A 56,119-nucleotide genomic window follows, 5' to 3' on the forward strand; every position below is an offset into this window, starting at 1 on the left:
CCAGCTTGAGCAATCTTAAGGCCGGGTGCCCGCGGGTTGACCGGTGCCATCGAAGGAGCAGGGAGGATACATTTCGTCCGCCAAAGTGCGTTCGATACGCGAGGGTGACCGGGGAGGAACAACTAATGGCTGTAAGCAAAGAAGGCTGAGTTCGAGCTCTCGCCTACCGCCTGTGGGAAGAGGAGGTATTTCCGCAGCGACAAGAGCTTGAACACTGGCGGAAGCTCAAGAGCTGAGTGATCAGGAAGATAGGCCTTGATAGCGGCCGCCGAGATGTTGCGGGACGAGATCGACGCTGGGAGGACGGGGGACAAGGTGCCCTGCAGCGATCCCGCGGCGCCGCTAGGAACCGACGACGAGGCAGCAGGTACCCCCAACACCAAGGCGCAAATCGATGATGCTCGAAGGCAGGGACCGGGACGAGGAATCAAATCGGAACCTGTCGACTAAGCTACTATTCTGCACAGATTCCCAGGCTGTAACTTGGCGGTGACATTAGTTGCTGAGCTTGGGGGAGTGCACTGTGCAGATACGGCTTCGACTTCCAGAGGGAGGCGTTCAGGCACTTCGAGAGCCACCATATTAGAGTACGAGGATCGCTTGGTGCTACCAAACCCTCTCGCGCCCCTCCCCAGGGCATCGCCGGGCCGAACCGGGGCAGGCCGATCGGTGTGGCCGAGCCGTTCTTCACAGACGTTAACGCCGAGTTGGCCGACAAGGGCTTCCTTGTGACATCAACCGACGATGATCCAACGGGCTCGCTCCGGATCGCTGATGTGGATGACGTTCAGCTTGGCGTATTGCGCGATTGAGATGATGTATATGTCGATGCGCGTTACGACGGGGAGCGCTTTGGCTTCGCGCCGCGCGGAAGTCCGCGCCAATCGGATCTCATGATTTGTCGCCGGTACCTTATGCAAGCGGACCGCCGCCCGGCCACCGCCCGAGAACCGCCCGATCGCGCGGCACGCTCAGTCCATGCTGGTGCTGGAGATCGAAGAGCGCATCCGGCGCAAGCGCTATTTCTGAAGATAAGCGCCTAGTGCCTGCTGGCCTCGACCAGCATCTCGACGAATCGACGTGCGCGATCCCTGCCGAACCGGTTGAGCGGGCAAATCCCCGCCTGTGGCGCAGGATCGAAATGGAAATAGGCGACCGTGAAGCCCGCGCCGTCCTGAACCTTGAAGCTCTCGAGATACTCGACGATGTGCATGGGCCAACGGGGCGAATCAAGATCCACGGTCGGAACTCCATAGGGCGTCGCGTTCGGCAAATGTTCTCACTTTGCGATTGAGCGCAGGCGACCCGGCGATAGGCTCGCGGCCCATGTGCAACCCCTACAGCCACGCCAAAGGCTCGCAGGCGATCAGCGAGTTCGTGCGGGACATCGCGCTTCCTGGTGGGCAACCTGCCGCCGCAGCCCGGCATCTACCCGGACTACACGGCGCCAATCGTGCGCACCGCCGCCGATGGCGTGCGGGAGCTGGTGTTCGCGCGGTGGGGTCTGCCGTCGCCGCGGAAGGTGGTTGAGGAGGCTGCCGAGAAGCGCGCCGCCAAGTTGCTGCCAAGGCTGCCGAGGTCGACATGGCGGAGATGGTCCGGCGCGAGCCGGATGCGGGCGTCACCAACGTCCGCAATGCATCGAGCTCGCATTGCCGCCGCCGGCTCGGGCCGGGGTAGGTGCCTGCTGTCGTTCACGTCGTTCGCCGAGCCGGAGCCGTTGCCGGCCGGCAGTCGCCCGCCGGCCTGGTTCGCCTTCAACGAGGACCGGCCGCTCGCGGTCTTCGCCGGGCTCCACGTCCCAGGTTGGACCAGCGTGCGAAAGGCCAAGGAGGGCGAGGTCATAGCCGACCTCTATGCGTTCCTGACCACCAGCCCCGACGTGGAAGTGGGTGCCATCCATCCCAAAACCATGCCCGTCATCCTGACGACGCCCGAGGAGTGCGAGACTCGGTTTGCGGCGCCTGCGCCGATTGCGCTTGAGCTGCAGCGGCCGACGCCGGACGGAGGGCTCCAGATTGTCGCGCGTGGCGAGAACGAGGGCCGCCGCCGGCTCAGCCGAGCGCCGTTTGGACCCGATAGGGATCTTGGGCGTTGCTTTCTTCGTGATGAAGGAACGCACATGTCTGATGATGAGACGAACGTGGGCGCTCGATGCCAGGCCCGGGCTGCGTCGGGTCGGAACTCCGAGGTTGCTGACTTTGCCCAGTTGCATGGCCTAACTCGGAAGCAGGTCTATGATCTCATCGATAAGTATGGCAACGACCGGGAGAAGCTCGAGGCAGCAGCGCATGAGTTAAAGTCGGCCGGGCCAGGGCCCTGATGGTCAATGGTCTGAGCGCACGCCTTTGAACACCGGAGCCCGCAGGCTGTCGTCGCACGGATTGCCGCAATGCGCGAAGCCTGGGTGGATCTCCGACTGATCCCAGCCGTTGTCGTGGCGGTGCCACGACCAGGAGGAGTTTCATGCCCGACGATCGGACCAAGGTGGGAGCCGCCGACCGAGCGAGCGTGGCCGCCAACGAAGATTATGAGATCGACGATCTCGCGCAGAAGCACGATCTCACGCGGCAGCAAGTGCTGGACCTCATCAGCGCACACGGCAATAGCCGAGAGAAGCTCGACGCGGCGGCCGAGGAGCTGAAGCGCACCCTCGCAGCGCATTGAGGATCGGTTCAGAGGTCGGCCGGATCGCGCAGCCCCCTGAAGCTGGCGTGGCGCAAGTCGCCGTCGGACGTCCGGGCTCGATATTCCACTTCGGCCCGGAGTTCCGGCCGCACCTACACCACCGTCCGCGAACGCAGGCGGGGTATGGTCGGCTTCGGCTGGCGGATCTCGTCGAGCCGTCGCTTCAGCCTCGCCGCCACCTCCCGAGTGAATCCTGTACCGACGCCGCCGACTGACACGAGCTTGCCGTCCGCGCTCACCCCGGCCAGCCGCAGGCCACCGACGAAGCGGGCCGTCCGATCGTGGCCGCGCCGCGCCCAGATGGTCACCTTGCTCTCGTCCACCTGGCAGCAGAGGCGGTAACCATCCCACTTGATCTCGTGGCGCCAATCCGCCCGCCCCGGTGGGGATCTTGTCGACAAGCTTGGCGAGGGCCAGCGGGATCCCGCTGGGGACGGGCTGGTCGAAGGGCTTTGGCTGGCGCTTGTCTCGCTTGCGCGGCCCGTGGCGCGGCTGCGCGCCGTCTCTGCCGCCGGCGCGGCGCGCTGCTGGGTGCGTGGCTTGTCCTTGGAACCGCAGGGTCGGCCAGGGCCGACGTGCCTGGCGCAATTGGATGCGGGCCAGCGGCATGTAGGGATGGGCGCAGGGGAGGGGAAAAAAATTTAAGGCGGCCCCTTGACCCTCCATTCCGCTTTCATAAATCGATGCTCGCCAAGGCCAAAAAGGCTTGGTTCATAGGGCCGCCGTGTCATTCGGCGGCTTGTCGTACCCCATGTTGCTCGTTGGAGGATGTGGTTATGCGAACCTTCGATATGACACCCTATTATCGTTCTTCGATTGGCTTCGATCGCCTCTTCGACATGTTGGACACCGCCGCCAACCGTGCGGACTGGCCGCCCTACAACATCGAGCGGACAGGCGAGGACGCCTATCGCATCACCATGGCGGTGGCCGGCTTCAGCCAGGCCGATATCGAATTGACCCAGAACGGTAACACCCTGATTGTCGTCGGCCAGCGCGCGCAGGATGACGGCGATCGGCAGTGGCTCCACCAGGGCATTGCTGCCCGCGGGTTCAAGCAGACATTCAGTCTGGCTGATCACGTGCGTGTCGAGGGCGCTGATCTCGTCAACGGCTTGCTCTCGATCGAGCTCGTGCGCGAAGTGCCCGAGCAGCTGAAACCCCGGCGCATCGAGATCGATTCCGGCGCAGCTGCGAAGGTGATTCCGGGCCACCGTGACGAGGCGGGGCGTGAAGCGGCCAAGGCCGCGTAGCGGCCGCGCGGTCAATCAAACCCGAAACTGCGTTCCTTCACCTCCCGGCTTCGGTCGGGAGGCTTGAATGCGGAGATTGGAGATGACGTCAGAAGTTGATGCACGCACGGTTGACGAGATGAAGGTTGTCTTCGTCGCGCCGAACTACTTTTCACCGCTCGACGTTGTGCGGGACCCATCTCTAAGCGCGGCCGAAAAGAGAGCAATTCTGGCCGATTGGGCTTCAGACGCCCGTGCGCTTCCGAACCTGCCGACTTACCGCCAGCTTGACAACGGCGCCCTTCTGCAAGTCCGGGATATCATGGAAGCGCTCAATGCCCTGGACTGCGGGAACGAGCCGATGCCGTCGCCGTCATGGCCGGCGCGGCGTATGCCCGGAGCTGCCCGGGCGCGGTGGCTACAGCGGCTGCTGCGCCGCGGCGGTCGGGGCGATGATGATGATGATGACCCCCCGCCAGTGCCCGCGCGTATGCGGCGGCCGCGGCCGAGCGGTCCCAGCGCAGAGGCTGTGAGCCTTTGCGCCGCGTAGCGTCTTGCGGCTCCTCACTGCCCCGTCCCGCCCCGGGCGGGGCTTTCGCATTCTGAACCTTTCCGCTCCGATGCGTCCCGGTCAGCGACACAGCCCCGCTGCGTTCCCATGGCGCGGCCCGTAAAGAGCGGACGTTTACTTTTTCTCGATGCGATCCAGCACCGCCTCGGGTGCCACATCCCGTTTCACCTCCTCCAGTTCGCCCAGCACGCTCGTGCGAACCTTAAGATGTTCCGCAACGTCGGACAGCAGCGTCGCCATCTTGGTAAGCTCGTGCTCGGCCAGCAGGCTGATCTGCAGGTCGAGGTCGGCGCGCTTGTCCGCGACGGCAGCCATGCGGTTCTGGGAGATCAGCACGAAGGTGGAGAGGAAAATAGCTTCAACCGAGGCAACCATTGCCAGAACGACGAAGGACTCGTCCCACGGTCGAATGCCAGGGATGATGCGTAGGTTGAGCCCGATCCAGCTCCCGAAGATCAGCAGGTGCAGATAAACGAATGCCATGCTCCCGGCGAAGCGGGTGACTGCGTCCGCCGTGCGCTCAGACCAGGTCGCCGCCTTCTGCTCCCGAGCGGCACGCTCGCGCAAGGCCTCGATGTTGCGATTGAGCACCGGGGCGAGCTTGTGAGAGGCCGCCGATGGGTACGTCAGTCCGGCGCTCGGATCCTCAGCTGAGTTTGGCATGGCTTGGTCGGGCATGGTGGCTCGACAGAAATGGGCTCACGAGCCCTTAGTTCCGACGCTCCTCACCATGGCCGACTGAATGCGGCAACAGGAAAGCGTCTCGAGTGTTGCCTGCGCCTCAGTGTCCGCTGCCCGGCTGCCGACGACGTCACACCTTGCGGCTGACCTGCAACAAAGCTCGCGGGCCGGGGACAAGGTGATCCGTTGCCTGAAGGCACCTTTGCGCGTTGGCTCTGTTTACACCTTGCCGGCAGCAGTGATGCCGGGCGTGCGGCCGGAAGCCCATTCACCACCAGCCCAGATGATTGGAAGGTGAGCCATGTACGATTGTGTGATCGTGGGCGGTGGGCCTGCCGGGCTTTCGGCAGCCATCTACCTCGCGCGATTCAGGCTGAAGCTGAAGATTTTTGATGCCGGGGGTGGCCGCGCCCTCTCGATCCCCTTGGCGCGGAACGTCGCGGGCTTTCCCGGCGGCATTTCGGGCGTCGATCTCGTCGGACGCATGGAAGCTCAAGCACGCGAGTTCGGGGTGGTCGTGGTAAGGGAACGCGTCACCGACTTGGTGCGCCTGCGGGAGGGGTTCGCCGTGCAAGCGGCTACCGACACGACAACAGCAGCGACCGTGCTCCTGGCGTGCGGGGTGACAAACTTAGCGCCCAGCATAGATGGCGCGGTTCATGCCGAGGCGCTGCGCGACGGCTATATCCGCTATTGCCCTATTTGCGACGGATTTGAGGTAACAGACAAACGTGTCGCTGTGATCGGATCTGGTATTAGCGCGGCGCGGGAGGCTATCTTCCTTCGTTCATACACGACAGACACGACACTTATCCTTTCTCATCTGGATATTCCCTCATGTATAAAACGTCAAATTCATGAGAGTGGAATAGAAATTCGCGTCGGCTTGGCCGATGATTTTAAGATAAGTACAGGTCAAATCCGGTTTAATTGCGCTGGTGAATGGCTCTCGTTCGATACGATTTACCCTGCGCTCGGCTCGCGCATTCATTCGGAACTCGCGGGCAAGGTAGGCGCCGACCTCAGCGAGGAGGGGTGCATCATCGTCGATAAGCACCAGCGCACCTCTGTGGCAGGCCTCTATGCTGCGGGCGACGTCGTGAGGGGGCTCGACCAGATTGGGCATGCGATTGGCGAAGCGGGAGTGGCGGCTACTGCCGTGCGGAACGACCTGGCCGTTCGTCGGCCGCTACGGCGCTAGCCAGGATGGCTACTCACTGGCCGATTTCGAGCTGCCGGTGCGCCAGTGTCCGGCCGAAGCGGCCTTGCGTCGCGCATCCCGTCCGGACAGGCTGGTTGCGTGCCTAATCTCTCGTCGGCTTCCTCGTCGCGCCCGGAGCCCAAGGCAGCATCCAGGCGTTTTCATATGCGGCCGGCGATGAAAACACGCAGGCCAATCATCAGGAGATGTTGGTTTTCGAATCCAGCACCGCGAGCGTGCCGCCGGACTCTGCTATCGATCGGCAGGGGGTATCCTTTACCGCACCACACGCATCACACATTGGCGGAGGCATATGCATGACTGCGACTGGCGCGAACGTGGTCCGCATCGGCGAGCTGGAGCTGCGTTTCCTGATCACGAACCGGAGCGCCACGATGTTCGAGTTCCTCGTTCCGCCAAAGGCTCGCGTGCCTGCGCCTCACAATCATCAAGAGGCAGACGAGATCCTGTAGGACATAGAGGGCGTCATCACGGTCACGATCGATGGGCACAAGCAGGAGCTGGGCGAAGGCGACGCCGTTTTCATCCCGCGGGGATGCGTCCACCACCACGAGAACCTCCACGAGGGCCTCGCGCGCGCTTTGGTAACCATGACGCCCGGCACCATCGTACGCCGCTACTTCGAAGAGATTGCCGAAGTGATCAACGTGCCCGGTAAGCCCGATCTGGACAAGGCAAAGGAGATCATGCTGCGACACGGGCTCGTCCCCGCGTAGAGTGCGGTGGCCGGCGCGCCTCACGCGTGGATCGCCGCCCGGCGCCCCCGCCGCTGCCGCTTCAGCCGGCACTTTCGATGAGGCTCTCCAGCAGGCGCTTGAGGTCGTTGGTCGCTTTGTCGCCCCAGCTGTCCACGATGTGGGCCTCCTGGCTGAGCGCCAGGGAGTTGAGCCGGCGGCTCAGCGCCATGCCCCGATCGGAGCAGAAGATCAGCACCTTGCGCCGGTCCTGCGGGTCGGGAATGCGATAGACGAGGCTGTTGGCCACCATGCGGTCGATGGTCTTGGTCAACGTCGGGTGATTGAGCAGCACCGCCTCGGCAAGCTCGCCCATGGAGCGGCCGCTGCCGTCGGACAGCACCTTGAGGATGCGCCATTGCTCCACCTGCACGCCCTCGCTCTTCAGCCGGGCATCGAGCTGGCGGTTGATCTCCCGGTTCGCCTGGGCGAGCAGGTAGGTCAGATGCTCGGTGATCGGCGGGCTCGGCATCGGGCCCGGTCCTCGCGAGGGGGCTTGGGGCGGCTGCGGATCGGAAGGGTCGGTCACTGCGGGCCTGATCGACTGGAGCGGCATAAGCGAAAGGCGGTTGGCGACTTTATGTGCTCGAATTGTTGAACATTCAATATTTACTCTCTAGGCTCGACAGCATACCCGGTCCATTCAAAAGGAATGGCGGCAGCGTCGGCGCCGGCCGCCGCCGACTTCGACAAGGCCCGTCATTGATCCCGAGAGCGCGCCTCGCATGATCAGTTTGGATGCCCCTTACCACGCGTTGCGCGTGCCGCCCGCCATGCGGCACCGCGGCGGCGGGGGGCGCACCCTCCGCGACGAGCCGGGTCGCGGGCGGCACGGCAGGCTGAGGATCGGGCACTTCGTGCCTTTGTCGGGTCCAGCGGGCATCTGGGGTCCGGCCTCGCTCCACAACGCCGACCTGGCGGTGCGCGAGATCAACGCCCGCGGCGGCATTCTCGGCCGCGAGATCGAGCTTCTGACCTTCGACGCCGGGGGTGCGCCGGGTGAGGTGGCGGGGCTTGCGTGCGATGCCGTGGGCTTTGGTGAGGTCGACGTCATCGTCGGCGGCCACATCAGCGCGGTGCGCGTCGCCCTGCGCGACGCGATCGCCGGCCAGGTGCCCTACGTCTATACGCCGATCTACGAGGGCGGTGAGCGCACCCCCGGCGTGCTTGCCATCGGCGAGACCCCGCCGCAGCAGTCCAGGCCGGCGATCGCCTGGCTTGCCGAGCAGCGCCGGGCGCAGCGTTGGTACCTGATCGGCAGCGATTATGTCTGGCCGTGGCTGTCGCACCTCGCGGTCAAGCAATACATCGCTGAAGCCGGCGGCCGTCTCGTGGGTGAGGATTTCGTGCCCCTCGGCGCGCACGATCACGACGTCTATCTGCGCCGCATCGAGGAGGCGCGGCCCGACGTGGTGCTGATCTCGATCATCGGCAACGACAGCGTCATCTTCAACCGCGCCTTCGCCGAGCGTGGCCTGGCCGCGCGCATGTTGCGGCTCGGCGGCGCCATGGACGAGACCGTGCTGCTCGGCATCGGCGCCGACAACACCGAGAACATGTTCGCCGCCTCCGGGTATTTCGCCAGCACCCGCACAGCTGCCAACGATGCCTTCCGCGAGCGCTACTTCGGCGCCTTCGGCCTGCACGCCCCAGTCCCGGGCGCGACCGCCCAGTCCAACTACGAAGGCCTGCACTTTCTGAAGGCACTGGCGGATCGGGCCGGAACGCTCGACCTCTGGCCGCTGGTCGCGGCGGCCGACGGGCTGACGTATTCCGCTGGCCGCGGGCCGATCGGCATGGGGGGACGCGGCGCCGACATGCCGATCTACCTTGCGGAAGCCGATGGTCACGATTTTCGGCCCCTCAAGCTTTTTTGATCATTTCATAGGCAGGCCGTCTGCGTCTTGCTGCGAATTGATACTTGAAACGCGAAATATTTCGATGTGAATTAACTCTGCGGGGTCGGGAACGGCCTTGCGCGGGCCGGGTCACCACCCGGACTCCTTCCGCTCGGCCTGCCCGCCGCTCCAGGCGGGCCGACGCCGTTCGCAGCCTGGAGCATTTCGCCATGGGAGGAACTCATCCGATGGCGCGGAATGCTCCAGGGCTTTGAATCTGGAGCGCGTCTCGGCGATGGGTAATGTCATCCCATCGCGAGGCGCTCCAGGGCTTGTCCGGTCGGACGATCTCATCCGATCGGCGGACTACTCCGACCTTCGCATCTGGAGCGCGTCTCTCCGGTTGGACAGCCCAATCGTCCGGCGCCCCAGCCCGCCAGAAGCAGAACAACCGGGAGAACGATCTTGGCCTTGGCAGTGCACCTTCCGACGCCCGATCAATTGCGGGATGCCGCCGACGAATGCGGCCTGTCGCTGACCGACGACGATGTCGCCTCGTTCCGAGGCCTGATGCAGGACTCGGTGAACGCCTATAACGCGGTAGCCGCCATGCCGGACGAACTGCCGCCGGTGCGCTATCCGCGCACGCCGGGCTACCAGCCGTCGGGTGAGGAGAACAGCCGGAACGCATGGTATCGCAAGGCGGTCGTCAAGGGCGCCTCACGCGGCAAGCTGAAGGGCAAGACGGTCGCGCTCAAGGACAACATCATGCTGGCCGGCGTGCCGATGATGAACGGCTCCTCGACGCTGGACGGCTTCGTGCCCGATTTCGACGCGACCATCGTCACGCGCATGCTCGATGCGGGTGCCGAGATCGCCGGCAAGGTGCATTGCGAATCCTTCTGCATGTCTGGCGGCAGTCACACCAATTCGACCGGGCCCGTGCACAACCCGCACAAGATGGGCTATTCCGCCGGCGGCTCGTCGTCGGGCAGCGGCGTCGTAGTGGCGCTCGGCGAAGTCGACATGGCCATCGGGGGCGACCAGGGGGGCTCGATCCGCATGCCGTCGTCGTTCTGCGGCACCTACGGCATGAAACCGACGTGGGGCCTCGTGCCCTACACGGGCATCATGCCGATCGAGATCTTCGTCGATCACACCGGACCGATGACCGCGAACGTGGCCGACAACGCACTGCTGCTGGAGGTCATCGCCGGCGACGACGGTTACGATCCACGCATCAAGGCGCCTAAGGTTCAGGAATATACCAAGGCGCTCGGCGGCGGCGTCAAGGGCATGAAGATCGGCATCGTCAGGGAAGGCTTCGTCCAGCCGGGCGCGGAGGCGGCCGTCAACGAGAGCGTCAAGGAGGCGGCCAAGCGGTTTGCTGCGCTGGGCGCCACGGTCGAGGAGATCTCGATCCCCATGCATCTCGCCGCCGGCGCCGTGTGGATGCCGATCGGCACCGAAGGCATGACGCAGACGATGATGTACGGGGACGGTTACGGCCTCAGCCGTTCGGACCTCTACTCGACGGCGCTGATGCAATATCACCGCGGCTGGCGCGGGCAGGCCGATTCCCTGTCCGAGACCACGAAGCTGATGCTTCTGTTCGGCACCTATATTCACAACAACTTCGGCCCGCGCTTCTACGGCAAGGCGGTCAACCTGTCCCGGCGGGTCACCGCGGCGTATGACAAGGCGCTCGCGGAATACGACCTGCTGTTGATGCCGACCACGCCGATGAAGGCCACCAAGCTGCCGGACGCCGACGCCAGCCGCGAGGATTATGTCGCCCGCGCCTTCGAGATGATTACCAATACGGCGCCGTTCGACATCACCCATCACCCCGCGATGTCGCTGCCGTGCGGCATGGTAGACGGGCTGCCGGTGGGGCTGATGCTGGTCGGCAAGCATTTCGACGAGCCGACGATCTACCGGGCGGCCCATGCCTTCGAGCAGTCGGGAGACTGGAAGACGTTCTGAGCCTCCCGGCGAGGTGAAGATCAGGTCGAGACAAAAGGCGCGCCGGGGCTGAGGATCCGCTGGAGCCGGCCGTTTGCCCGGCGGGCGTTGGCACCGGTCTTGCCTCAAGATCGCGCTCGGAGCGGCAGCGGGGCGGGCCGGAGGTCGCAAGATCAGCCGTTCCGCTCCGACCACAGGCCAAGATCGCAGGCGATATGGAACAAGTACTTTCGGCCCTCTTCGAAATTGCCAGCTTCGGCGCGATCGTCGTCCTCGTCGTGCTCGGGCTCGGCATCATCGCCAGCATGATGGGCATCTTCAACTTCGCCCAGGGCGAGTTCGTGCTGCTCGGCGCCTACGTCACCTACGTCGTACATGCCGCCGGGCTTCCGGTGTGGCTCGGCATGGTGGCGGCGCCGTTCGCCGTCGGCGCCCTGGGCTTCGTGCTCGAACGAACCGTCGTGCGCCGCTTCTACGCGGCGCCGATCGTCGCCATGCTCGGCACCTATGCGCTCGGCCTGATCATCCGAGAGATCGTGCGCGGCCTGATCGGCGGCCTCTACATCTCGGTGCCGGAGCCGATCGGCGGCTCGATCAACATCGGCAATATGCACTTCTCCACCTGGCGGTTCATGATCATCATCATCACCGCGCTGGTCATGGTGGGCAGCTACCTGCTGCTGGCCAAGACCAGGTTCGGCCTGAAGATCCGTGCGTCGCTGGAGAACCCCGGCCTGGCGCGCGCCTCCGGCATCTCCACGCCGGCTATCTACGGCGCCACCTTCGCCTTCGGCGCGGCGCTGGCGGGTCTCGCCGGAGCGCTCGTGGTGCCGGTGTTCTCGCTCTTCGCGGACCTCGGCATCCGCTTCCTCATCCAGGGTTTCGTCGCCGTCATGGTCGGCGGCGTCGGCTCCTTCGCCGGGCCCGTGGCCGGCGCCGGCCTGATCGGCGTGCTCAGCGCGGCCCTGCCGTGGGTGATCGCCCCGGTCGCCGCCGACATCCTCGTCTTTGTCCTCGCCATCGTCTTCGTCAAATTCCGGCCGCAGGGCCTTATTGCCGGCAAGGGGATCTAAGCCCATGACCCACCACGACCATCTCATGAGCCGCCGCCGCTTCCTCGGCAACTTCGCGTTCACCGCCGGCGCGATCGCCACGGGCACGGGGAGCTGGGTGATCAATGCGGATTGGGCCAATGCCGCCGACGGGCCGATCAAGGTCGGCATCGCCACCGACCTCACGGGCCCCATCGCCTACTCCGGCAACTCCGACGCCAATGTCGCCCGGATGGTCGTCAAGCAGATCAACGACGCTGGCGGCATCCTCGGGCGGCCGTTGCAGCTGTTCATCGAGGACACGGCGTCGAACGAATCGGTCGCCGTCGGCAACGTCCGCAAGCTGATCCAGCGCGACAAGGTCGACGTCGTCGTCGGCGGCATCACCAGCTCGATGCGCAACGCCATCAAGGACGTCATCGTCGCGCGCGGCAAGACCCTCTACATCTACCCGCAGCTCTACGAGGGCAAGGAGTGCACGGCCAATCTGTTCTGCACCGGCCCGACCCCGGCGCAGCAGTGCGACGAGCTCATTCCGTGGCTGGTCAAGAACGGTGGCAAGAAGTTTGCGTTACCGAGCGCCAACTACGTCTGGCCACACGTGCTCAACGAATATGCGCGCAAGGTCATCGAGGCCAACGGCGGCGAGGTGGTGTTCGAGGAGTATTACCCGTTAGATCAGATCGACTTCAGCGCCACCGTCAACCGCGTCATCTCCAACAAGGTCGATGTGGTCTTCAACACCATCATCCCGCCGGGCGTCGGCCCCTTCTTCAAACAGCTGTACGAAGCGGGTTTCCTCAAGAATGGCGGCCGTCTCTCCTGCGTCTACTACGACGAGAACGCGCTGAGCATCAATCAGGCCAACGAGATCGAAGGGCTGGCCAGCTGCCTCGACTACTTCAAGGCCCTCGACAAGTCAGATCCGGTCAGCGCCAAGATCCAGGCCGAGTACGACAAGATGTTTCCGGGGACCTTCCAGTTCACGGCCGGCAGCGCTGCGACCGGCACCTACCGCGCCCTGAAGCTCTGGGAAGCGGCGGTGAAGGAAGCGGGCAAGCTCGACCGTGTCGGGGTGGCGGCGGCGCTGGATCACGCCAAGATCGCCGAAGGGCCGGGCGGGCCGGCGGAGATGGTGCCCGGCAAGCGCCACTGCAAGATGAACATGTACACGGCCGTCGCCAAGGGCGGCGCCTATGAGATCGTCGCGCGCAGCGCCGGCCTCGTCGATCCCAAGGAGTGCTGACCGGCATGCCGCTCCCCTTCGTCATGGCCGGGCCCGGCCCCGCCATCCATCGACCGGGCCGTGTCGGCCCGTCCCGGCGGGCGGAAGGTGGGGTTTGCGAGCCGCCGGACGGCCGGGTCCAGCCCGGCCGTGACGCGGCCGGCGGCCGCTCGAGCCACAGGTGAGCGAGATGGCCAACGAAACAGTCTCGCCCGAGGCGCTGCCCCGCGCCAGCTCCGCCGCGCCGGCCAAGGCGCGGCGTGTCCTGCCCATCATCGAGATCGTCGTGCTGGCGATCGCGCTCGTCGTGCCGTTCGTGCTGGAAGACTACCTGACGATCTTCGCCACCCGCGTGCTGATCCTGGCGCTGTTTGCGCTGAGCTTCGATCTGGTGTGGGGCTATGGCGGCATCATGAGCTTCGGCCAGGCGCTGTTCTTCGGCTGCGCCGGCTACGGGGTGGCGCTGCTGGGGCGCGACCTCGACGTCACGTCGATCCTGCTGGTGCTGCCGGCGGCGACGCTCATCGGCCTCACCGCGGCCCTGCTGATCGGCGGCTTCCTGCTGCTCGGGCGCAACCCGGCGAGCGTGATCTTCGTGTCGCTCGGCACGCTCACCGGCTCCTACGCCGCCGACCGGCTGGCACGGGGCTGGTACTACCTGGGCGGCCAGAACGGCATCCCCTCGATTCCGCCGATGTCGCTCGGGCAGCACGATATCGTCGAGGGCCTGGAGTTCTACTATCTGGCCTTGGGCATCCTGATCGTCTGCTATCTGCTGTGCCGCTTCCTGGTGCGCTCGCAATTCGGCCTGGCGCTCACCGGCCTGCGCGAGAACGAGGCACGCATCACCTTCTTCGGCTACCAGGTGCAGCATCTCAAGGCCATCGTCTTCGCGCTCGGCGGTGCCATCGCGGGCCTCTCCGGCGGGCTCTACGCCTTCCATGAGGGGTTCGTGTGGCCCAATATCCTGGGCGTCGTGTTCTCGACGCAGGTCGTGCTCTATGTTCTGTTCGGCGGCTCGGGCACGCTGATCGGTGCGATCATCGGCGCCGTCGTCATCGAGGCCGCCAGCTTCTGGCTCTCCAATACCTTCCAGGAGATCTGGCCGATCATCCTGGGCGTCCTGCTGCTGCTGGTCATCATGTTCCGTCCGGCAGGGCTCATCAGCCTCATCGTCAGCGAGCGCGAGCGCGTGGGCAGCTTCGGCCAGCCCGGCCGCAGGGGGCGGTGATGGCGACCGGCATGGTAACGGCAGAGGCCCCGCCGGCCGGCCGCGGACAGGCCGCGGCGGCGGAGCCGCTCCTCGCGGCGGCCGACATCGTCAAGGTCTTCGGCAAGCTCACCGCACTCAACGGCGCGTACCTCACCGTGGCCCCAAACGAGTTCCATGGGCTGATCGGGCCCAACGGCTCGGGCAAGAGCACGCTGATGAAATGCGTTGCCGGCGCGGAAACGCCGACCACCGGCAGCGTCCGCTTCGACGGGCGCGACATCACTGCCGCATCGCCGGCAGAGCGAGCGAGGGCAGGCCTCAGCCTCAAGTTCCAGATCACCAGCGTGCTGCCGGCGCTGACGCTCTACGACAACATCCTGCTCGCCTTGCAGGCGCGTACGTCGCTCGCGGGCCTCGTCTTCTCGCGCACCCGCGGGGTGCTGCACGACCGCGTCATGGGCATGCTGGAGCAGTTTCGCCTGGCCGATCGCGCTGGCGAGCCGGCCTCGGCTCTCTCCCACGGCCAGCAGCAATGGCTGGAGATCGCCATGGCGCTGGCGCCCGAGCCCAAGCTCCTGCTGCTGGACGAGCCCACCGGCGGCATGAGCCTGGAGGAGCGGCGCGTCACCGGCGAATTGTTGCAGCCGATCCGCGCCCACTGCTCCCTCGTCATCGTCGAGCACGATCTCGACTTCATCAGAGACATCTGCGACCGCCTGACCGTGCTCGACCAGGGCAGCGTCCTCGACAGCGGCACTGTGCAGCACATCCAGGCGAGCCCGCAGGTGCAGGAGGTCTATCTTCGCCGTGCCTGACGATCCCCACGACCTCTTCCTCGACCTGCGCAATCTCAGTACGGGCTACGGCCGCAGCCAGGTGCTGTTCGACGTCACGTTGAGCGCGCCCTGGCGCGGGGGCGTCGCCATCCTGGGCCGCAACGGGGCGGGCAAGACGACACTGATGAAGGCGATCGTGGGTGAACTCGGCGCCTGGAGCGGCAGCGTCGGTCTCGATCGCCGGGATATCACCAAGCTGGCGACCGAGCAGCGCATCCGTGGCGGCATCGGCTATGTGCCGCAGGAGCACTCGGTGTTCGGCCGCCTGTCCGTGCGCGACAACCTGGCCGTCGGTGCCCTGACCAACCAGGACAAGCGCGCCGTCGACCGGGTGCTCGAGATCTTCCCCAAGCTCGGCGCGCGGCTCGACCAGCCCGCCGGCACCATGTCCGGCGGTGAGCGCAAGATGCTGGCCATCGCCCGGGCAATGCTGTCCGAGCCCAAGCTGCTGCTGCTGGACGAGCCGACCGAGGGCGTCTGGATCGGCGTCATCGAGGAGATCACCGAGCGGCTGATCCTGCTCGCCAAGGACATCGCCGTGGTCGTGGTCGAGCAGCACCTCGATCTGGCGCTCCGCGTCGCCAACATCGCCTACGTGCTCGACCGCGGCCGCGTGGCGCTCGCCGGCTCGGCCGAGGCGGTGCGCGACGATCCGGCCCTGGTGCGCTACCTCGCGCCCTGAGCGCGAGCGCGGCGGCACGGCAGGGTCAAGATGGCGGCGGGGCCGGGCGGATCACCACGGTCGCCGACATGCCGGCGGCAAGCGCCAAGTCGGCCGGCAGGTTTTTCAGCGCGATGCGCACGGGAATGCGCTGGGCGAGGCGGATCCATTCGAAATTGGGGTCAACCGAGGCGAGCAGGCCGCCACCGGCCGCCGTGGGATTGGCGATGGCGCGGCTCAGCCCCTGCACCGTGCCTTTCAGAACGGTATCGCCGGCCATCAGCTTCACGTCCGCCTCGCTGCCGTTCTTGATGCCGGGAAGCTTGGTTTCCATGAAATAGGCATAGACGTAGAAGGAATCGCTATCGACCAGGGCGAGCACACCGGTCCCGCTGGTCGCGTAGTCGCCGACGGCTGCGGTGAGATTGGTGATGTAGCCGTTCGCCGGCGCGCGCACCGTGCTGCGCCGCAGATTGAGTTGAGCGGTGGCAAGCCGCGCCTGGGTGAGTTGCAGCGCTGCTGCCGCTTCACCAGCCTTGGTGCGCGATGTTTCGACCGTTTCGGCTGCGATCGCGCCGGGATCGCGCGCAAGGATCTGCTCGTCCCGCCGCGCGTCGTCCTGCGCCAGCTTCAGCGTCCATTGGCTTTGGGCCGCGGCCGCCTGCGCTTCGTCGACCGCCAGGGCGAAGCGCTCGTGGTCGATGACGAACAGCACGTCGCCCTTCGCGACCTTCTGGTTGTCGACGACGTTGATCGCCGTGATGAGCCCCGAGACGTCCGGTGCCACTTCGACGACGTTGGCCTGAACGCGCGCATCCCGCGTCCAAGGCGACAGGACGTAGAAGGTCCACAGCCACCAGCCGACGAGCACGGCGGCGATCACGGCAGCAAGGGTGACGGCGATACGCAGTGCCGTCGTCATGACCGACCGACCGTCCCGAGAAACACCACGCCGCCCACGAGCAGCACGTAGAGCGCAAGATTGAGCAAGGATCGATGCCAGACGAAGCGGTACAGGCCGGACCGGCCGAGCAGCCAGCGAAGCAGCGCATAGGGCACAAGCGCGGCGCCGGCCCAGAGCACGGCCGGCGGCAGGTAGAAGCCGAGAAGCTCGACCGTCCCAAACACAGCGAGGCTCGGCGCGCCCATGGTCAGTCCTCGGCGAAGCTGCGCTCAAGATAAGCACGATCGATATAGAAGCGGTCCGCGATGAAGCGCAATGAGGCACCGGCATGCAGCAGCAGCCGCGCCGCCTCGCCGGGCGCCAGCGGGCGCCCGGACAGATCGGTGCAAGCTTCGGTGACGAGCGCCTCGGCCGCCGCGAGGTGCGCCTGGCGATCGGCCCGGCTGCCGGCGAGCTTCTCCAGCGCCCCGGCGAAACGATCAAGGAATTGGCCGAGCGCCTCGGCTGCATCTGCGGGCATGGCGGCCCGCGATCTGATGGAGTCCAGCCGGCCGAGCTCGATAGCAATGGATGCCGCGCCGAGCGTGCCGCGGAAGAAATCGTCTTCGCCCGCACGGTCGAGGGCAAGGCGCGGCAACAAGTCGGCGAGAGATCCGACGATGGCGTCCGCAGCCTGTCGCGGCGCCGTCGTGCCGCGCGCCACCGCCGGCAACACCGTGCCGATGGTGTGCCGCCAATTCCGGTCTCGTCGCGCCAGGGAGGTGACGGGGATGGCGGCGATGACGGCGAGGCATCCCAGCATGCCCAAGATCAGCGCCGCCGCGCCACTCACGAAAGCTGCCTCATCCGGCACGAAGAGGTTGCCGGTGCCGATCTCCGCAATGGTGAAGCCGCCCAGCGCGATGCCGGCCCAGGCATGGCTCGGAGTGCCGGCCATCAGGCCCGCCGGCAAGAGCAGCAGCAGCAGAACGATGGCCAGCGCCCCGAACCCCTGAAGCTGAGGCAGCACGAAGACCATCGTCGCGTAGGCGACGGCGATGCCGACGCAGCTCCAGACCACGTAGGTGCGCGCCGCGGCCAGCGGATTGTCCTGCTTGACCGCGAAGAAGAGCATGATCGCTCCGCCCGAAACGACGGTGAAGCCTTGGCTCCAGCCCGTCGCCATCCAGACTGCGCTGAGCAGCAGGATGGCGAGTGCGGCTCGGGTGGCGAGCAGCAACGCCTCCCGCCGGCCTTGAGGATCGTCTTGTACACGCCGGCGCGCCGCAAGCGCCCGCCCGCTACGCAGGCTGCCCTCCTCGATCACCACCACCATGACCAGGCCGTGGAGAAGCTTGCGGACGCGGCGCAGGATCAGCAGTCCGTTGGCGAGCGGGTCGAAGGGGGCCGCTCCGGCCATGCCTTCGAGCTCGGCCACGGCGCTGTTCAGCGTGGTGCGGGCGGCTGCGAGCTCGCGGCGCAGGCGAGGCGCGTCACGCCACACCGCAGTCTCAGAGCCGAGATCCTCCAGCCGCGCCGCGATCGCCTCCAGGGCCGGCCGCAGCCGCGCCAGCACGGCCTGCCCGCCCGTCTCGCCGAATTGGTCGAGGCGGACAAACAGACCCCGTGCCACGGAGAGCACGACGAGAAACTCGCGGACGGTGCGCTGGAGCCGGTACTGGTCGGCTTGCATCTCCCGCGTCTCGAACAACGCGTACGAGCACAGGGCGTCGAACGAAACCACCTCGGCCACCATGCGCCGCCGCAGCTCGGCGAAGACGGCCGGCGGTGTGGTCAAATGCAGCGCGGAGGCGACGTAGCGAGCCAGACCGTGGAAGGTGCGCGCCAGCGCCTCGCGCAGGGCTTCGCCTGCATAGCGGGGGAGAATCGTCGTGCTCGCCAGGGTGACGCAGGCGATGCCGATGAGGATTTCCGTGGTGCGGTCAGCGGCGATCGACCAGGCGTGGACCGGATCGGTCGAACCCTCGTAGGCGACCAGCACCATCGTGTAGCCCGCCAGGAGCGCGCCATAGGAGGCATAGTTGCGCAGCTGGGCTCCGATGTAGAAGCTCGCCCCGACGGCCATCGCCGTCGCGGCGACGAGCAATTCGGCCGCCTGCGAGAACAGCGCCACCAGCACCAGTCCCAGCAGGCCGCCGCTCAGGGTGCCGACCGTTCGCCAAAGACCCTTGCCCAGGGCGGCGCCGACGGTCGGCTGCGCCAGCAGATAGACCGTCAGCGTCGCCCATTGCGGATCGCTCAGCTCGAGCCAGTAGGCCAGCGCCAGCGCCGCGATGGCCGCCACGGCCGTGCGCAGTGAAAAGACGACGTTTCGCCAGCCGACATCGACTGAGGCGAGATTTGGAGAAGGACGGGCCGTCGTCCCTTGGATGCTCATGGTCCGGTATCACCGCGATCGCCGCCGCCCACTATGATGCCGGCTGCGTCCGGGCGCGAGCCGATCTGCGGCTCGTCCATCTGCTCAGGTCCAGGATGACGCCTGCGAAGGTCCGGCCGCGGCCTTCGGCGCGCCGGCGGGGCCGTCACATCTGATCGGGCCGCGCCTGCGCCGGTGTGCCGGACGAGGCGATCAGCAGGGCCCGCAGTTCCCCAGCCAAGCGATCCCGTTCGGCGCCGGCAGCCGCCGCTGTCAGGAGCGCTAGCGCCGAGGTCTCGGCGGAGCGGCGCAAGCCGCCGTCGTCGAGGCCGCCGCTGGCCCAGGCGAAGAGAGCGCCGAGATAGGCGATGTGGATCTGGCGTCCTAGCACATCGGCGTTAACGGCGCGGTCGATGTCACCCTCGACCTGCCCGGCGGCGACCGAAGCGGCGTAGGCCCCAGTGATGTCGCGGCCCAGGTGAGCGCCGCTGAACACCGCCTGCGGGATGCGTACGATGAGCTGACGGTAGAGCCGGCCGTCGGCAACGAACATGTCGGCCGAGGTGCGCACGCAGTAGAGCACGCGCTCGACGCCGCTCTTGGCGCTGCCGGAGGCGAGGCCCTCGCCGATTTTGTCGAGCAGCGTCTCGATCACGGCGAACACCACCGCGTCGACGCCGCCGATCAAATTGTAGATCGTCTGCGGCGCGACCTCGGCGGCTTCCGCAACTTGCTGGAGCGATACCGCTTCGATGCCGTGCCGCCGCCACAGCGCGGCGGCGGCCGCCACGATCTCGGCCCGCCGTCGCTCCTTGCCGCGCGCTCGCAAGCCGCTTCTTGACATTGGTTCCAATTCCAAGTTTGGATCTGAATCCATAAAACACCTGCGCCCCGATTAAGAGCGCCTGATCGATGGGCACGCAAGCCTCGATCTCGGCGCGATCACCGGCGGACGGGGGTGGCGAAGGAGGACGACGCCCGGCCCGTGGCTTGCCCGGCTCATCGACAAGAAGACAGGCGCGCGTCCGTCGATCGCTCGAAGGCGAGCCGGCGCACGACGACGCTCCAGCCGGCGAGGACATGGCCGCGGCTTATTGCGCTGCGAGGCCTGCGATGAACGGACAGTCTCCATCGACCGCGGCCGAGCCGCTGTTCAACCCTCTGTCGCCGGAGCTCATCCGCGACCCGTACCCGTTCTACCGGCGCTTGCGCGAGCTCGACCCGGTGCATCGCTCACCGCTCGGCTTCTACGTCTCGAGCCGCCACGCGGATGTCGCGGCCGTGCTGCGCGACAAGCGTTTCGGCAAGGACTACGCCGGCCGTATCGCGCGCCGCTTCGGCGAGCAGATGCTCGATGAGCCGGCCTACCGCATCATGGGCCACTGGATGCTCCAGCAGGACCCGCCGGTTCACACGCGGTTGCGCGGCCTGGTGACCAAGGCGTTCACCGCGCGCGCCGTCGAGGACATGCGACCGCGCATCCAGCAGATCGTCGACGATGCCCTCGACCGCGTCATCCCGGAGGGCGGCATGGACGTGATCGAGGATTTCGCCTTCCGCCTGCCGATCACCGTCATCTGCGAGATGCTCGGCATTCCCGAGGACGAACGCTCGCTGTTCTTTGCCGGGGCCCGCGCCAGCGGCCGGCTGCTCGATCCCGTGCCGCTGAGCCGCCAGGAACTCGACGAGGCCAATGGCGGCATGAAGGTGATGGCCGACTATTTCGAGCGGCTGTTCGAGTTCCGGCGCCGCAGCCCGGGCGACGACCTGACCACCCATCTCGTCCACGCCGAGGAAGAGGGCAGCAAGCTCTCGAGCGAAGAATTGACGGCCAACGTCATCCTGCTGTTCGGGGCCGGCCACGAGACCACGGTGAACCTCATCGGCAACGGGCTCTTGGCGCTGCACCGCAATCGCGATCAGCTCGACAAGCTCGAGGCCGAGCCCTCCCTCGTGGCGGGCGCGGTCGAGGAGCTGCTGCGCTACGATTCCTCGGTGCAGGTCACCGGCAGGGTCGCGCTGGAGGACGTGACGGTCGGCGGAACGGAGGTCAAGGCCGGCGAGAACGTCCTGTGCCTGCTCGGCGCCGCCAATCGGGATCCGGATGCCTACGCCGAGCCCGACCGGCTGGACGTCACCCGCACCAACGTGCGCCCGCTGTCGTTCGGCGGCGGCATCCACTTCTGCCTCGGCGCCCAGCTGGCGCGCATCGAAGCGGAGGTGGCGCTCGCCACGGTGCTGCGCCGGGTGCCGGACCTTGAGCTCGAGAGCATCGATAATCCCGACTGGCGCCCCACCTTCGTCCTGCGCGGCCTGAAGACCTTGCCGGCCCGCTGGTAGCACGGGCTCCGCCGTCTTCCGCTTCCTGCGCGTTGCTCCGCCCCTCGGGGCGGGGTACACACGACGAACAAAATAAAAGCGACGGACGGGAGAGAGACGGCATGGATCGGCGCGATTTCTTGACGGGCGCGGCGCTCGGGGCAGTGGCGGTGGCCATGCCGGCGATCGTCAGGGCACAGGCCAAGCCGGTCCGCATCGGCGTCATCCAGCCCATGAGCGGGGGCCTCGCGGCCTACGCCACCGAAGGCCAGCCGGTGTTCGAATACATGATCCGCCAGGTCAACGAGGCCGGCGGCATCAAGAGCCTGGGCGGCGCGAAGATCGAAGCTGTGCTGGCCGACGACACCAGCCAGCCGGCCCGCACCGCCGCCGAGGCGCGGCGTCTTGTCACCGAGGGTGACGTGGTGATGCTGACGGGCTCGATCCTGTCGGCGCAGATGCTGGCGCTGACGCCGGTGGTCGACGAGCTCAAGATCCCGACCCTGTCGATCTGGGCGGGCGGCGTGAAGTCGCCTTACATGTATTCGCTCGGCTTCCCCTACGACCAGGGCTACGCCCAGTCGCTGGCCTCGTTCATCATCGCCATGAAGAAGGACTTCGGCTTCAAGGTCGACACCGCGGCCATGGCCTACTCGAACTACGAGGCCGGCCAGCAGGTGAACAAGTTCCTCAAGGAGAAGCTTGCGGCCGCCGGCATCAAGGTGGTGGGCGACGTGCCGCTCGACACCAAGGCGCAGGACCAGACGGCGGCCATGGTGCTGATCCGCTCCATGAAGCCGGACGTGGTCACCGGCCTGGTGACGCCGCGCGACGGCATCCTGCTGCACCAGGCCCGCTTCAACCTCGCCTATAACGACAGCGTCTTCGTCGGCGGCACCGGCGGCTATTCCGACAGCTCCCTGTGGAAGGAGCTGGGCCCGGACATCGGCACCAAGGTGCTGACCCGCAATCTGTTCGGCATGACCGGGTTCTCGGCGGGCGCCAAGCTTCCCTCCATGCAGGCGATCGTCAAGGAACTGGAGGGGGCCAACCTCAAGGTGCCGATCGGCCAGGCGGCGATCCAGGCGGCCCAGGCCGTGCGGGTGATCCAGGTGGTGCTGGAGAAGGCCGGTGCCACCGATCCGGAGGCGCTGCTCAAGGGCCTCAAGGCCTTCGAGATCCCGTTCGGCGACCCCGCGCTCTACCTCGCCCGGTCCAAGGGGCTGCGCTTCGGCGAGGACAGGATGCTGGTCGACAGCTCGGCGCTGATGATCCAATGGACGCCGGAGAAGGCCCAGGAGGTGGTCTTTCCCGCGGAGTTCGCCCAGGTGAAGCCGCGGCCCAAGAGCTGAGCAGGGCTGCGGCATGGCCTCGGCTCTCGCGACGCCAATCCTCGCCGTCGACAACGTGGGCCGGCGCTTCGGTGGCCTGAAGGCGGTCGACGGCGTCAGTTTCACTGTCGCTCCCGGCGAGATCCTCGGCATCATCGGCCCGAACGGCGCCGGCAAGACGACGCTGTTCAACCTGATGTCGGGCTTCCTGGCGCCCTCCGGCGGCAACATCCGCTTCAAGGGCCGGTCGATCGTCGGCGTCAGGCCCGACCGCGTGGTGGCCATGGGGCTGGCGCGCTCGTTCCAGATCGTCCAGGTCTTCGCCGGCATGAGCGTGCTCGACGTGGTGACCACGGGGGCGCTGCTGCGCCATCCCATGCGGATCGCCGTCGACAAGGCCGAGGCGGTTCTTGTCCGCGTTGGTCTGGCGGGGAAGGCTACCGCGACGCCCGATACCCTGTCGCTGCAGGACAAGAAGCTGCTCGAGCTGGCCAAATGCCTGGCGACCGAGCCGGAGCTGATCCTGCTCGACGAGGTGATGGCAGGCCTCACCCTGGGCGAGGCCCAGGTGCCGCTCGCCATCATCCGCGAGCTGCGCGGGCAGGGGCTCACCTTCGTCATGGTCGAGCACGTCATGCCGGTGATCATGGCCTGCGCCGACCGGATCGTGGTGCTGAACTTCGGGGAGAAGGTGGCCGAAGGCTCGCCCCAGGAGATCATCGCCGATCCGCGGGTCAAGGACGCCTATTTCGGGGACGAACCACATGAGTGAGGTCGCGCCCGTCCGGGGCGGGACGCCGGCGGCGGCCGGGGCGCCGCTGCTCGAGGTGCACGGTCTCACCGCCGGTTACGGCACCGTCCCGGTGTTGAGCGAGGTGTCGCTCGAGGTCCGTCAGGGCGAGCTGGTCGGCCTGCTGGGAGCCAACAATGCCGGCAAGAGCACGCTGATCCAGTCCCTGTCGGGGCTCGTCATGCCGAGCGCCGGGCGCATCGTCTTCGCCGGCGAGGACGTCACGCGCCTCGGGCCCGCCGAGCGGGTGGCCCGCGGCATCGTCCAGGTGCCCGAAGGCCGCCTGGTGTTCCCGCAGATGAGCGTGCGCGACAACCTGCTGCTCGGCGGCATCAACGGCCGCGCCCGGCCGGCGCGGCCCGAGCGGCTGGAGCGGGTGCTGACCTTGTTCCCGCGGCTCAAGGAGCGGCTCGGCCAGGACGCCGGCACGCTCTCGGGCGGCGAGCAGCAGATGCTGGCCATCGGCCGCGGCCTGATGGCCGACGGCCGCCTGCTGACGCTGGACGAGCCGTCGCTCGGCCTGTCGCCGCTGTTCGTCCAGTACATCTTCGAGATTATCCGCCAGCTCTCGGCGGACGGTCTCACCATCCTCCTGGTGGAGCAGAATTCCGGGCTGACCTTCCGCCACGCCGCCCGCTGCTACGTGCTCGAGCGCGGCCGCGTCGTGGTCTCGGGCGACAGCGCGACGGTCAAGGCCGATCCCGCCACCCGCAAGGCGTACCTCGGCCTATGAGCATGCCCGTGCTTTGTCCCTTTGGCTCGATGGCCGAGCTTGGCGGATCGAGCCAAGCCACGATGCAGCGGAGCGCAAACGCGCTCGTCGCGCAGCACGGCGATCTCGACGGCCAGGCGAGGAGGGCACCCCTCTCCCCGCGTGTGGGGAGAGGGCAGGGTGAGGGGGCTTCGACGCGTTGCGTGACGGGTCTCGAGCATGGTCACGAACGCCCCCTCACCCGGCTTGCGCTTGCGCGCAGTCCGACCTGTCCCCGCGAGCGGGGCGAGGTTTGCGGGCTCGACCGCCATCGCTCTCACGCGGACGGATCGAGGCATCGAGACCTCGGCGCGGGGGAAGGGAGGCGCGCATGGACATCCTGATGCAGGCGCTCGTCCAGGGCCTGCTCGTCGGCAGCACCTACGGCATCGTGGCGCTCGGCCTGGGGCTGATCTTCAGCGTCTCGGGCGTGGTCAACTTCGCCCATGGCGATTTCCTGGCGGTCGCGCTGTTCCTGAGCTCGTCCCTGTTTGCCGCCTTCGCGCTCGACCCCTACGTCTCCGTCTTCATCACCCTGCCGGTGCTGCTGGCCGCCGGGGCGCTGCTCTACCGCCTGCTGATCCGGCCGGTCATCGGCGGGCACATGCTGATGGTGATCCAGCTGACGCTGGGTCTCAGCCTGATGCTGCAGAACGGGCTGCTGATGATCTACGGCGGCCAGCCCTTGCGCGTGCCGTCGATCATGGAGACCAAGCTCCTCATCGTCGGCAATGTCGTCATGCGCTGGCCACTGATCGTCGCTTTCCTGGTGTCGCTGGTGCTCGCCGCGCTGCTGTTCGTCATGCTCGCCCGGACCGACTTCGGCCGCAGCATCCGCGCGGTGCACCAGAATGCCAAGGCGGCCGCACTCATGGGCATCGACGTCGCCAGGGTGCGCACCCAGGTCTTCGCGCTCGGCGTCGGCCTGCTCGCCATCGCCGGCGCCCTCATCGTGCCGGGCACGCCGCTGTCGCCGGGCATGGGTCTTCGCTACACGGTGATCACCCTGCTGGTGCTGGTGCTCGGCGGCATGAGCAACTTCGCCGGCATCCTGGCGGGTGGCGTCGTCATCGGCCTCGCCGAAGCCATCGGCACCATCTACGTCACCGGCATCCTCGGCATGATCCTGCCGTACCTGGTGTTCGTCGTCATCCTGCTGTTCCGCCCGGCCGGGCTGCTGGGGAGGGCCGCATGAAGCCGGACTTCTGGCGCATCGCCCGCTCGCCGGTGGCCCTCGGCCTGCTGGCGCTCGCGGCCCTCCTGCCGCTGGTGCTGCCCGGCTACTACCTGCACATCGCCACGCTCACCCTGGTCTATGCGGCGCTGGCGACGGCGTGGAACCTGGTCGGCGGCCTCACCGGCCAGATCTCGCTCGCCCACAGCCTGTTCGTCGGCACCGGCGCCATGCTGGCGAGCGCGCTGCTCGTCCACTTCGGCATCAACATGTGGCTCGGCGCGCTGATCGCCGCCCTGCTGGCGGCCGCCATGGGGATAGCCATCGCCTTCATCGACTATCGCTTCCGCCTCGGCCACCTGTCGTTCGCGCTGATCACGCTAGCCTTCGCCGAGATGGCGGAACTGGTGGTGGTCGGCTGGGATTTCCTGGGCGGTGCCTCGGGGCTCTACCTGCCGCGCGATACGGGCGATCTGGCAGCCTTCCAGTTCGGCGGCCTCAAGGGCTATTTCTGGCTGATGCTGGCGCTCGCCGTCGGCTGCATCCTGGTCAACCTGGCCATCGTCAACGCCCCGCTCGGCTACCGCCTGCGCGCCATCCGCGACAACGAGGACGCGGCTCAGGCGCTCGGGGTGCCACTGCTGCGCAACAAGGCGATCGCCATGGCCATCTCGGCGGCCCTCACCTCGCTGATCGGCACGGCCTATGCGCGCAGCGCCACCTTCGCCGACCCCTACATGCTGGCCTCGCCCGTCCTCACCATCGAGATCGTGCTGATCGCCACGGTCGGCGGCCTCGGCACCGCCTTCGGCCCGCTGGTCGGTGCGCTGCTGCTGGTGCCGCTGGGCGAATTCCTGCGCGGTCATTTCGGCGGCTCCTTGCCGGGCCTACACTATTTCATCTACGGCGCCTGCGTCGTCGCCGTGGTGCTGGCCCTGCCGCAGGGTGTCGGCCCGGCACTGGCGCGGCTATTGCGGCGGCGCGGGGTCAAGGATCCCAAGATTGCAGCGGGCGAGAAGGGGCCGTCGCGGCGATGAGCTGTCTGACGCGCCCGGCGAGATCCGAACTCGCGACTGGCGGCCCACGTTTTCGCTATAGCAAAGCTGCCCGTGGCTGACGAATGGCTGGAACACGTGCCGGTTACTGAGACCGAGATCTGAGCGCTCGCGTGCTAACTGCCGGCATGTTCGACGAACTGCTCGGCTCAGCCCTGCCGTTGGTCGATAGCGCCAGCCACAAGAAGATTTCAGGAAGCCGGCGATGAAGCCCTAAACCGCCATATACGCCGTCTTCAGCGCCTCGCTCTTGGCGATCTCGGCGGCGGGGCCGTTGGCGATGACGCGGCCGTTCTGCATGACGTAGGCGGCGTCGGCGATCTCCAGGGCGCGCTCGACCAGTTGCTCGACCAGCAGGATGGTGGTGCCGCTGCCGCGCAGGCTGAGGATGGCGGCGAACACCTGGTCCACCAGCAGCGGCGACAGGCCGAGCGAAGGCTCGTCCAGCATCAGCAGCTTGGGGTCGCGCATCATCGCCTGGGCGATGGCCAGCATCTGCTGCTGGCCGCCGGAGAGGGCGCCGGCCAGGTCGTGGCGCTTCTCCTTCAGGATGGGGAACAGCTCGTGCACGCGCTCCACGCGGCCCGCGAAGTCCGCCTTGCTGAGGCTCGTGCCATAGGCGCCGAGCTCGAGATTGTCGTCGACGGTCTGGCTGCGGAACAGGCGCCGTCCCTCGGCCACGTGCAGCAGGCCGGCATCCACGATCGCATGCGGCTTGGCGCGGCCGATGTCGCGTCCGTCGAAGACGATGCGGCCCTTGCTGGGCGTCAGCAGGCCGGAGACGGCGCGCAGCAGCGTCGATTTGCCGGCGCCGTTGCGGCCGACGAGGGCGACGACCGCCCCCTTCGGCACCGCCAGGCTGAGGTTCTCGATCACGCCGACGTGGCCGTAGCCCACATCCACCGTTTCGACCGACAGCAGTTTGTCCGCCATGGACTGTCCTGGGTTCGATATCGGCTTCATGACGCGGGCGCGCCCTGCACCGCCCGCTCGCCCATGTAGGCGCGCTGCACTGCCGGATCGGCGAACACTTCGCTCGGAGCGCCGGCCGCCAGCACGCGGCCACGATCGAGCACGATGACGTGGCTGGCAATGCTCGCCACCAGGTCGAGATGGTGCTCGACGATGACGACCGTGGCGCCGAGATCGCGAATGCGGCTGATCAACTGCTCAAGCTTGTCGAGCTCGACCATGGAGAGGCCGGCGGCGGGCTCGTCGAGCATGAGGAGACGCGCCCCGCCCATGAGCGCGCGGGCGATCTCCACAAGCCGCTGCTGGCCGTGCGGCACCTCGCTGGCGAGGTCCTCGGCCCGGTCGGCGATGCCGACGAAGTCGAGATAGCCGAGCGCCTCGGCCCTGAGCGCCGCCGCCTCGCGCCGGGCGCGCGGCAGCCGCAACACGATCTCCGGCAGCCAGGCTCGCTCGCGCGTGAAGGCGCCGAGCAGCACGTTGTCGACGATGGAGAGGTCGTTGAGCAGGCGCGGCGTCTGGAAGGTGCGGCCGAGCCCGAGGCCGGCGACGGCCTGGGCGCTCATGCCGCGCGTCTCGCGCCCGTCGATCTGGACCGTGCCCTCGTCGCGCTCGTAGAAGCCGCCGACCACGTTGAGCAGCGTCGTCTTGCCGGAGCCGTTGGGGCCGACGATGGCGCAGCAGGTGCCGGGCCCGGCCCTGACGGCGACGTCATCCAGCGCGGCGACGCCGCCGAAGCGCTTCTTGAGTCCCTCGACCGCCAGCGCGGCGCCGGCGATCGGCGGATGGGCCACCGGAGCGGCGGCCGACGTTGCCGCCGCCGCCCCGGGGGCTCCGCGCGGGCGGGCCGTCAGCCGCCGCACGCCGGCGTTCAGCGCGCCGACCAGACCCTGGGGCGCAAACAGCATCAGCACCAGCAGGATGCAGCCGTAGACCAGCATGCGCCAGCTTTCGAGGCCGTGCAGCAGTTCCGGGATGAGGAAGAACACCAGCGCGCCGAACACCGGCCCCCACAGCGTGCCGAGGCCGCCCAGCACAACCGTGAGCAGGAAGAAGATGGAGAAGTCGGCGGTGAAGTCGTCGGGCGTCACCACCGTCTTCTGCACGGCGAAGAAAGCCCCGGCGATGCCGGCGAAGGCGGCCGCCACGATGAAGCCGAGCATCTTCAGCCGCTGGGGCGAGGCGCCCGCGGCCAGCGCCGCCGCCGGCGTGTCGCGCACCGCGACGAAGCCGCGGCCGAAGCGGGATTTCACCATATTGCGGACGATGAGGAAGCAGACGATGGCGGTGCCGGCGACCAGCCAGTAGAGCGCCTTTTGGCCGAGTTCGAAGCCGAAGAACTGGGGCGGCGGCACGCCGATGACGCCGGCGAAGCCCTTGGTCAGGCCGCGCCACTCCACGATCATCTTCTCGAACACCAGCGCGAAAGCGAGCGTTATGAAGGCGAAATACCACGTCGTCAGCCGGAACGACGGCAGCGCCATCAGCACGCCAAGGCCGGCCGAGAGCACGATGCCGACCACGGCGGCAGCCCAGAACGACCATTGGTGGTCGACGGTGAGCAGCGCGGTGGCGTAGGCGCCGATGGCGAGGAAGGCGGCGTGACCGAGGGAGACCTGGCCGACATAGCCGGCGAGCAGGTTGAGGCCGATTGCGGCGACCACATAGACGCCGAGCTGCGTCGCCACGTAGAGCAGATAGCTGCCGCCGCTCAGGAAGAACGGGACCGACAGCGCGGCCGCTGCGAACGCGAGTTGGGCCACGACGGGCAGGTAGCGCATGCGGGTGGGGGAGGGAGCGGTGCTTGCCATCTTACACCGTCCGCGTGAAGGGGCGTCCGAACAGCCCGTGCGGCTTGAGCAGCAGCAGCGTCAGCACGAGTACGAAGATAACGGCTTCCTGGTAGCCGGGCGACAGCACCGAGGCGCCGATGGCTTCGGTCAGCCCGATCAGGTAGCCGGCGATGAGCGCTCCGCGGTTGTTGCCGATCGAGCCGACGGCCGCAGCGGCGAAGCCCTTGAGCAGCAGCGACGGCCCGAGCGCGGTGGAGGCATAGAGGATCGGTGCCGCCAGTACGCCGGTCAGGCCGGCGAAGGCGCCGCCCAGGAAGAATGACCAGCGGCTGAGCTTGGCCGGATCGATGCCGCGCAGCAGCGCCGCCTCCCGGTCCTCAGCCGTTGCCAGCACGGCCTTGCCGTGCCGGGTGCGGTAGACCCGCTCGATGGCGAGCACCATCACGAAGGTCACGATGATCAGGGCGATCTGGTAGGAGTTGATCTGGATGCCGGTCCAGTCGAGGGTCTGGGTGGAGAGCAGCGGCGGCGGCTCGACCATGATCGGATCGGGTCCCCAGACACGGCCCACCAGGTTGGAGATGATCAACGACACGGCAAGCGTGGTGATCACCCAGCCAGTGTTGTGCTGCGATTTGGCCAGAACCGGCGCAACCGCGATGCGCTCCTCGATGAGGCCCAGAATGCCGACCGCGACGAGTGCGACGGCGAGCGCCCCGATCCACGGCAGCCCCATCAGCGTCGAGGCGCTGGCGAAGACCATGGCGCCGAGCATCACCAACTCGCCTTGGGCGAAGTTGAAGACGTTGGTCGGCCGGTAGAGGATGTTGAAGCTCACGGCGACGAGGGCATACAGGCTGCCGTTGACGAGGCCGCGGACGAGGGTGTCGATGTCCATGGGAGGCGCTTTCGGTGCGCTGGATTATTGGCCGGGGGCCCGTTCGCGGAAGCTGCCCATGGCCTGCGGGTCCTGGCCCGAGGCCACCGAGGCGAGCACCACGTCCTTGATGTCGATGCCGCAATGGTTGTCGGGCGTGAACGAGAGGTTGCCGACGAGGCCCGGGAAGTTGCGGGTGCTGTCGAGCGCCTGCTTGACCTTGTCGACCTCGAAGCTCTTGGCCTGCTCGACGGCCGCCTTCAGCAGGTAGACGAAGTCGTAGTAGGGGCTGGAAGCGACGTTGACCTCGTAGCCCTTGGCCTCGGGGATCGCCAAGAGCTTCTTGGCGAGAGCGACCTGCCGCTCGCCGGGCTTCTGCTGATCGGTCCAGGTGAAGTTGCGGTAGTAGGTGGCGAAGACGTTCTTGATCGCGTCGGGCGGCACCAGTTCGAACAGCGCCGGCAGGAACAGGCCGCTGTGGCCGGTGACCGGCGGGAACCACTTCAGCGTCTTCATGGTGTTGAAGATCATCGCCGCGTTGGGGACGTTGGCGATCCAGGCGATGACGCCCTCGGCACCCTCCTTCTGGAGGTTGCGGACGTAGGCGCTGAGGTCCGGCGCGGTGATCGGATAGACTTGGACGCTGACCGGATCGATGCCGAGGGCCTTGAGGGCCGCCTTGGTGGAGGTCGTCGCCTGCTCGCCGAAGGCGGTGCTCTCCTGGAGAATGCCGACCTTCTTGATCCCCAGGTTCTTGACCATGTAGTTCGCGCAGACTTGGCCTTGCTGGTCCGTGTTGTACATGAGCTGGTAGTGATACGGGTAGCGCTTGCCGTCCCCCGCCTCGGCCGCCGCAGCATAGGTGGACTGGATGATCTTGGCCCGGGTGGTGGCGGCCAGCGACGCCAGGGACTGCGAGCTGCCGGTGGGGCCGACGGCGAAGTTCACCTCGGCCTCGTGCAGCTTGCGCACGATGGCCGGCTCCTTGGCCGGGGACGCCTCGTCGTCCTCCTCGAACTTCGAGATCGGCCGCCCGAGGATGCCGCCGGCCTGGTTGATCTCGTCCACGGCGATGCCGCCGCCGAGGTAGAGCGGCGCGAACGACGTCACCAGCCGGCCCGTGGTCGGGCGCACCCAGCCGATCTTGACGGCTTCCCCGGCCGCCCGCGCATCACCGCCGAACAGCGGGGATGCCAACGACGCACCGGCCGCGGCAGCACCCAGCCGCGCTGCGGTGCGCAGCAGCGAGCGCCTATCGATGCTGCCGTCGCCACGCAGGTCAAATGCGGCCGAAAAAGGCATGAGGTCCTCCCAGGTAGGCTCACTCTCGCGGCGCCTCTGGATGCGCTCGCAGTTCGTTGCGGCGCACCTTAACACTTGCTAGCCAACCAGCAAGTGCTAGAAACGCGGAATGACGCTCGACGGCGCCGACCGGACCGGCAAACTTCCCGCGGGCGGCCGCACCCAGGCCGAACGCCGCCGCTCGTCCGATCGGCGGATGATCAAGGCCGCCATGCAGCTGATCGCCGAAAAGGGCGTCGCCGGCACCTCACTCGCCGAGATCGGCATCGCTGCCGGCTACAGCCGCGGGCTGCCGGCCGAGCGCTTCGGCACCAAGCTCGGCCTGATGGAAGCGGTGATCGACTCGATGGAGGCGTGGTTCGCCCGCCACGCGCCGATGGCAGTCGGCGACAGCCGCGGCCTGGCCGCGGTGCTGGCGCGAGCCGACGCGCATGTGGAGGGCGCCCTGCGCAGCCCGATCGCGACGACGGTGCTTTATTCACTCTCGCTCGATTCGATCCAGGTCTTTCCCGAGCTCCGGCGCCGTGCCGTGGCGCTCAACGACAGCTTCCGCGCGGGTTTTGCGCTCCATCTGCGCGAGGCGCGGCAGGCCGGCGAGATCCCGGCGTCGGTCGATTGCGATGTCGCTGCCGCGCTGATCGTGAGCCTGCTGCGCGGTATCTTCATGCAGTGGCTGACCGACCGAGGCCACACCGACCTGGCGGCGGTGCGCCCCCAGCTCATTATGTTCATCACCCATGCCCTCGCCGGCGCGCCGCCCGCCGCGAGGACGATCAATCGGCGTGCGCGACAACGGAGACCATCAGGTGAGCACGAGTGACCTTCTGTCCGAAATGCCGGGTAGCGTCGTGTCGATCGAGAAGACCGTCGGCGATTCGGTCGAGGCCGACGAGACCATCCTCGTCATCGAGGCGATGAAGATGGAAATCCCGGTGGCGGCGCCGCGCGCCGGCAAGATCTCCACGATCCTCGTCGGCCCCGGCGATCAGATCTCGGAAGGGCAGAAGCTGGCCGTCATCGAGTTCTGACGAGAACACACAATAACAAGAGCGGGAGGAACCGGTGAGCACGCAGAACAGGCTGGACGACGTCGACGTCTACGTGGTGCGCAATCTGATCGACAGGCACGCGCGCGAGCGAGGCGAGCGCCCGTTCGCTCTCTTCGCCGACGACAGCACGTGGTCTTATGCGCAACTGCGTGACATCGTCCGGCGCGTCGCCGCCGGCTTCGAGGCGCTGGGCGTGCGCCAGGGCGACCACGTCCTGTCGTGGCTGCCCAACGGCCCGCACGCCATCACCGTGTGGTTTGCGCTGAACTACATCGGCGCCGTCTACGTGCCGGTGAACGTCAGCTATCGCGGCGGCGTCCTCGCCCATGTCATCGCCAATTCCGGCGCCCGGCTGATGGTGGCCGACCAGCGCCTGGCGGAACGGCTGAACGACGTGGACAAGGCCGCCCTCCAGACCCTGGTCTCGATCGGCGAGCCGCTGCCCGCCGTCGCCGGCCTCGCGGTGCTGCCGGAAGCCGTGCTGATGGGCGCCACCGGCAGCCCGTCGGAGCCGCCCCGGCCGATCGCGCCTTGGGATACCCAGACCATCATCTATACATCCGGGACGACGGGGCCGTCGAAGGGCGTGCTGTCGTCCTACCGCCACGCCGGCGCCATGTCGGAAGCGCTGGACGCGGTCACGGCGGACGACCGGGCGCTGGTCAACCTGCCGCTGTTCCACGTGGGCGGCACCAATGCGGTGTACCGCATGCTGATGCTCGGGGGCTCCGTCGCGGTCGTCGAGGCCTTCGATACGGCGACGTTCTGGGACACCATCCGGCGCACCGGCACCACGACCATGACGCTGCTCGGCGCCATGGTGCCGTTCCTGCTGAAGGAGCCGCCGAGCCCGCGCGACCGCGACCATACGCTCCGGCAGGCGACCATGGTGCCTTACAGCGAGGATGCGCCGGAGTTCACCCGGCGCTTCGGCGTCGACATCTACACGGTCTTCAACATGACCGAGATCGCCTGCCCGATCATCTCGGTGAAGAACCCGCCGGTACCCAAGACCTGCGGCCGGGTGCGCGCCGGCTTCCAGGTGCGCATCGTCGACGAGAACGACATCGAGGTGCCCGTCGGGCAGGTGGGCGAGCTGATGCTCCGCGCCGATACGCCATGGACCCTCAACCACGGCTACAACGCCAATCCGGAGGCCACGGCGCGCGCCTGGCGCAACGGCTGGTTCCATACGGGCGACGCCTTCCGCCGCAACGCCGACGGCGACTTCTTCTTCGTCGACCGCATGAAGGACGCGTTGCGTCGGCGGGGCGAGAACATCTCCTCCTTCGAGGTCGAGCAGGAGCTCCTGTCGCACCCGCAGGTGCGCGAGGCGGCGGTGCTGGGCGTACCCTCGGAGTTCGGCGAGGACGAGGTGCTGGCCGTCATCGCGCCGGTTGCCGGCGCCGATCTCGATCTCGCCGACCTCATCGCCTACCTGACGCCGCGGCTGGCGCATTTCATGGTGCCGCGCTTCATCCGGGTGCTCCCCGAATTGCCCAAGACGCCGACCCAGAAGGTGGAGAAGTACCTGCTGCGCGGCCAGGGGGTGACCGAGGACACCTGGGACCGGGAGGCGGCCGGCATCCGCATCAAGCGCGAGAGGCTCGGCAACACCAAGCTCGCCCTCACCTGAGGACGGCGCCCTCCCCACAACGCCCTGCAACCGCCGGCGCGGCCTCGACCGCGCCGGCCCCGGTGCCCAGACGGAGACACGTACTTGCGTCATGATTTGAAGACGGTGGTGGAGGCGCAGAAGGCGCGCCTCGACGAGGCCCGGCCGGTGGCCGTCGCCAAGCAGCGCAAGCGCGGCCGCCTGACGGTGCGGGAGGCCATTGCCGGCCTCGCCGACGGCGACAGCTTCGTGGAATACGGCGGGCTCACCCGCCCGGCCACCGCCGGCATGGAGGGCGCCGCCGACGGCCTGGTGATGGGCACCGCCAAGGTGGAGGGCCGGCCGGTCGATCTCGTCGCCTACGACTACACGGTCTACGCCGGCACCCAGAGCGCCTTCAACCACGCCAAGATCACCCGCATGTACGAGCATGCGGAGAAGCATCGCCTGCCGGTGATCTCCTGGCTCGACGGCGGCGGGGCCCGCCCGCACGACATGCACGTGACGGGGCGGCCGTCGACGCCCACCTTCGTGGTGTTCGCACGCCTGTCGGGCTGGGTGCCGACCGTCGGCATCGTCCCCGGCCGGGCCTTCGCCGGCCACGCCAACCTCGCTGGGCTCTGCGACATTCTGATCGCGACGCCGGATTCGGCCATGGGCATGGCGGGGCCGCCGCTGGTCGAGGCGGCGCTCGGCACGCGCTTCACGCCCGAGGAAATCGGGCCCGCCGCGGCGCACCTGGCGTCCGGCGTCATCGACGTGCTGGTCGACGACGACACCCAGGCGATCGAGGTGGCCAAGCGCTATCTCGCCTTCTTCGATCTCGCCCGCGAGCCCGGCGAAGCGCACGACCAGACGCCGCTGCGCGAGATCGTGCCGGACAGCCCGCGCCGCGCCTACAACGTGCGCAAGGTCATCGAGACCCTCGCCGACAAGGGCAGCGTCCTGGAGCTCAAGGCGGCCTACGGCAAGGCCGGCGTCACGGCGCTCGCCCGCATCGGCGGGCGCACCGTCGGCGTCATCGCCAACCAGCCGATGTTCCTCGCCGGCGCCATGGACACGCCCTGCTGCATCAAGATGGCGCGCTTCATCCAGCTGTGCGATGCCTTCGACATCCCGCTCGTGGTGCTCTGCGACACGCCCGGCCTGATGGTGGGACCCGACGTGGAGAAGACCGGGCTGATGCGCCACAGCGCCCGCGTGCTCTCGGCGCTCGCCAACGCCACCGTGCCCGTCATGACGGTGGTGCTCCGCAAGGCCTACGGCCTGGGCTATTACATCATGGGGTCGCGCCCGCTCGATCCGGCGATCCTGCTGGCGTGGCCGACCGCCGAATTCGGCGGCATGGGGCTGGAGGGCGCCGTCAACATCATCAACAAGCGCGAGCTTGACGAAGCGCCGACGCCGGAGGCGCGGGCGACCCTGCACGCGGAGCTGACGGCGGCGCTGAAGAAGTCGGGCACCGCCGTCGAGAGCGCCGCCAAGTTCCTCTACGACGACGTCATCGATCCGGCCGATACCCGCTCGATTCTGATCAAGACCCTCGACACCTTGCCGGTGCCGGCCCAGCGGCCGCAGCGGAAGCGCATCATCGATCCGTTCTAGTCAGCACGCTCCCACGCCCAGGACCACGGCGCCGGCTGTCAAGCCGGCACCGGCGGCGGCCAGGAGCAGGCGCTCGCCCGGGCGGAAGGCGCGCTCGCGGTGGGCCATCGACAGCGACAGCGGGATGGTCGCCGCGGAGGAATTGCCGAACTCGGCGATGGTGGAGACCGTCCGCTCGGGCGCCAGCCCGAGGTTCGCCGAGACCGCTTCGAAGATGCGGATATTGGCCTGGTGGGGCACGAAGCGGTCGATTTCGCCCGCCGGCAGCCCGGCGAGCGCCAGGGCGCGGTCCGCGCACCGCGTCATCAGGCGCACCGCCTGGGAGAAGACGGCCTTGCCGTCGCTCATGGTCATCAGCAGTTCCTGCGGATCCATGCCGGGGGCGAAGGGCCGGGCGCTGCCGCCGGCGGGCACCTTGATCAGGTCGTAGTGGTGTCCGTCAGCGGCCAGGTCGGCGCCGAGGAGACCGCAGCCCGGCTCATGCGACGGTGCCAGCACGACGGCGCCGGCCGCATCGGCGAAGATGATGGCGCTTGCCCGCTCGTGGGGGTTGATCCGCCGGCTGAGGACGTTGGCGGCGACCACGAGGACGGGCCTGCCTTGCGCCCGCACGAAGCCATCCGCCAAGGTCAGCGCGTAGAGGAAGCCCGAGCAGGCGCCCGCCAGATCGACGGCGCCGGCGCCGGCAAGGCCCAGGCGATGGGCGAGCATCGGCGCCGAGGGCGGCAAGAGGTGGTCGGGCGTCGATGTGGCGAGCAGCGCCAGGGCGACGTCCCCGCGTGCGATCCCGGCATCGTCGAGCGCGGCGGCGCCGGCCCTGACGGCCATATCGGTCAGCGTCTCGCCGGGGGCGGCCCACCGCCGCGCCCGGATGCCGGTGCGCCGCTCGATCCACCCGGGCGCGAGGCCCAGCCGCTCCTCGATCTCGGCGTTCTCGACGCGCCGGTCCGGAACATAATGGCCGAAGCCCACGGCACGGCTCGCTGGCCAAGCGGTCATGGCGCCGTCCCGGCGATCATGTCGGCGGCCTCGCCGATTGCCGCGTAGGCGCGGTCGAGATCGCCGGCCGTCACGCAATAGGGCGGCATCAGGTAGATGACGTTGCCGAGCGGGCGAATGAGCAGGTCCCGCTCGCGGAAGAAGGCGCGCAGGCGCGGCCCGACATCCGAGAGATATCCCGGCGCCGACACGTCGAGGTCGAGCGCCGCGATGGTGCCGGTGAGGCGCACGTTGGCGAAGCGCCGGTCGGACCGGAAGGGGGCCAGCCGCTCCCGGTGCATCCCCTCCAGCGCCGCGATGCGTGCGGCAACCGGCTCGCTCCGCCAGACCTCGAGGTTGGCGAGCGCGGCGGCGCAGGCGATCGGGTTCGCCGTGTAGGAGCTGGAATGGAAGAAGGCGCGGCTCAGCTCGGGCGACAGATGCGCCTCGAAGATCTCGGGCGTGCACAGCGTCGCCGCCAGCGGCAGCGCGCCCCCGGTGATCCCCTTGGATACGCACAGGATGTCCGGCGTGATCCCGGCCTGCTCGCAGGCGAAGAGCGTACCCGTCCGCCCCCAGCCGGTCATCACCTCGTCGACGATCATCAGCGTCCCATGCCGCACGGCGATCCGTTGCAGCTCGCTCAGTACGTGCGGCGGATACATCCGCATGCCGCCGGCGCCCAGCACGAGGGGCTCGACCAGCAAGGCGGCGACCGCCTCGCCGCGGCAGAGGCGATCGAAGGCATCGAGCGTCTCCTGCTCGCGGCCGGGCTCGGGAAACGGAATCGTCGCGACGTCGAAGAGCAGGGCGCCGTAAGCGGCGTTGAAGACCCCGCGCTCGCCGGCCGACATCGTGCCGATCGTATCGCCATGATAGCTGCCCTCCATCACTACGATGCGCGACCGCGGGATGCCGCGGTTGTGGAACGTGCTCAGCGCCATCTTCAGCGCCACCTCGACGGCGGTCGAACCGCTGTCGGAATAGAAGACATGGGCGAGACCGGGCGGCGCGAGGCGGATGAGCCCCTCCGCCAGGGCTTCGGCCGGTTCGTGCGTGTATTCGGCGAAGATGATCTGATCGAACGTGTCGCAGGCGGAGCGGATCGCCGCCATGATCTTCGGATGGCGATGGCGATGGGTGATCACCCACCAGGACGAGATCGCGTCGAGGACGGCACGGCCATCCTCGTCGACGAGATATGCGCCGTCCGTGCGGACGATCCGCTTCATCGCCGGCGTCAGGGCATGCTGGGTGAAGGGGTGCCAGACGGGCGATTGCGACGGGGAACTCATCAGACGGTCACCTGTTGCAGGAGCGTTGCGCCGAACGCTTCACGGAAGCTTCGGCGCAAGGTGTCGGGCGTCAGCGGATCGAGGCCCGGTAGCCGGCCGAGGCGGCGCGTAGCGCCCATCTCGGGGATGATCTGCTCGGTGTCGGGCTGGGCGTCGCCGATGAACGCGACGCCCAGGATGGGAATGCGCCGCTGGCGCATGGCCTCGAGCGACAGCAGCGTGTGATTGATCGTGCCGAGGCCGGTGCGGGCGCACAGGATCGTCGGCAGCTGCCAGCGGGCGAAGACGTCGGCGAAGGTGGTGCGAAAGGTCAGGGGCACGAGCAGGCCGCCGGCCCCTTCGATGACCAGCGGCGCGTCCGTCTCTGGCGGCTCCAGCGCGTCGGGCTCCATCGTCACCGCGTCGAGTGCCGCGGCAAGGTGGGGCGAGGCCGGCGTCCTGAGGCGCCAGGCCTCGGGTAGGATGCGATGGGGCGGGAGCTCACCGAGCCGCCGCACCGTCGCGCTGTCGGTCTCCCCGTCGAGGCCGGACTGGATCGGCTTCCAGTAGCTGGCGCCGAGCGCGTCGGCGAGGGCGGCTGCGAAGACCGTCTTGCCGATGCCCGTATCGGTGCCGGTTACGATGATGCGTGGGCTCATGAGGCTTCCTCCGCCAGAATCTGCGCCAGCCGGTCGAACATGCGCGCCACGGTGGCGGCGTCGACATGGAGCGTCACGGCGATGCGCAGGCGCGCCGTGTTGGCGGGAACCGTGGGCGGGCGGATGGCGCGGATGTCGAAGCCGTCCGCCTGCATGCGGGAGGCGATGCGGACGGTGCGGGCGCTGTCGCCGATGACGACCGGCAGGATCTGCGAGCCGCTTGCGGCGATGCCGAGGGCGTGGGCCTGCCCGTTGGCGAAGCCGATCAGCCGGTGCAATCGCTCCCGGCGCTCGGGCTCGTCCACCAGGACCTTCAGTGCTTCACGGACGCTCGCCGCCGCGAGCGGGGAGGGCGCCGTGGCATAGATGAACGGGCGAGCCTGGTTGATCAGGTGATCGCACAGCACGCGGCTGGCGCCGACCAGCGCGCCCACGACGCCGAGCGCCTTGCCGCAGGTGTGCAGGACGATGACGTTGTCGCGCCCCTCGAGCTCGGCGGCGAGCCCCCGGCCGTGGAGGCCGTGGACCCCGGTGGCATGGGCCTCGTCGACAACCAGGAAACCGTCGTGCCGGTCGGCCAGATCCGCCAGCTCGGGCAACGGCGTGCGATCGCCGTCCATGGAATAGATGCTTTCCACGACGATCCAGGGATGGCCTCGGCCGCCGGCAGCGCGCCATGTGCGGATGGCGTCGTCGAAGGCGTCGAGGTCGTTGTGGGGCACAGCGGCGGTGGCGGCCCGGCCGGCGACCAGCCCCGCGTGCGCGCTGGCGTGGATCAGTTCGTCATGGATCACGAGATCGCCGCGCTGCGGCAAGGCGGACAGGAGCGAGAGGTTGGCCGCGTAGCCGCTGCCGAAATACAGCATCCGCTCGGAGCCGAAGAAGCGCGCCGCCTCGGCCTCCAGCGCCTCGTGCTCGGGATGATTGCCGCGCAGGAGGCGCGAGCCGCCGGCGCCGACGGGCACGCCCCGGTCCAGCGCTGCGATCACGCTGGCCTTCAGACGGGGCGAGTCGGCCAGGGCCAGATAGTCGTTCGACGTGAAGTCGATGCCGCCTTGCGGCAACAGGAAGCGTTTCCGTCCCTTGCGCTCCAGGTGCTCCAGCGCCCTCGTGTAGCGCGCCGCTCGCTCCCGCCCCGTTTCGTCCCTTGGCATCATGATTTATAGATAAAATACCGTGTTGATCGTCGTTTCTCTCCACTTACGGCGAGACCGGGCATTCGTCATCTATTTTTTTAATAGATAATCTATATGCTACAATGCTCTGGAACGATGCGGCGTCGACTTTCGATAGCGGGAACCCGGCGCGGTCCCTCGGCGGGTGCAATGGGGGTGCGCGGCGCGTCAGCGCCTGGTCCAGACCGGCGGGCGACATTCGTTGAGCCCTGTCCGCCCGATCCTCCGTGCGGCTGATGCTGCCGATCTGCGCCTCAGCGCAGCCCAGCGCCTGCTCGAAGGTCATGTCCTGCATGGCGCGCGGCGCGTACTTGCCGCGGCGGATGGCCGTCGGGGACTTGTCGACGGGCCAGCAGCCAGTCGACCTGGCGTCGAACTCAGCTGCGGGCACGACATGGTTGACGAGGTCGTATTGCAGCGCCTCCGCCGCGGAGATCGGCTCACCGGCGACGCATCTCGGCAAACTTGAGGCGCGGGGCGCCGTCCGCAGCACTGCGGGTGATGCTGACGGGGCTTGCCCGAGCCATGGCGCTTTTCTCCCAGTTCGCCGCATTTCGAGATCCGCTCGTCGGCCGTCCGGTGGTGGCCGGCACCCCTGATTCCAGGACGTGCTCGACGGCCGGGGCACGGCAGGGGGAGCGTGCGTCATTGGCCGAAAGCGCATAGGCACGGCGTATCGTTGGCGTAAACTGTGCAGCAGGAGACGAAGCGCAGCGAGCGGCGCATCGAGCTAAGCGCGATGACCCGCTGGGCGAGGCAGGTGATCCGACGAAGTCGGGCGCGCCGGTCGTCACCCGCGGGGCACAAGGCCCTGCTTGCGGGAGGCAGCGAGAGCTTGGTCCAAGCTCATCTCATCCTGGCGAGCAGCGATGTGGCGGAACACTTCGACTGTATCGCCCACCAGATTCAAAGAATTGAATAAAACTGTCGGATCAGGTGATGTCGACGCGGAGGCGCAATGCTGGGGCGGCGCCTGGAGGGCTGCGTGGGTCTACGCCGGCCCACAGAACAACACGCCGAAGCGTCCCGCCGTGGCAAGTGCGTCGGTCAGACGGCAGTAGGATAGTAATAACCAAATCTGAAGTATTCGTTTGAAGAAATATTCCAGGGAGGGTGATGGAATGATCGGACGCACGTTGAAGCGGGCGCTGCTGGGCACATGCCTGGCCGCCGCGGCGGCCGGGGGGCCGGCATCATCGCCGGCCACCGCGCAAACGCAGGCGCAGCCCAACATCCTCTTCATCATGGGCGACGACATCGGCTGGATGCAGCCGAGCATCTATCATCGCGGACTGATGGTCGGAGAGACGCCCAACATCGATCGGATCGGCCGCGAAGGTGCGATGTTTACCGATTACTACGCGGAGCAGAGCTGCACCGCGGGCCGCAATGCCTTCTTTACCGGCATGCATCCCCTGCGAACCGGCATGATCCCGCCCCAACTGCCCGGCAGCATCTCCTACCTGCGGCCCGGCACGCCGGCCGTCGCGAAATTCCTGCTCGACCTCGGCTACAACACGGGCGAGTTCGGCAAGAACCACCTCGGCGACCACACGGATGCGCTGCCGACGGCGCACGGCTTCCAGGAATTCTGGGGTTACCTCTACCATCTCGACGCCATGCAGGGCGTCAGCTTCCCGGACATCAACAAGAGCGCGACGCAGCAGGGTATCGCGCCGCCGTGCAGGAACACGCCGGTCCCCGGCCTGTCCGACCCGCCCGACGCCGTGGACCCCGCGACCACGATCTGCCTGACGCCGCCGCGCCCGATCATCGCCTGCAAGTCGTCCGACGGCACCTCGAAGAATCAGACGTGCGCCGATGAGGGCCCGTTGACGCTCGACCGATCACGAACGGTGGACGAGGAGATCTCGGCCAAGGTCGTCGACTACCTCGATCGCAACGACCCGAAGAAGACCAACAAGCCATTCTTCGTCTGGTACAATCCAGCCCGCATGCACATCACCACGATGTTGTCGCCGAAGTACGAGGCGATGCTCGGCGAAAAAGGAGGCAAGGACTGGGGCATCAATGAAGTCGGCATGAAGCAGCTGGACGACAACATCGGCGTCGTCTTGAAGAAGCTGGAGGACATGGGCCAGCTCGACAATACAATCGTCGTCTTCACGACCGATAACGGCGCCGAGGTCATCACCTTTCCCGATGGCGGTGTCACGCCGTTCAAGGGCGGCAAGTTGACCACCTGGGAGGGCGGCATGCGTGCGCCGCTCGTGGTGCGCTGGCCGGGCCGCATTCAGCCGGGAACGGTCAAGACGCAGATGATGTCGTCGCTCGACTGGCTGCCGACCCTGGTCGACGTCGCGGGCGGCCCCAAGGGCGACGAGCTGAAGAAGCGGATCGAGGTGGGGGACTACCCGGGCATCGTGAAGACCACGCTCGACGGCTTCGACCAGCGCGACTTTCTCGAAGGCAAGGGCAATTCCGTGCGTGACACTTTCTTCTACTACACGGGCCCGACGCCGTCGGCGGTACGCTACAAGAACTGGAAGTTCTACTACACGATGGTCGGCGAGTGTCCGAGCTGCGGGCTGACCGGGGCGACGACCTACAAATGGACCCAGATCGCCAACATCAAGCGCGATCCCTTCGAGACGACGGTCGGCGACGACCAGAAGAGCCTCACCGCGGCCGGCGGTGCGCTCGCCGCACCGAGCACCGCCTACATCTACGACTGGAACATCCTGCCGATCGGCCAGCAGCTCTGGTTGCGGGAGCTCGAGACCTACCGCTCGTTCCCACCCATGCAGGATCCGGCAAGCTACAACCTCGAGCAGGTGATCCAGCAGGTCAAGAACGCCAAGACCACCAGTCACGCGGGCGAATAACGCGCCTGCGGGGCGCGCGAACGGGCGGCCACGCGGCTGCCCGCCTTCGTGTTTGACGCCGCGGATCCGTCCGGACGCGAGCGGCGCGATCCGCGTCAGCCCGATCCGCGTCAGCCCCCGATCCCTTGGCCCGATTGTCCCTCGTCGTGGCCGCCCTGCGGCTCTGCGGTGGGGCGGCGCAGGACGCAGCGGAAGCCGACGTGGCTCGTGGACGTGTCCACTGGCTCGGCGTGGCGGGCGGCGGGGCGGTAGCGTCGGCAATAGTTGGGCGCGCACAGGTGCGATCCGCCCTTCAGCACCTTGCGCGGGATGCGGACCGTCGGCTGAGCGGGGTCAAAACTGTCGGCTTCCGGGCCGCCGCGCGGATTGAGCGGCACGCAGCACGCTTTGGGCGCGGGGCCGGAGTGGCGGATGGACCAGAAGTCGCTGGTCCATTCCCAGACGTTGCCGATCATATCGTAAAGGCCGTAGCCGTTGGGTGGGAAGGCGCGCACCGGCGATGTCCGCTCGAAGCCGTCGTTGACAAGGTTCTGGAGCGGGAATTCGCCCTGCCAGGTGTTGGCCATGTGCCGGCCCTCCGGCGTGAACTTGTCGCCCCAGGCGAACTCCGCCTCCGTCAGGCCACCCCGCGCCGCGAACTCCCATTCCGCTTCGGTCGGCAGGGCCTTGCCCGCCCAAGAGGCATAAGCTTCGGCATCCCGGTAGGCGACGTGCACGACCGGGTGGTCGTCGAGGCCCTTGATCGAGGAGCCCGGCCCGTACGGCCGTCGCCAGTTGGCCCGGAAGCGGAAGCTCCACCACTGGCTCCAGTCGCGCAGGTTCACCGGGTGGTCGGGGGGCGAGAAGACCAGCGAGCCGGCTTTGAGCATATGCGGCAGCGCCCCGGGATAATGCTTCGGGTCCGGCGTGATCTCGGCCAACGTGACATGGCCGGTGGCCTCGACGAAGGCCCGGAACTGTGCGTTGGTGACGGGCGTGGCATCCATGAAGAAGCCACTGACCTCGGCAGGATGGGCCGGCCGCTCCTCGGCATAGTGCTTGTCGGAACCCATGAGGAAGTGCCCGCCCGCGATCCAAGTCATGTCGGTCTCGGCGTGCGCAGACGCTGACCTGGGACGGTGGCGGGCGTTGCTGGATCGGTTCACGACGCTTCTCCAGACGAGGGGCAACGGCGCGGAGCGCCTTGCATCGGGCGTATGCCCGAAGGCAGGTGAGGGGCCCTCTCCGCACATGTTTGGAGCATGTTTGTCCGACCAATTCGTCATGTGATCGGAGACCGCCTTGGGAGCGCAGCTTAACGCGGCGGCCGGCAAACCTGAAGCTGCCGCCGCACCAGGAGCGGATCGGCAAGCCGCGAGCTATGTATGTGCGGCCAGGAGGGCGGTTGTCGAGTCTGCAACGATTGTCGATTGCGACATGGTCTTGTATAGATAAGCTGACGTCAGGTCGTCCGTAGGATGTCGATAAATATTCCGCAATTCCGTGCCGTGAATCGCACGTAAGCGATTTGCGAGCTGATCGGTCTACTCATGGTCAGGATTGCGAACCATCGGTTCTCTGATCCCTATCGCTATGCGGCGACGCTGCGCGCTGCGCACGTCCGAGGCGTCATCGCCGAGAAGGGCGACTTTGCCGCCGAGCTGCTGCAGGTCGACCTCGACAAGCTCTGGATGCAGGCCGGCTCCGAGAGCCTGGCGCGCTGTGCCCACATCAGGCTGACCCCGGACCGGGTGCCCATCTTCTTCCTGCAGGGCCCCGGCGAACCCGCCGTGCAGACCGGCGGCGTCGACCTCGAGCCTGGCATGCTCGTTGTCTGGGCGCCGGGCTCTGCTCATTGGCAGCGCACGGAGGCGGCGACGCGTTGGGGCACCCTATCGCTGGCGCCTCAGGATCTTCTGGCGGCAGGCCGGGCCATCGCCGGACGGGACATTGTCGTGCCCCGGGAAGCCAGCGTGCTCCGGCCGAACGCTACGGCGATGGGGAGGCTGACGTCGCTACATGCCGACGTGCGGCTTCTGGCCAGGCAGGCGCCGCAGCGGCTCGCCCATCACGAGGTGGCGCGCGCGCTCGACAACGCGCTGACCGCCGCCATCGTCGAGTGCATGGTCGAAGCCGTCAGCGTCGCACCGGCCTTTTCCTTCCGTCAGCACGCCGCCGTGATGAAGCGGCTGGAAGACATGATCCACCGGAACGCGGACCGCTCGCTCTATCTCTCGGAGGTCTGCAAGGCCGTGGGCGCTTCCGAGCGCACCTTGCGTCGCTGCTGTCAGGAGCAGCTCGGCATGGCGCCCAATCAATACCTGCTCCTGCGGCGGCTGCACCTCGCTCGCCAGCGCCTGCTCGAGAGCGATCATCGCACGACCTCGGTCACGGAGATCGCGACCGGGCTCGGATTCTGGGAGCTTGGCCGCTTTTCGGGCGCCTACCACGGCGCCTTTGGCGAACTGCCGCGCGCCACGCTCGCCCGCACGCCTGCGGCGTCTGCGGCGCGCTACGTCCGTCACGTCTGGCCGTGATTGCGGAGACGTGTACGCAAGGTAACCCGCCTCGTGTCGCGGCGGATGACGCCGCGGTGCGCGGGCATGAGGCACAGGCCGCGGGGGGGGCCGCGCGGTCTTTCGCGCGCCAGGCCAAATCGAGAGCGATCCGGGCCTATCAGCAGGCGTTGCCGCCGGTGCTCTGGCATCCAGTGTTGCCCTGGCGGTTCCGGCTGGCGTCGACGGGGCCGCCACCGGGACCAGCCTTATCGGTCGCCTGGTCGCCACCGGTGCTCTGCGAGCCGTAGTTGCCCTGAGCGTCGCGGCCGGTGCTGATCGGGCCGCCACCGGGACCAGGCCTGTCGGTACCCTGGTTGCCGCCCGTGCTCTGGGCGAGCAGGAGCGAGCCTGCCGTTTGGCGCGGCGAGGCGGCGTCCCGTTGCGGGTTTGCGAGGGCCTGGCTCGATAGGGCAAGCACCGCCGCGGCGGCGGAAAGAATTGCGTAAGCCGTTCTCATGGGGCGCCCTCCAATTCGCGTTGGCCACGATTCGATCGTTGTGACGCTCGTCCGCGAGGAAGCGCTGATCCGGCCAACTTTCGACAAAATCGGAGTGGTGTCCGGCTTTCACCGTCGGCCGACGCGGCCCCGCTCCGGCAACCTGCTCGGCGCGACCGGCGCCGTCTATGCGCTTTCGGCCAACCAATGGAGGGCGCCGCCCAACCCGGAGCCGTCGGCTCACGCCCCGCGGCGTAAGGCCTCGTCCTCGGCAGGGGAGCGAGCGCGGGGGTCGACGTGCGTGCCTGAGGGATCCAGGCTGTCCGGCAGGGCCTCGGCTCGCGCGGGCGCGTTGCTCAGTTGCCCTCGGGCGCGGTCTGGTACCAGTCCTGCTCAAGCTGGTTGTTGCTGCGCGGCACCACGTCCAGGCACTCGGCATAGTAGATCGAGTCGGGATCTGGCTCGCGGTTGGCCGGATCGGAGCAGATCGCCGCCAGCTGGTCGGCCTTCTGTTGCTGTGTCTGACAAGCGGTGACCAGCGTCAGCGCAGCAATGACCAAAGCGATGCGTTTCACGACTGCCCCCAGCTCAGCAGATCTTCCTTGGCTCCACGGACTCGGGGCCCGGGAACGGCCACAGCTCCTCCCACGACCTCGGCGCGGGTGCAAGGGCCGGCCGGCCACACCCGGTTGCGTAAATGACCGCGTGGTTAAGTGCCCTGCGCCCGGAAATGCTTGGAGAGCTTCAGGGTCTGGCCCTGGTAGTTGGAACCGGCGTCGCCATAGAGGCTCGCGGGACGCTCCGCCATGCGCTCGTAGACAAGCCGGCCGACGATTTGGCCGTCCTCGATGATGAAAGGCACGTCGCGCGAGCGGACCTCGAGCACCGCCCGGGCGCCGGTGCCGCCCGTGCCGTTGCCGAAGCCGGGATCGAAGAAGCCCGCGTAGTGGACACGAAACTCGCCGACCAGGGGATCGAACGGCACCATCTCGGCCGCGTAGTCGGGCGGTACGTTCACCGCCTCCTTGGAGGCAAGGATGTAGAACTGGCCGGGATCGAGCACCAACGCGCCCGAGCCGTCGGCGTGCAGCGGCTCCCAGAAGTCGCTGATGGCGTAGGCGCCGACGCGGTCGACGTCGACCAGCCCGGTGAATCGCTTGGCGCGGTAGCCGACCAGCCGCTGCTCGCCGAAGCCCGCCAGGTCGACGCTGACGGCGACGCCGTCCTGGATCGAGGCGGCGGCCGCGTCGACCAGGGTGAGGTCCTTCTGAAGCGCCGCCAGCTCGGCGTCACTCAGGCGGGATTGGCCGTCACGGAAGCGGATCTGGCTCAGCCGTGAGCCGGTGCGCACCAGGATGGGAAAGGTGCGCGGCGAGATCTCCGCGTAGAGGGGGCCGTGATAACCCGCGTCGATGGCGTCGAACTCGTCGCCTTGGTCGGTGATCACACGGGTGAAGACATCGAGGCGGCCGGTCGAGCTCTTGGGATTGGCGGCGGCGGAAAGCCGGGCGGGCAGCGCCAGACGCTCCTGGATCTCGGCGATGTAGACGCAGCCGGTCTCCAGCACGGCGCCGCTCGCCAGATTGAAGCGATGCAGCGCCAGCTGCTCCAGCCGCTGGGCGACGGAGCGGGCCCCCGGCAGGAAGCTCGCCCGCACCCGGGCGACGCTGGAGCCCAGGCGCAGATCCAGGCTCGCCGGCTGGATCTGGTCGGCCGTCAGCGGCTGGTCGGCGGTCAACACCGCCGCGGCCGCGAGCTCGCCGATCGCCTGAGCGGGAAGGATGCCCATCGCCCTCTAATCCAGGTCGCGAAAGCGCCAACGCGCCATTTCGCCATTTCGCTAAATCGTCCTTGGCGTGGTAGCGGAGCCGACCGGGCGCGCCAAGCAAAACGTCGCCTCCCGTTGCGTCCCTGCTGGGGCGGCGCTACAGCCCCACCATGAGCCTGCCCGACCCTTATCCCACCGTCATCTATAAGATCTGTCCGGCCGCGGCCTGGCGCGAGGCGGAGCGCGTGCGCTTCTTTCTCGGCGCGCCGATCGATCTCGCTGACGGCTTCATCCATTTCTCCACGGCCGGTCAGGTTCAGGAGACTGCGGCCAGGCACTTCCACGGCCAGCCCGACCTCGTCCTCGTCGCGGTCGACGCGAGGGTGCTGGGCGATGCCCTGCGCTATGAGCCCTCGCGTGGCGGCGCGCTGTTCCCGCATCTCTACGGGCCGCTGCCCGCCGAGGCCGCCCGCTGGGTCAGGCCACTGGCATTGGGCACCGACGGCGTGCCCGTGATCCCGGAGCTCGAGCCATGAGCCGGCCCGCCGCTCTCGTCGCGGACCTGGCGCGCCGGGCGCTGGTGGCGCTCGATCCCGAGGACGCGCACCGCCTCACCATCAAGGGCCTGGCGCTGGCGCCGCGGCTCGCGCCCAGCGCGGACGACCCCCGGCTCGCGGTCGAGGCGTTCGGCCTCTCCTTCCCCAACCCGGTGGGGCTCGCCGCCGGCTTCGACAAGAACGCCGACGTGCCCGATGCCATGCTGGGGCTGGGTTTCGGCTTCGTCGAGGTGGGCACGCTTACCCCGCTCGCGCAATCGGGCAACCCGCGGCCGCGGCTGTTCCGGCTTCCGGCCGATCGGGGCGTGATCAACCGGCTGGGCTTCAACAACGAGGGCCATGCCGCGGCTTTGGCCAAGCTCGAGCAGCGGGCCGGCCGGCCCGGCCTCGTCGGGGTCAATATCGGTGCCAACAAGGATGCGGCAGACCGCGTCGCCGACTACGTGGCCGGGGTATACGCGTTCGGCGGCTGCGCGAGCTATTTCACGGTCAACGTCTCCTCGCCCAACACGCCGGGGCTGCGTGACCTCCAGCGCCAGGCCGCGCTCGACGATCTGCTCGCCCGGGTGATCGCCGCGCGGGACGACGTGGCCGCGCAGGGCTTCCCGCGGCGGCCGGTGCTGCTCAAGATCGCGCCCGACCTGTGGCTCGACGAACTCGATGGCATCGTCGCCGTGTGCCGGCAGCGGCGCATCGACGGGCTGATCGTCTCCAACACGACGGTGAGCCGGCCGGAGACCCTCGCCGACCGGGTCGGCGCGGCCCACGCGGGGGGGCTGTCCGGAGCCCCGCTGTTCCGCCTGGCGACCCGCATGCTGGCGGAGGCCTACCTGCGTATCGAGGGGTCCTTTCCGCTCGTCGGGGTCGGCGGCATCGACGGCGCCGCTGCCGCCTGGACCAAGATCGAGGCCGGTGCCAGCCTGGTCCAGTTCTATTCGGCCATGGTCTACGAGGGGCCGCTGCTGGTGCGCGCCGTCAAGCGTGGCCTGGTCGAACGGCTCGCCCGCGACGGCCAGCCGCTCCGCGCCATGGTCGGCCGCAACGCCCAGGCCATCGCGATCGACCTCGCCTGAGCCGGGCCGGCCCGACGGGAGGGACTGGCCGGGTCGCGAACCATGGCCCGTCCTACGACATCTGTAGCGCTTTCGGCTCCGGCGAGGGCGCCGCGGCGAAGGAGCGCCGCAGCAGCGACGGATAGAGGGCGGCTTGGCCGAAGCCGCGCCCGGCCAGGAACAGCAGCATCGCCAGCCACAGGCCGTCGTTGCCGAGCGGCCTGAGCAGCAGCGCGGCGGCGATGAACAGCGCGAACGCCGCCAGCATGAGGTTGCGCATGGCGCGCGTCCACGTGGCGCCGATGTAGATGCCGTCGAAGGCGAAGGCGGCGGCACCCAGCGCCGGCGTCAGCGCCGCGAACACCAGGTCCTGGCGAGCGGCCGCGCGTACCGCCTCGTTGGTCGTCACCAGGTCGATGAAGGCGCCGCCCCCCGCCAGCGCCGCGAGGGAGACGATGCAGCCGACGCCCACGCTCCAGATCAGGGCGAGCCTCACCACTTTGCGGAAGCCGGCCCCGTCGCGGCCGCCGAAGGCCTGGCCGCCCAGTTGCTCGGCCGCCGTGGCGAAGCCGTCGAGGAAGTAGCTGCCGATGAGAAACAGGTTGTAGAGCACGGCATTGGCGGCGAGCAGCGTGTCGCTGCTGCGGGCGCCCTGGGCGGTGAAGAAGGCGAAGGCGCCGACGAGCGCCACTGTGCGCACCATGATGTCGACGTTGACGGCGACCATGCGCTTGAGCGCGCCCGCTTCGAGGAGAGCGGCGCGGGGCACCGCCCAGGGGCGGGCGCCCAGGTGGCGCAGCACCATGAGGCCGAGCCCGGCGCCGGCCATCTCGGCAAGCACCGTCGCCGCCGCGACGCCGGCCACCCCCCAGTGCAGCCAGCCGACGAAGACGAGGGCGAGCAGGATGTTGAGGCAGTTGATGCCGACCTGGAGCAGCAGGCCGAGATCGGTGCGCGCGCGTCCGATCACCGAGCCCAGGATGGCGAAATTGGCAAGTGTGAACGGCGCCGCGAAGATGCGGATGGTGATGTAGGTGTGCGCGGCGCCCGCCACGGCGTCGCTGCCGCCCATGAGGGCCAGGGCCGACGTGGCGAGAGGCCCTTGCAGCCCGATGAGCACGAGGCCGACGAGCGCCGCGGCGACCAGCGCCCGGGCCAGCGTCGCGTCGATCTCATGGTCGTCCCCACCGCCATAGGCCTGCGCCGTCAAACCGGCCGTGCCCATGCGCAGGGCGCCGAAGGCCCAGAACAGGAAGTCGAACACGACAGCGCCGAGGGCGACGCCGCCGAGCAGGGCAGCATCCCCGAGCCGGCCGATGACCGTCGCGTCGACGAGCCCGAGCAGGGGCGTCGTCACGTGCGACAGCATCATCGGCACGGCCAGGGTCACGAACCGGCGGTGCGTCGCCTGGATGGCGCGCACGCCGGGCCGCGCGGCCTCGGCGGCCATCGGCCCCGCCGGCCTTACCGCCGGGTGCTGTCGAGCACGCGCAGGATCAGCCAGATCGGCACCACGATGAGGGCGCCGTAGATGAACCAGCGCCCCAGGTCCCCGACCATGGCAAAGCCGCTGGCGATCAGGCGCTCGACGAAGCCGCGGATGCCGTCGTAGAGCGCCCAGGGCGTGATATCGAGGAAGGCCATGGCGGCCCCGACCAGGACCGACAGGAACAGCAGGCGGGCCAGCACGGCGCCGGGCGAGCCACCCATGAAGCGCGTGATGGGCGATCCTGTCGGCTGGCCTTGCGCGGGCGCCTGCCCCTGCGTTCGCATTGCGGACGATTGCGGCGTCTGGCCGTCTGCCATGGCAGGTCTCCTGTCGGCTTCGATGGCGGCTCGGGGCGCAGCGGCCGCTTAGAGCATTTTCGAGCGAAGCGGACGCCGGTTCGCGTGAAGAAAATGCGTCAAAACAAATAGTTAGAGCATATCCGCGATTCGGAGAAACGCGGACATGCTCTAGTCCGCAGCCATGTTGGGGCCCCATTGGCCGGCCGCGATCTTGGAGGCGGCGATGACCGCCTGGGTGCGGCTCTCGACACCGAGCTTCTGGAGGATGGCGGAGACGTGCGCCTTGATCGTCGCCTCGGACACCGACAACTCGTAGGCGATCTGCTTGTTGAGCAGCCCCTCGGACAGCATCATCAGCACGCGCACCTGCTGGGGCGTCAGGCTGGCCAGGCGGCGCACCAGCTCGGCCGTCTCGCGATCGGCGGGCACGGCGAGATCGATGTCGGGCGGCGTCCAGGTGCCGCCTTCGAGCACCGTCACCAGAGCGGCGCCCATGGTCTCGACCGACAGCGACTTGGGCAGGAAGCCGGCCGCGCCGAACTCCATGCATTTGCGGATGATCGCCGGCTCGTCGGTCCCCGAGACGACGACAACGGGCAGGCTCGGGTGCTGCGCGCGCAGGAAGAGCAGGCCCGAGAAACCCTGGGCGCCCGGCATGGTGAGGTCGAGCAGCACGAGGTCGGGCTCGCCCCGCGCGGCGATGGCGGCAGTCGTCGCGCTGAAGTCGCCGGCCTCGGCGATCTCGACACCGGGCAGCAACTGGGCGATGGCCTGGCGCATGGCGCCGCGAAACAAGGGGTGGTCGTCCGCAATGACGATACGTGTCGGGCTCTGATCGCTCACGCGGTTCTCTCTCGCCTGCCGCGGCCGCCACGCCGAGGCGGTTATCCCCTGTATGCGTGCGCGCGCCCCCACCCTCGTGTATCACGATAAGCCTGGGATACGAAAACGACCACGTGGGATCATGCGGGACCGAACGGCATCGACGCAGACGGCGGCAACGAAACGGCTGGCGCTCGGCCTCGCCGGCGGGCTGGCCATTCTCGCCGTCTGCATCGCGGTGTGCACGCTGCTGGAGCGGCTGGGCCTGCCGACCGCGGTGATCGCGCTGGCGGCGATGACATTGGTGCTGGGGACGGTCGTGGTGGCGGCCTTCGCCGGACGCAGCATGACCGTATTCGCCTTCGACCTCGCCGGTCAGAGCCTGCCGATCATTGCCAACGTCTTCGCCCTGACCACGGTGGCGATGGCCTTGCTGTGGAGCTCACCCGAGCCGGCGCTCGTCGGCTCCGCAGTCGCGGCCGGGCTCGCCGTGGCGGCGGTGCTCTTCGGGGCGGCATGGCGGCGCAGCGGTGCGGCCACGATCGCCGAGATGATGGGAGCGCAGGCGCGCAATGGCGACGCCGCGCTCACGATCTCGCTGCTCGCCTTGACCATGTGTGCGGCGGCCGCCGCGGCGGTGATGGCCTTGTGCTCCGAAGCCAACGGCTGGGTCGCCCAGGCATTGGGCATCTCGACGCGGTCCGCCGCCGTGGTCTCGGCCGTCGTCATGGCGGCAGCGACGGTTCTCGGCGGGTTGCAGAGCATCAGCACCGCACAACTCGCGGCGGCCGGCTGCGCCATCCTGGCGGCGCTCGCCGCGGCCGCCCTGTGGGCCGCTGGGATCCCGTCGACGGCCGGGGATATCCCGGCGCCGCGGGCCGATCAGGTGTGGCTCTGGCTCGCGGCCTGCTGCGGCACGGTCGCGTTTCCGGCGCTGTTTTCCCGCTTCGCCTCGGCGCGCAGCGGGAGCGAGGCCCGGCGCAGCGGTATCGGTGCCGGGCTGCTGGTGCTGGCTCTGAGCGTCTCGCCGCTGCTGGTGCCGCCGGCGCGTCACGCCACCGCCGGTTTCTTCAGCCTGGGCGCGCTCTACACCGGGGCGGCGGCCGGGGTGGCGCTGACGGCGGCGGCGCTGCTGGTCTTCACCGTGGCGCGGCTGCTCGTCAGTCTGCGCATGGGGTTGGCGCCGGGCCCGCATCGGGGCGAGGCGCCGGCCTCGCGCCGGCTGGTGGGCACCCGCGTGCTGCTCCTGCTCCTCGTCGCGCTTGCCGCGGCGACGCCATGGCTCGGCTTCGGCGCGGCGAAGGAGCGACCCGGCGTGTTCGCCGGCCAGGCCTTGCTGTGGGCGTGGGCCATTGCAGCCGCAGGCGGGCTCCCCGCATTGACCTTCCGAAGTGTGCGCATGCCCGTGCCTGCCGGGGCGACGGCCGCCGGGATGGCCGCCGGGCTCATCTTCGCCGGTCTGCACCTGAGCGGCGGGCTGCTGCCCGTGGTCCGCTACCCGACGGCGGCGGCGGGCCCTTTGGGTGCCCTCATTGGCATCATCGTGATCGCCGGCTGGTCCATTGCCAGCGCCATGCACCGCGCCGCCCTGGACCCCAGCGCATCCGCCGGGGAGCGCGGCACGCGAGCCGCGCAGGCGGCCTCGTCGTCCGCGCCCTGAGCCGGTCCGGATCGGCGTTCGATCGACTCAGGCACTGATCCGGCCGGCCAGAAGGCGCTCCAGCAGCGAGATGTCGTCCGCCTCGCTCGGCGGCTTGTCCCAGCGCACGCGGCTGATCCGGGGAAATCGCATGGCGATGCCGGACTTGTGCCGCGTCGAGGCCTGCAGCCCCTCGAAGGCGACCTCCAGCACGAGCCCGCTGTCGGCGGCGTGCGTCACCTCGCGCACCGGGCCGAAACGGTTGACCGTGTTACGGCGGACGAAGCGGTCGAGTTCCAGAAGTTCCTGGTCTGTGAAGCCGAAATAGGCCTTGCCCACCGGCACGAGCTCGCGCGCGGCGGTTGCCGCATCCACCGTCCGCCAGACGCCGAAGGTGTAGTCGGAATAATACGACGAGCGCTTGCCGTGGCCGCGCTGGGCATACATCAGCACCGCATCGACCAGGTAGGGATCACGCTTCCATTTGTACCACAGGCCCTTCGGTCGTCCGGGCAGGTACGGGCTGTCGCGCCGTTTGAGCATGCAGCCTTCAATGGCGTCCGCGTCGACCCCGGCGCCGGACGCCGCCGGCTCGGCGCGCGCCGCGCCCAGTTCGTGCCACGAGCCGAACGGCACCAGCGGGGACAAGTCGATCCGCGGGTCGGCGAGCCGGCTGACGAAGGCCTCCAGGCGCGCCCGCCGGGCGGCGAACGGCAGCGCCCGCAGGTCCTCCGTGCCGTCGACCAGCAGGTCGTAAGCCCGGATATGGGCCGGGAACTCCAGCACCAGCTTGGGTGTGACCGTCTTGCGGTTGAGACGCTGCTGGAGCACGTTGAAGCTCTGCACGCGGCCGTCGCGGACCACCAGCAGCTCGCCGTCCAGCGCGCCGCGGAACCCGCTGTTGGCCGCGATGGCCTCGGCGAGATCCGGGAAGGCGCGCGCCACGTCCTCGCCCGTGCGTGAATACAGCCTCACCACCGGCCGCCCATCGGCCCGCTCGCCGGCGCTGGCCTGGACGCGGATCCCGTCCCACTTCCATTCGGCGCAGAAGGCTTGTGGGTCGAGGGTGTCGAAATCCTGCTCCTCGAGGGCATGCGACAGCATCGGCGGCCGGAAGGGCGCCGGATCGCGCGCCTCGGGCCGGCCCCCGGCCCCCTCGGCCCAGGCAAACAGCTCGGTGTAGGGCGGCGACAGCCCGTGCCACACCTCTTCCACCGCGTCCGGCTCCAGGCCGCCGAGCTGGGCGACGGCGGTCTTGGCGAGGCGGCCGGAGACGCCGATGCGCAGATTGCCGGTGAGGAGCTTGAGCAGGGCCCACCGTCCGGTCTCGTCCAGGCCGTCGAGCCAGCGCGCCAGCAGGTGCGGCAGGTCGGGCTTGAGTGCTGCCGACAGCGTCTCGACCACCTCGGCCAGAGTCGGTGGCGGCTGCTGCTTATGGTCGGCGCCCGGCTCGGCAGCACCGGCCGGCGCCGGCCACATCAGCGCCACCGTCTCCGACAGGTCGCCGACATAGTCGTAGGAGAGGCCGAACAGCACCGGGTCGGTGCGCTCGGCGATGAGCTGGCGGATCAGGCCGGGCTTGGCGTGGACGAAGCCCAGGGCCCCGGTCGTCGCGGCCAGGGCGTAGCCACGCTCCGGGTCCGGCACCGAGCGGAAGTAGTCCACCATCAGCCGGATCTTGGCGTTGCGCCCCGCCTCGTAGGACAGGCGGTCGAGGAATGCGGCGAACCGGTTCACGGCTCCGCTCCGGCGGTGCCGGCGTCGTCGGCCGGCCGGTCCTCCGGCTCCGCCTCGCCATCGTCGCCGTATCCCAGCAGATGCAGGGGCTGCGCCTTCAGGCCCTGCTGCGTACACCAGTGGACCAGGGCGTCCTCCTGGCCGTGCGTGACCCAGACCTCAGCCGCGCCGGTCTCGGTGATCGTGCGGCAGAGATCGTCCCAGTCGGCGTGGTCCGAGATCACCAGCGGCAACTCCACGCCCTTCTGCCGGGCACGCGCCCGCACCCGCATCCAGCCCGACGCAAAACACGACACCGGGTCGGCGAAGCGACGTGCCCACAGGTCCTGGGTGGCGCTCGGCGGGCACAGCACGATTGCCCCGGGCAGCCGCGAGGCCGCGTCGCGGCGGCTGCCGGCCGGAATGCGCCGCAGATCGCCCAGCGCGAGGCCGTGCTCCTGATAGAGCTCGGTCAGGCGCTCCATGGCGCCGTGGAGGTAGATGGGGGCATCGCAGCCGGCCGCCCGGATCAGCGCCATCAGGCGCTGGGCCTTGCCGAGCGGATAGGCGCCGACGATGTGCGTGCGCTCGGGAAATAGCGCCACGGACTTGAGCAGCTTGTCGATCTCGCTGGCGGCGGGGGGATGGCGAAACACCGGCAGGCCGAACGTCGCCTCGGTGATGAACACGTCGCAACCGACCGGCCGGAACGGCTCGCAGGTGGGATCGGCCTCGCGCTTGTAGTCGCCCGAGGCGACGATGCGCAGCACCGGCCCGGCCGCCGGCTTGGTCTCGATGACGATCTGAGCCGAGCCCAGCACGTGCCCCGCGGGCGCCAGCGCGACGCGCACGTCGCCGAGCTCGAGGGCTTCGCCATAGGCCAGCGCCTGCGCAGCTCCAGTAAATCCGTCGCCGTAGCGCGCCGCCATGATGGCGAGCGTTTCCGCCGTGGCCAGCACGGCCCCGTGGCCGGCGCGGGCGTGGTCGGAGTGGCCGTGAGTGATGATGGCGCGCTCGACCGGCCGCAATGGATCGATATGGAAGCCACCCAGCGGGCAGCACAG

52 protein-coding genes and 3 pseudogenes (1 of these 55 cut by a window edge) are annotated in these 56,119 nt (G+C 68.3%); 29 read left to right on the forward strand and 26 right to left on the reverse strand.

Going from position 1 to position 56,119, the window contains the following annotated elements; translation table 11 throughout:
- Positions 1-158: 158 nt before the first annotated feature.
- Both IEW34_RS31145 and IEW34_RS22765 read left to right on the forward strand, forming a co-directional pair.
- A pseudogene (locus tag IEW34_RS31145) lies at positions 159-236 on the forward strand (DUF2934 domain-containing protein); the annotation flags it as partial.
- 345 nt (positions 237-581) lie between these two features.
- A pseudogene (locus tag IEW34_RS22765) lies at positions 582-981 on the forward strand (NADH-quinone oxidoreductase subunit B); the annotation flags it as partial.
- A gap of 58 nt (positions 982-1,039) precedes the next feature.
- On the opposite strand, the gene IEW34_RS22770 reads toward IEW34_RS22765, so the two are convergent.
- Positions 1,040-1,240 (reverse strand): hypothetical protein, encoded by a 201-nt coding sequence (locus IEW34_RS22770; protein WP_210324566.1) that lies wholly within the window; start codon positions 1,238-1,240, stop codon positions 1,040-1,042.
- Between the two features lie 159 nt (positions 1,241-1,399).
- On the opposite strand from IEW34_RS22770, the gene IEW34_RS22775 reads away from it, so the two are divergent.
- Positions 1,400-2,323 carry an SOS response-associated peptidase family protein gene (locus IEW34_RS22775; protein WP_308424394.1) on the forward strand — a complete coding sequence of 308 codons (924 nt, stop codon included), beginning with the start codon at positions 1,400-1,402 and terminating at the stop codon, positions 2,321-2,323.
- A 143-nt stretch (positions 2,324-2,466) separates the two neighbouring features.
- Positions 2,467-2,667, forward strand: coding sequence for a DUF3606 domain-containing protein (locus IEW34_RS22780; protein ID WP_188611535.1), 201 nt, complete (start codon positions 2,467-2,469; stop codon positions 2,665-2,667).
- 8 nt (positions 2,668-2,675) lie between these two features.
- Here IEW34_RS22780 and IEW34_RS22785 read toward each other — a convergent pair.
- Positions 2,676-3,011 (reverse strand): annotated as a pseudogene (locus IEW34_RS22785) (ATP dependent DNA ligase).
- Positions 3,012-3,464: 453 nt separating this feature from the next.
- Here IEW34_RS22785 and IEW34_RS22790 point away from each other — a divergent pair.
- A complete protein-coding gene (locus IEW34_RS22790) occupies positions 3,465-3,941 on the forward strand; it encodes an Hsp20 family protein (protein WP_188611537.1) in 477 nt (158 codons plus the stop codon).
- Positions 3,942-4,605: 664 nt separating this feature from the next.
- Here the strand turns inward: IEW34_RS22790 and IEW34_RS22795 are convergent.
- The gene (locus tag IEW34_RS22795) at positions 4,606-5,169 is read right to left on the reverse strand and encodes a DUF1003 domain-containing protein (protein WP_188611538.1); all 564 of its coding nucleotides are present in this window, start codon (positions 5,167-5,169) and stop codon (positions 4,606-4,608) included.
- Between the two features lie 304 nt (positions 5,170-5,473).
- On the opposite strand from IEW34_RS22795, the gene IEW34_RS22800 reads away from it, so the two are divergent.
- On the forward strand, positions 5,474-6,373 hold the full coding sequence (locus IEW34_RS22800; RefSeq protein ID WP_188611539.1) for an NAD(P)/FAD-dependent oxidoreductase: 900 nt from the start codon (positions 5,474-5,476) through the stop codon (positions 6,371-6,373).
- Positions 6,374-6,894: 521 nt separating this feature from the next.
- The gene (locus IEW34_RS30695) at positions 6,895-7,110 is read left to right on the forward strand and encodes a cupin domain-containing protein (RefSeq protein WP_244642184.1); all 216 of its coding nucleotides are present in this window, start codon (positions 6,895-6,897) and stop codon (positions 7,108-7,110) included.
- 61 nt (positions 7,111-7,171) lie between these two features.
- On the opposite strand, the gene IEW34_RS22810 is transcribed toward IEW34_RS30695, so the two are convergent.
- Positions 7,172-7,600 carry a MarR family winged helix-turn-helix transcriptional regulator gene (locus tag IEW34_RS22810; RefSeq protein WP_188611540.1) on the reverse strand — a complete coding sequence of 143 codons (429 nt, stop codon included), beginning with the start codon at positions 7,598-7,600 and terminating at the stop codon, positions 7,172-7,174.
- 301 nt (positions 7,601-7,901) lie between these two features.
- On the opposite strand from IEW34_RS22810, the gene IEW34_RS22815 reads away from it, so the two are divergent.
- The 7 genes from IEW34_RS22815 to IEW34_RS22845 all read left to right on the forward strand — a co-directional run bounded on the left by IEW34_RS22815 (position 7,902) and on the right by IEW34_RS22845 (position 15,939).
- Positions 7,902-9,005 carry a substrate-binding domain-containing protein gene (locus IEW34_RS22815; RefSeq protein ID WP_244642185.1) on the forward strand — a complete coding sequence of 368 codons (1,104 nt, stop codon included), beginning with the start codon at positions 7,902-7,904 and terminating at the stop codon, positions 9,003-9,005.
- Between the two features lie 432 nt (positions 9,006-9,437).
- Positions 9,438-10,952: an amidase gene (locus IEW34_RS22820; RefSeq protein WP_188611862.1), complete on the forward strand. Its 1,515-nt coding sequence runs from the start codon at positions 9,438-9,440 to the stop codon at positions 10,950-10,952.
- A 194-nt stretch (positions 10,953-11,146) separates the two neighbouring features.
- Entirely contained in the window at positions 11,147-12,004 is an 858-nt protein-coding gene (locus IEW34_RS22825) for a branched-chain amino acid ABC transporter permease (protein WP_188611542.1), read from the forward strand.
- Positions 12,005-12,008: 4 nt separating this feature from the next.
- Positions 12,009-13,229 (forward strand): substrate-binding protein, encoded by a 1,221-nt coding sequence (locus IEW34_RS22830; protein ID WP_188611543.1) that lies wholly within the window; start codon positions 12,009-12,011, stop codon positions 13,227-13,229.
- 169 nt (positions 13,230-13,398) lie between these two features.
- Positions 13,399-14,439, forward strand: coding sequence for a branched-chain amino acid ABC transporter permease (locus IEW34_RS22835; protein ID WP_188611544.1), 1,041 nt, complete (start codon positions 13,399-13,401; stop codon positions 14,437-14,439).
- A gap of 11 nt (positions 14,440-14,450) precedes the next feature.
- A complete protein-coding gene (locus IEW34_RS22840) occupies positions 14,451-15,236 on the forward strand; it encodes an ABC transporter ATP-binding protein (RefSeq protein WP_188611545.1) in 786 nt (261 codons plus the stop codon).
- Positions 15,229-15,939 carry a branched-chain amino acid ABC transporter ATP-binding protein gene (locus IEW34_RS22845; protein WP_188611546.1) on the forward strand — a complete coding sequence of 237 codons (711 nt, stop codon included), beginning with the start codon at positions 15,229-15,231 and terminating at the stop codon, positions 15,937-15,939. Before IEW34_RS22840 ends, IEW34_RS22845 begins: the two co-directional genes overlap by 8 nt.
- Positions 15,940-15,964: 25 nt before the next feature.
- Here the strand turns inward: IEW34_RS22845 and IEW34_RS22850 are convergent, their stop codons facing one another.
- The 4 genes from IEW34_RS22850 to IEW34_RS22865 form a co-directional block, all read right to left on the reverse strand.
- Positions 15,965-16,840: an efflux RND transporter periplasmic adaptor subunit gene (locus IEW34_RS22850; RefSeq protein WP_188611547.1), complete on the reverse strand. Its 876-nt coding sequence runs from the start codon at positions 16,838-16,840 to the stop codon at positions 15,965-15,967.
- Entirely contained in the window at positions 16,837-17,067 is a 231-nt protein-coding gene (locus IEW34_RS22855) for a DUF1656 domain-containing protein (RefSeq protein WP_188611548.1), read from the reverse strand. Before IEW34_RS22855 ends, IEW34_RS22850 begins: the two co-directional genes overlap by 4 nt.
- Before the next feature lie 2 nt (positions 17,068-17,069).
- Positions 17,070-19,199: an FUSC family protein gene (locus IEW34_RS22860; RefSeq protein WP_188611549.1), complete on the reverse strand. Its 2,130-nt coding sequence runs from the start codon at positions 19,197-19,199 to the stop codon at positions 17,070-17,072.
- A gap of 145 nt (positions 19,200-19,344) precedes the next feature.
- Positions 19,345-20,022: a TetR/AcrR family transcriptional regulator gene (locus IEW34_RS22865; protein WP_188611550.1), complete on the reverse strand. Its 678-nt coding sequence runs from the start codon at positions 20,020-20,022 to the stop codon at positions 19,345-19,347.
- Between the two features lie 269 nt (positions 20,023-20,291).
- Here IEW34_RS22865 and IEW34_RS22870 point away from each other — a divergent pair, with 269 nt between their 5' ends.
- The 6 genes from IEW34_RS22870 to IEW34_RS22895 all read left to right on the forward strand — a co-directional run bounded on the left by IEW34_RS22870 (position 20,292) and on the right by IEW34_RS22895 (position 26,580).
- Positions 20,292-21,518 carry a cytochrome P450 gene (locus IEW34_RS22870; protein WP_188611551.1) on the forward strand — a complete coding sequence of 409 codons (1,227 nt, stop codon included), beginning with the start codon at positions 20,292-20,294 and terminating at the stop codon, positions 21,516-21,518.
- A gap of 101 nt (positions 21,519-21,619) precedes the next feature.
- The gene (locus IEW34_RS22875; RefSeq protein WP_188611552.1) at positions 21,620-22,849 is read left to right on the forward strand and encodes an ABC transporter substrate-binding protein; all 1,230 of its coding nucleotides are present in this window, start codon (positions 21,620-21,622) and stop codon (positions 22,847-22,849) included.
- 13 nt (positions 22,850-22,862) lie between these two features.
- Complete coding sequence (locus tag IEW34_RS22880; RefSeq protein ID WP_188611553.1) at positions 22,863-23,600, forward strand: ABC transporter ATP-binding protein; 738 nt, start codon at positions 22,863-22,865, stop codon at positions 23,598-23,600.
- Positions 23,601-23,646: 46 nt separating this feature from the next.
- Positions 23,647-24,351, forward strand: a complete 705-nt coding sequence (locus IEW34_RS22885) for an ABC transporter ATP-binding protein (protein ID WP_188611863.1) — start codon at positions 23,647-23,649, stop codon at positions 24,349-24,351.
- 349 nt (positions 24,352-24,700) lie between these two features.
- Positions 24,701-25,564, forward strand: a complete 864-nt coding sequence (locus tag IEW34_RS22890) for a branched-chain amino acid ABC transporter permease (protein ID WP_188611554.1) — start codon at positions 24,701-24,703, stop codon at positions 25,562-25,564.
- A complete protein-coding gene (locus tag IEW34_RS22895) occupies positions 25,561-26,580 on the forward strand; it encodes a branched-chain amino acid ABC transporter permease (RefSeq protein ID WP_188611555.1) in 1,020 nt (339 codons plus the stop codon). The genes IEW34_RS22890 and IEW34_RS22895 overlap by 4 nt, the downstream gene beginning before the upstream one ends.
- Positions 26,581-26,811: 231 nt before the next feature.
- Here the strand turns inward: IEW34_RS22895 and IEW34_RS22900 are convergent, their stop codons facing one another.
- From IEW34_RS22900 to IEW34_RS22915, 4 genes are read right to left on the reverse strand one after another with little or no spacing between them, the layout of a single operon-like run.
- Complete coding sequence (locus IEW34_RS22900; protein ID WP_188611556.1) at positions 26,812-27,531, reverse strand: ABC transporter ATP-binding protein; 720 nt, start codon at positions 27,529-27,531, stop codon at positions 26,812-26,814.
- 26 nt (positions 27,532-27,557) lie between these two features.
- The gene (locus tag IEW34_RS22905; RefSeq protein WP_188611557.1) at positions 27,558-29,378 is read right to left on the reverse strand and encodes a branched-chain amino acid ABC transporter ATP-binding protein/permease; all 1,821 of its coding nucleotides are present in this window, start codon (positions 29,376-29,378) and stop codon (positions 27,558-27,560) included.
- 1 nt (position 29,379) lies between these two features.
- The gene (locus IEW34_RS22910) at positions 29,380-30,258 is read right to left on the reverse strand and encodes a branched-chain amino acid ABC transporter permease (protein WP_188611558.1); all 879 of its coding nucleotides are present in this window, start codon (positions 30,256-30,258) and stop codon (positions 29,380-29,382) included.
- A gap of 24 nt (positions 30,259-30,282) precedes the next feature.
- Entirely contained in the window at positions 30,283-31,539 is a 1,257-nt protein-coding gene (locus tag IEW34_RS22915; protein ID WP_188611559.1) for an ABC transporter substrate-binding protein, read from the reverse strand.
- A 109-nt stretch (positions 31,540-31,648) separates the two neighbouring features.
- Here IEW34_RS22915 and IEW34_RS22920 point away from each other — a divergent pair, with 109 nt between their 5' ends.
- The 4 genes from IEW34_RS22920 (at position 31,649) to IEW34_RS22935 (ending at position 35,808) form a co-directional block, all read left to right on the forward strand.
- Positions 31,649-32,359, forward strand: a complete 711-nt coding sequence (locus tag IEW34_RS22920; RefSeq protein WP_188611560.1) for a TetR/AcrR family transcriptional regulator — start codon at positions 31,649-31,651, stop codon at positions 32,357-32,359.
- Complete coding sequence (locus IEW34_RS22925; RefSeq protein ID WP_188611561.1) at positions 32,346-32,567, forward strand: acyl-CoA carboxylase biotin carboxyl carrier protein subunit; 222 nt, start codon at positions 32,346-32,348, stop codon at positions 32,565-32,567. Before IEW34_RS22920 ends, IEW34_RS22925 begins: the two co-directional genes overlap by 14 nt.
- A gap of 34 nt (positions 32,568-32,601) precedes the next feature.
- Positions 32,602-34,224 carry an AMP-binding protein gene (locus IEW34_RS22930; RefSeq protein WP_188611562.1) on the forward strand — a complete coding sequence of 541 codons (1,623 nt, stop codon included), beginning with the start codon at positions 32,602-32,604 and terminating at the stop codon, positions 34,222-34,224.
- A gap of 84 nt (positions 34,225-34,308) precedes the next feature.
- Positions 34,309-35,808 (forward strand): acyl-CoA carboxylase subunit beta, encoded by a 1,500-nt coding sequence (locus tag IEW34_RS22935; protein ID WP_188611563.1) that lies wholly within the window; start codon positions 34,309-34,311, stop codon positions 35,806-35,808.
- On the opposite strand, the gene IEW34_RS22940 is transcribed toward IEW34_RS22935, so the two are convergent.
- The 5 genes from IEW34_RS22940 to IEW34_RS22960 are packed head-to-tail and all read right to left on the reverse strand — an operon-like array spanning position 35,809 to position 40,387.
- Complete coding sequence (locus tag IEW34_RS22940) at positions 35,809-36,807, reverse strand: beta-ketoacyl-ACP synthase III (RefSeq protein ID WP_188611564.1); 999 nt, start codon at positions 36,805-36,807, stop codon at positions 35,809-35,811.
- Entirely contained in the window at positions 36,804-38,081 is a 1,278-nt protein-coding gene (locus IEW34_RS22945; RefSeq protein ID WP_188611565.1) for an adenosylmethionine--8-amino-7-oxononanoate transaminase, read from the reverse strand. Before IEW34_RS22945 ends, IEW34_RS22940 begins: the two co-directional genes overlap by 4 nt.
- Positions 38,081-38,719, reverse strand: coding sequence for a dethiobiotin synthase (gene bioD, locus IEW34_RS22950; protein ID WP_188611566.1), 639 nt, complete (start codon positions 38,717-38,719; stop codon positions 38,081-38,083). Before bioD ends, IEW34_RS22945 begins: the two co-directional genes overlap by 1 nt.
- A complete protein-coding gene (locus tag IEW34_RS22955; RefSeq protein WP_188611567.1) occupies positions 38,716-39,873 on the reverse strand; it encodes an 8-amino-7-oxononanoate synthase in 1,158 nt (385 codons plus the stop codon). The genes bioD and IEW34_RS22955 overlap by 4 nt, the downstream gene beginning before the upstream one ends.
- 46 nt (positions 39,874-39,919) lie before the next feature.
- Positions 39,920-40,387, reverse strand: a complete 468-nt coding sequence (locus IEW34_RS22960) for a Clp protease/crotonase-like domain-containing protein (RefSeq protein WP_188611568.1) — start codon at positions 40,385-40,387, stop codon at positions 39,920-39,922.
- 628 nt (positions 40,388-41,015) lie between these two features.
- Here IEW34_RS22960 and IEW34_RS22965 point away from each other — a divergent pair.
- The gene (locus IEW34_RS22965) at positions 41,016-42,740 is read left to right on the forward strand and encodes an arylsulfatase (RefSeq protein WP_188611569.1); all 1,725 of its coding nucleotides are present in this window, start codon (positions 41,016-41,018) and stop codon (positions 42,738-42,740) included.
- A gap of 110 nt (positions 42,741-42,850) precedes the next feature.
- On the opposite strand, the gene IEW34_RS22970 is transcribed toward IEW34_RS22965, so the two are convergent.
- Entirely contained in the window at positions 42,851-43,885 is a 1,035-nt protein-coding gene (locus IEW34_RS22970; protein WP_505626135.1) for a formylglycine-generating enzyme family protein, read from the reverse strand.
- 384 nt (positions 43,886-44,269) lie between these two features.
- On the opposite strand from IEW34_RS22970, the gene IEW34_RS22975 reads away from it, so the two are divergent.
- Positions 44,270-45,256: an AraC family transcriptional regulator gene (locus IEW34_RS22975; RefSeq protein WP_188611571.1), complete on the forward strand. Its 987-nt coding sequence runs from the start codon at positions 44,270-44,272 to the stop codon at positions 45,254-45,256.
- Positions 45,257-45,395: 139 nt separating this feature from the next.
- Here the strand turns inward: IEW34_RS22975 and IEW34_RS22980 are convergent, their stop codons facing one another.
- From IEW34_RS22980 to IEW34_RS22990, 3 genes are all read right to left on the reverse strand, one after another.
- Positions 45,396-45,734, reverse strand: coding sequence for a hypothetical protein (locus tag IEW34_RS22980; RefSeq protein WP_188611572.1), 339 nt, complete (start codon positions 45,732-45,734; stop codon positions 45,396-45,398).
- A gap of 335 nt (positions 45,735-46,069) precedes the next feature.
- Positions 46,070-46,288: a membrane lipoprotein lipid attachment site-containing protein gene (locus IEW34_RS22985; protein WP_188611573.1), complete on the reverse strand. Its 219-nt coding sequence runs from the start codon at positions 46,286-46,288 to the stop codon at positions 46,070-46,072.
- 134 nt (positions 46,289-46,422) lie between these two features.
- Complete coding sequence (locus IEW34_RS22990; protein ID WP_188611574.1) at positions 46,423-47,502, reverse strand: 2'-deoxycytidine 5'-triphosphate deaminase; 1,080 nt, start codon at positions 47,500-47,502, stop codon at positions 46,423-46,425.
- A 149-nt stretch (positions 47,503-47,651) separates the two neighbouring features.
- Here IEW34_RS22990 and IEW34_RS22995 point away from each other — a divergent pair, with 149 nt between their 5' ends.
- Together IEW34_RS22995 and IEW34_RS23000 are read left to right on the forward strand one after the other, a co-directional pair.
- Entirely contained in the window at positions 47,652-48,017 is a 366-nt protein-coding gene (locus tag IEW34_RS22995) for a DUF952 domain-containing protein (protein ID WP_188611575.1), read from the forward strand.
- Entirely contained in the window at positions 48,014-49,111 is a 1,098-nt protein-coding gene (locus tag IEW34_RS23000; protein ID WP_188611576.1) for a quinone-dependent dihydroorotate dehydrogenase, read from the forward strand. The genes IEW34_RS22995 and IEW34_RS23000 overlap by 4 nt, the downstream gene beginning before the upstream one ends.
- Positions 49,112-49,163: 52 nt before the next feature.
- Here IEW34_RS23000 and IEW34_RS23005 read toward each other — a convergent pair whose 3' ends face one another.
- The 3 genes from IEW34_RS23005 to IEW34_RS23015 form a co-directional block, all read right to left on the reverse strand.
- Entirely contained in the window at positions 49,164-50,540 is a 1,377-nt protein-coding gene (locus IEW34_RS23005) for an MATE family efflux transporter (protein WP_188611577.1), read from the reverse strand.
- Between the two features lie 14 nt (positions 50,541-50,554).
- Positions 50,555-50,896, reverse strand: coding sequence for a DUF6460 domain-containing protein (locus IEW34_RS23010; protein ID WP_244642157.1), 342 nt, complete (start codon positions 50,894-50,896; stop codon positions 50,555-50,557).
- A gap of 150 nt (positions 50,897-51,046) precedes the next feature.
- A complete protein-coding gene (locus IEW34_RS23015) occupies positions 51,047-51,721 on the reverse strand; it encodes a response regulator (protein ID WP_188611578.1) in 675 nt (224 codons plus the stop codon).
- Positions 51,722-51,842: 121 nt separating this feature from the next.
- Between IEW34_RS23015 and IEW34_RS23020 the strand changes: the two genes are divergently transcribed.
- Positions 51,843-53,360 carry a hypothetical protein gene (locus IEW34_RS23020; RefSeq protein WP_188611579.1) on the forward strand — a complete coding sequence of 506 codons (1,518 nt, stop codon included), beginning with the start codon at positions 51,843-51,845 and terminating at the stop codon, positions 53,358-53,360.
- A gap of 27 nt (positions 53,361-53,387) precedes the next feature.
- Here IEW34_RS23020 and IEW34_RS23025 read toward each other — a convergent pair whose 3' ends face one another.
- Positions 53,388-55,076, reverse strand: a complete 1,689-nt coding sequence (locus IEW34_RS23025; RefSeq protein ID WP_188611580.1) for a cisplatin damage response ATP-dependent DNA ligase — start codon at positions 55,074-55,076, stop codon at positions 53,388-53,390.
- Positions 55,073-56,119 carry the 3' portion of a ligase-associated DNA damage response exonuclease gene (locus IEW34_RS23030; protein WP_188611581.1) on the reverse strand. 39 nt of this gene lie beyond the right edge of the window, so only the last 1,047 of its 1,086 coding nucleotides appear in the window; the start codon falls outside the window, past its right edge — the gene reads right to left on this strand; the stop codon is at positions 55,073-55,075. Before IEW34_RS23030 ends, IEW34_RS23025 begins: the two co-directional genes overlap by 4 nt.

Origin of the sequence: Chelatococcus reniformis (assembly GCF_014640075.1) — a bacterium.
In the GTDB taxonomy this organism is placed as follows: domain Bacteria; phylum Pseudomonadota; class Alphaproteobacteria; order Rhizobiales; family Beijerinckiaceae; genus Camelimonas; species Camelimonas reniformis.

Bases quoted from the DNA above. Each gene is read 5' to 3' on its own strand.
- IEW34_RS22915 (WP_188611559.1), bottom strand. From the start codon at position 31,539: ATGCCTTTTTCGGCCGCATTTGACCTGCGTGGCGACGGCAGCATCGAT.
- IEW34_RS22850 (WP_188611547.1), bottom strand. From the start codon at position 16,840: ATGACGACGGCACTGCGTATCGCCGTCACCCTTGCTGCCGTGATCGCC.
- IEW34_RS22995 (WP_188611575.1), top strand. From the start codon at position 47,652: ATGAGCCTGCCCGACCCTTATCCCACCGTCATCTATAAGATCTGTCCG.
- IEW34_RS22780 (WP_188611535.1), top strand. From the start codon at position 2,467: ATGCCCGACGATCGGACCAAGGTGGGAGCCGCCGACCGAGCGAGCGTG.
- IEW34_RS22795 (WP_188611538.1), bottom strand. From the start codon at position 5,169: ATGCCCGACCAAGCCATGCCAAACTCAGCTGAGGATCCGAGCGCCGGA.
- IEW34_RS22895 (WP_188611555.1), top strand. From the start codon at position 25,561: ATGAAGCCGGACTTCTGGCGCATCGCCCGCTCGCCGGTGGCCCTCGGC.
- IEW34_RS22990 (WP_188611574.1), bottom strand. From the start codon at position 47,502: ATGGGCATCCTTCCCGCTCAGGCGATCGGCGAGCTCGCGGCCGCGGCG.
- IEW34_RS23020 (WP_188611579.1), top strand. From the start codon at position 51,843: ATGCGGGACCGAACGGCATCGACGCAGACGGCGGCAACGAAACGGCTG.
- IEW34_RS22890 (WP_188611554.1), top strand. From the start codon at position 24,701: ATGGACATCCTGATGCAGGCGCTCGTCCAGGGCCTGCTCGTCGGCAGC.
- IEW34_RS22790 (WP_188611537.1), top strand. From the start codon at position 3,465: ATGCGAACCTTCGATATGACACCCTATTATCGTTCTTCGATTGGCTTC.
- IEW34_RS23010 (WP_244642157.1), bottom strand. From the start codon at position 50,896: ATGGCAGACGGCCAGACGCCGCAATCGTCCGCAATGCGAACGCAGGGG.
- IEW34_RS22840 (WP_188611545.1), top strand. From the start codon at position 14,451: ATGGTAACGGCAGAGGCCCCGCCGGCCGGCCGCGGACAGGCCGCGGCG.
- IEW34_RS22975 (WP_188611571.1), top strand. From the start codon at position 44,270: ATGGTCAGGATTGCGAACCATCGGTTCTCTGATCCCTATCGCTATGCG.
- bioD (WP_188611566.1), bottom strand. From the start codon at position 38,719: ATGAGCCCACGCATCATCGTAACCGGCACCGATACGGGCATCGGCAAG.
- IEW34_RS22965 (WP_188611569.1), top strand. From the start codon at position 41,016: ATGATCGGACGCACGTTGAAGCGGGCGCTGCTGGGCACATGCCTGGCC.
- IEW34_RS22800 (WP_188611539.1), top strand. From the start codon at position 5,474: ATGTACGATTGTGTGATCGTGGGCGGTGGGCCTGCCGGGCTTTCGGCA.
- IEW34_RS22940 (WP_188611564.1), bottom strand. From the start codon at position 36,807: ATGACCGCTTGGCCAGCGAGCCGTGCCGTGGGCTTCGGCCATTATGTT.
- IEW34_RS22865 (WP_188611550.1), bottom strand. From the start codon at position 20,022: ATGTCAAGAAGCGGCTTGCGAGCGCGCGGCAAGGAGCGACGGCGGGCC.
- IEW34_RS22860 (WP_188611549.1), bottom strand. From the start codon at position 19,199: ATGAGCATCCAAGGGACGACGGCCCGTCCTTCTCCAAATCTCGCCTCA.
- IEW34_RS22835 (WP_188611544.1), top strand. From the start codon at position 13,399: ATGGCCAACGAAACAGTCTCGCCCGAGGCGCTGCCCCGCGCCAGCTCC.
- IEW34_RS22855 (WP_188611548.1), bottom strand. From the start codon at position 17,067: ATGGGCGCGCCGAGCCTCGCTGTGTTTGGGACGGTCGAGCTTCTCGGC.
- IEW34_RS22945 (WP_188611565.1), bottom strand. From the start codon at position 38,081: ATGAGTTCCCCGTCGCAATCGCCCGTCTGGCACCCCTTCACCCAGCAT.
- IEW34_RS22905 (WP_188611557.1), bottom strand. From the start codon at position 29,378: ATGGCAAGCACCGCTCCCTCCCCCACCCGCATGCGCTACCTGCCCGTC.
- IEW34_RS22825 (WP_188611542.1), top strand. From the start codon at position 11,147: ATGGAACAAGTACTTTCGGCCCTCTTCGAAATTGCCAGCTTCGGCGCG.
- IEW34_RS22875 (WP_188611552.1), top strand. From the start codon at position 21,620: ATGGATCGGCGCGATTTCTTGACGGGCGCGGCGCTCGGGGCAGTGGCG.
- IEW34_RS22810 (WP_188611540.1), bottom strand. From the start codon at position 7,600: ATGCCGAGCCCGCCGATCACCGAGCATCTGACCTACCTGCTCGCCCAG.
- IEW34_RS22880 (WP_188611553.1), top strand. From the start codon at position 22,863: ATGGCCTCGGCTCTCGCGACGCCAATCCTCGCCGTCGACAACGTGGGC.
- IEW34_RS23000 (WP_188611576.1), top strand. From the start codon at position 48,014: ATGAGCCGGCCCGCCGCTCTCGTCGCGGACCTGGCGCGCCGGGCGCTG.
- IEW34_RS22910 (WP_188611558.1), bottom strand. From the start codon at position 30,258: ATGGACATCGACACCCTCGTCCGCGGCCTCGTCAACGGCAGCCTGTAT.
- IEW34_RS23005 (WP_188611577.1), bottom strand. From the start codon at position 50,540: ATGGCCGCCGAGGCCGCGCGGCCCGGCGTGCGCGCCATCCAGGCGACG.
- IEW34_RS22955 (WP_188611567.1), bottom strand. From the start codon at position 39,873: ATGCCAAGGGACGAAACGGGGCGGGAGCGAGCGGCGCGCTACACGAGG.
- IEW34_RS22815 (WP_244642185.1), top strand. From the start codon at position 7,902: ATGCGGCACCGCGGCGGCGGGGGGCGCACCCTCCGCGACGAGCCGGGT.
- IEW34_RS22870 (WP_188611551.1), top strand. From the start codon at position 20,292: ATGAACGGACAGTCTCCATCGACCGCGGCCGAGCCGCTGTTCAACCCT.
- IEW34_RS22830 (WP_188611543.1), top strand. From the start codon at position 12,009: ATGACCCACCACGACCATCTCATGAGCCGCCGCCGCTTCCTCGGCAAC.
- IEW34_RS22980 (WP_188611572.1), bottom strand. From the start codon at position 45,734: ATGAGAACGGCTTACGCAATTCTTTCCGCCGCCGCGGCGGTGCTTGCC.
- IEW34_RS22900 (WP_188611556.1), bottom strand. From the start codon at position 27,531: ATGGCGGACAAACTGCTGTCGGTCGAAACGGTGGATGTGGGCTACGGC.
- IEW34_RS22920 (WP_188611560.1), top strand. From the start codon at position 31,649: ATGACGCTCGACGGCGCCGACCGGACCGGCAAACTTCCCGCGGGCGGC.